The organism is Bacillus sp. 05T21 (genome assembly GCF_056396785.1).
In genome coordinates this window covers 115,343-173,013 of record NZ_JBFTMD010000008.1, presented here as the reverse complement: position 1 = coordinate 173,013, position 57,671 = coordinate 115,343, and the positions used below count along the sequence as shown (strand labels likewise).

General features: G+C 33.4%; 57 protein-coding genes and 1 pseudogene (2 of these 58 running past the window's edge). 43 read left to right on the top strand and 15 right to left on the bottom strand.

The genetic code is table 11. The features are described from left to right. The 4 genes from AC1DKZ_RS16965 to AC1DKZ_RS16950 form a co-directional block, all read right to left on the bottom strand. Window positions 1-375, bottom strand: the 5' portion of a protein-coding gene (locus AC1DKZ_RS16965) for a hypothetical protein (protein WP_476996697.1). Its footprint begins 75 nt before the window's first position; only the first 375 of its 450 coding nucleotides appear in the window; the start codon lies at window positions 373-375; its stop codon lies beyond the left edge, outside the window. A gap of 16 nt (window positions 376-391) precedes the next feature. Next, window positions 392-1,885, bottom strand: a complete 1,494-nt coding sequence (locus tag AC1DKZ_RS16960; RefSeq protein ID WP_476996696.1) for a hypothetical protein — start codon at window positions 1,883-1,885, stop codon at window positions 392-394. A 19-nt stretch (window positions 1,886-1,904) separates the two neighbouring features. Continuing rightward, window positions 1,905-2,858, bottom strand: a complete 954-nt coding sequence (locus AC1DKZ_RS16955) for a hypothetical protein (protein WP_215586267.1) — start codon at window positions 2,856-2,858, stop codon at window positions 1,905-1,907. Window positions 2,859-3,564: 706 nt separating this feature from the next. Then, window positions 3,565-4,707 carry a hypothetical protein gene (locus AC1DKZ_RS16950; RefSeq protein ID WP_476996695.1) on the bottom strand — a complete coding sequence of 381 codons (1,143 nt, stop codon included), beginning with the start codon at window positions 4,705-4,707 and terminating at the stop codon, window positions 3,565-3,567. A 1,005-nt stretch (window positions 4,708-5,712) separates the two neighbouring features. Here AC1DKZ_RS16950 and AC1DKZ_RS16945 point away from each other — a divergent pair. Further along, on the top strand, window positions 5,713-6,021 hold the full coding sequence (locus AC1DKZ_RS16945; RefSeq protein ID WP_476996694.1) for a hypothetical protein: 309 nt from the start codon (window positions 5,713-5,715) through the stop codon (window positions 6,019-6,021). Window positions 6,022-6,081: 60 nt separating this feature from the next. Here the strand turns inward: AC1DKZ_RS16945 and AC1DKZ_RS16940 are convergent, their stop codons facing one another. After that, window positions 6,082-6,303 carry a hypothetical protein gene (locus tag AC1DKZ_RS16940; protein ID WP_476996693.1) on the bottom strand — a complete coding sequence of 74 codons (222 nt, stop codon included), beginning with the start codon at window positions 6,301-6,303 and terminating at the stop codon, window positions 6,082-6,084. 183 nt (window positions 6,304-6,486) lie between these two features. Further along, window positions 6,487-7,092 (bottom strand): MerR family transcriptional regulator, encoded by a 606-nt coding sequence (locus AC1DKZ_RS16935; protein ID WP_476996692.1) that lies wholly within the window; start codon window positions 7,090-7,092, stop codon window positions 6,487-6,489. Between the two features lie 611 nt (window positions 7,093-7,703). Here AC1DKZ_RS16935 and AC1DKZ_RS16930 point away from each other — a divergent pair. From AC1DKZ_RS16930 to AC1DKZ_RS16790, 29 genes are all read left to right on the top strand, one after another. Then, on the top strand, window positions 7,704-8,039 hold the full coding sequence (locus AC1DKZ_RS16930; RefSeq protein ID WP_043314595.1) for a hypothetical protein: 336 nt from the start codon (window positions 7,704-7,706) through the stop codon (window positions 8,037-8,039). A 19-nt stretch (window positions 8,040-8,058) separates the two neighbouring features. Further along, a complete protein-coding gene (repX, locus tag AC1DKZ_RS16925) occupies window positions 8,059-9,366 on the top strand; it encodes a plasmid replication protein RepX (protein ID WP_258127068.1) in 1,308 nt (435 codons plus the stop codon). A 436-nt stretch (window positions 9,367-9,802) separates the two neighbouring features. After that, complete coding sequence (locus AC1DKZ_RS16920) at window positions 9,803-11,089, top strand: replication-relaxation family protein (RefSeq protein WP_476996691.1); 1,287 nt, start codon at window positions 9,803-9,805, stop codon at window positions 11,087-11,089. Window positions 11,090-11,278: 189 nt separating this feature from the next. Continuing rightward, window positions 11,279-11,671 carry a hypothetical protein gene (locus AC1DKZ_RS16915; protein WP_002166827.1) on the top strand — a complete coding sequence of 131 codons (393 nt, stop codon included), beginning with the start codon at window positions 11,279-11,281 and terminating at the stop codon, window positions 11,669-11,671. A 17-nt stretch (window positions 11,672-11,688) separates the two neighbouring features. Continuing rightward, the gene (locus AC1DKZ_RS16910) at window positions 11,689-15,192 is read left to right on the top strand and encodes a DNA translocase FtsK (protein ID WP_476996690.1); all 3,504 of its coding nucleotides are present in this window, start codon (window positions 11,689-11,691) and stop codon (window positions 15,190-15,192) included. 218 nt (window positions 15,193-15,410) lie between these two features. Then, complete coding sequence (locus AC1DKZ_RS16905) at window positions 15,411-16,394, top strand: RNA-binding protein (RefSeq protein WP_476996689.1); 984 nt, start codon at window positions 15,411-15,413, stop codon at window positions 16,392-16,394. A 9-nt stretch (window positions 16,395-16,403) separates the two neighbouring features. Continuing rightward, a complete protein-coding gene (locus AC1DKZ_RS16900) occupies window positions 16,404-17,330 on the top strand; it encodes a hypothetical protein (protein ID WP_476996688.1) in 927 nt (308 codons plus the stop codon). 226 nt (window positions 17,331-17,556) lie between these two features. After that, entirely contained in the window at window positions 17,557-17,844 is a 288-nt protein-coding gene (locus AC1DKZ_RS16895; RefSeq protein WP_476996687.1) for a hypothetical protein, read from the top strand. Between the two features lie 425 nt (window positions 17,845-18,269). Further along, window positions 18,270-18,545: a hypothetical protein gene (locus AC1DKZ_RS16890; RefSeq protein ID WP_476996686.1), complete on the top strand. Its 276-nt coding sequence runs from the start codon at window positions 18,270-18,272 to the stop codon at window positions 18,543-18,545. A gap of 14 nt (window positions 18,546-18,559) precedes the next feature. Continuing rightward, window positions 18,560-18,784: a hypothetical protein gene (locus AC1DKZ_RS16885; RefSeq protein ID WP_476996685.1), complete on the top strand. Its 225-nt coding sequence runs from the start codon at window positions 18,560-18,562 to the stop codon at window positions 18,782-18,784. Window positions 18,785-19,045: 261 nt separating this feature from the next. Next, the gene (locus AC1DKZ_RS16880; RefSeq protein WP_476996684.1) at window positions 19,046-19,330 is read left to right on the top strand and encodes a hypothetical protein; all 285 of its coding nucleotides are present in this window, start codon (window positions 19,046-19,048) and stop codon (window positions 19,328-19,330) included. Between the two features lie 67 nt (window positions 19,331-19,397). Continuing rightward, a complete protein-coding gene (locus AC1DKZ_RS16875; RefSeq protein WP_476996683.1) occupies window positions 19,398-19,649 on the top strand; it encodes a hypothetical protein in 252 nt (83 codons plus the stop codon). Window positions 19,650-19,977: 328 nt separating this feature from the next. Next, a complete protein-coding gene (locus AC1DKZ_RS16870; protein WP_476996682.1) occupies window positions 19,978-20,373 on the top strand; it encodes a hypothetical protein in 396 nt (131 codons plus the stop codon). A 22-nt stretch (window positions 20,374-20,395) separates the two neighbouring features. Beyond that, complete coding sequence (locus tag AC1DKZ_RS16865) at window positions 20,396-21,244, top strand: Rad52/Rad22 family DNA repair protein (RefSeq protein WP_476996681.1); 849 nt, start codon at window positions 20,396-20,398, stop codon at window positions 21,242-21,244. A gap of 81 nt (window positions 21,245-21,325) precedes the next feature. Then, a complete protein-coding gene (gene dnaN, locus AC1DKZ_RS16860) occupies window positions 21,326-22,438 on the top strand; it encodes a DNA polymerase III subunit beta (protein ID WP_476996680.1) in 1,113 nt (370 codons plus the stop codon). 12 nt (window positions 22,439-22,450) lie between these two features. Continuing rightward, on the top strand, window positions 22,451-22,780 hold the full coding sequence (locus tag AC1DKZ_RS16855; protein WP_476996679.1) for a hypothetical protein: 330 nt from the start codon (window positions 22,451-22,453) through the stop codon (window positions 22,778-22,780). Continuing rightward, window positions 22,764-23,321: a hypothetical protein gene (locus AC1DKZ_RS16850; protein WP_476996678.1), complete on the top strand. Its 558-nt coding sequence runs from the start codon at window positions 22,764-22,766 to the stop codon at window positions 23,319-23,321. The genes AC1DKZ_RS16855 and AC1DKZ_RS16850 overlap by 17 nt, the downstream gene beginning before the upstream one ends. Next, complete coding sequence (locus AC1DKZ_RS16845) at window positions 23,318-24,130, top strand: hypothetical protein (protein ID WP_476996677.1); 813 nt, start codon at window positions 23,318-23,320, stop codon at window positions 24,128-24,130. Before AC1DKZ_RS16850 ends, AC1DKZ_RS16845 begins: the two co-directional genes overlap by 4 nt. Before the next feature lie 29 nt (window positions 24,131-24,159). Continuing rightward, entirely contained in the window at window positions 24,160-24,981 is an 822-nt protein-coding gene (locus AC1DKZ_RS16840) for a hypothetical protein (RefSeq protein ID WP_476996676.1), read from the top strand. Next, a complete protein-coding gene (locus AC1DKZ_RS16835) occupies window positions 24,959-25,603 on the top strand; it encodes a hypothetical protein (RefSeq protein ID WP_476996675.1) in 645 nt (214 codons plus the stop codon). Before AC1DKZ_RS16840 ends, AC1DKZ_RS16835 begins: the two co-directional genes overlap by 23 nt. A gap of 116 nt (window positions 25,604-25,719) precedes the next feature. After that, on the top strand, window positions 25,720-25,890 hold the full coding sequence (locus AC1DKZ_RS16830; protein WP_476996674.1) for a hypothetical protein: 171 nt from the start codon (window positions 25,720-25,722) through the stop codon (window positions 25,888-25,890). Between the two features lie 65 nt (window positions 25,891-25,955). Continuing rightward, window positions 25,956-26,921: a hypothetical protein gene (locus AC1DKZ_RS16825; protein WP_476996673.1), complete on the top strand. Its 966-nt coding sequence runs from the start codon at window positions 25,956-25,958 to the stop codon at window positions 26,919-26,921. Between the two features lie 51 nt (window positions 26,922-26,972). After that, window positions 26,973-27,374: a hypothetical protein gene (locus AC1DKZ_RS16820; protein ID WP_476996715.1), complete on the top strand. Its 402-nt coding sequence runs from the start codon at window positions 26,973-26,975 to the stop codon at window positions 27,372-27,374. 11 nt (window positions 27,375-27,385) lie between these two features. Then, window positions 27,386-28,234: a ThiF family adenylyltransferase gene (locus AC1DKZ_RS16815; protein ID WP_476996672.1), complete on the top strand. Its 849-nt coding sequence runs from the start codon at window positions 27,386-27,388 to the stop codon at window positions 28,232-28,234. A 19-nt stretch (window positions 28,235-28,253) separates the two neighbouring features. Continuing rightward, the gene (locus AC1DKZ_RS16810) at window positions 28,254-28,625 is read left to right on the top strand and encodes a hypothetical protein (RefSeq protein ID WP_219375128.1); all 372 of its coding nucleotides are present in this window, start codon (window positions 28,254-28,256) and stop codon (window positions 28,623-28,625) included. Between the two features lie 21 nt (window positions 28,626-28,646). Further along, window positions 28,647-29,033 (top strand): nucleotidyltransferase domain-containing protein, encoded by a 387-nt coding sequence (locus AC1DKZ_RS16805; protein ID WP_002166852.1) that lies wholly within the window; start codon window positions 28,647-28,649, stop codon window positions 29,031-29,033. Beyond that, a complete protein-coding gene (locus AC1DKZ_RS16800) occupies window positions 29,020-29,433 on the top strand; it encodes a HEPN domain-containing protein (protein ID WP_476996671.1) in 414 nt (137 codons plus the stop codon). Before AC1DKZ_RS16805 ends, AC1DKZ_RS16800 begins: the two co-directional genes overlap by 14 nt. An 82-nt stretch (window positions 29,434-29,515) precedes the next feature. After that, on the top strand, window positions 29,516-31,285 hold the full coding sequence (locus AC1DKZ_RS16795; protein WP_476996670.1) for a phosphoadenosine phosphosulfate reductase domain-containing protein: 1,770 nt from the start codon (window positions 29,516-29,518) through the stop codon (window positions 31,283-31,285). A 118-nt stretch (window positions 31,286-31,403) separates the two neighbouring features. Then, window positions 31,404-31,916: a hypothetical protein gene (locus AC1DKZ_RS16790; RefSeq protein WP_476996669.1), complete on the top strand. Its 513-nt coding sequence runs from the start codon at window positions 31,404-31,406 to the stop codon at window positions 31,914-31,916. Between the two features lie 165 nt (window positions 31,917-32,081). On the opposite strand, the gene AC1DKZ_RS16785 is transcribed toward AC1DKZ_RS16790, so the two are convergent. The 5 genes and pseudogenes from AC1DKZ_RS16785 to AC1DKZ_RS16765 form a co-directional block, all read right to left on the bottom strand. Next, window positions 32,082-33,356: a hypothetical protein gene (locus tag AC1DKZ_RS16785; RefSeq protein WP_476996668.1), complete on the bottom strand. Its 1,275-nt coding sequence runs from the start codon at window positions 33,354-33,356 to the stop codon at window positions 32,082-32,084. 27 nt (window positions 33,357-33,383) lie between these two features. Beyond that, window positions 33,384-34,367, bottom strand: coding sequence for a tyrosine-type recombinase/integrase (locus AC1DKZ_RS16780; RefSeq protein WP_476996667.1), 984 nt, complete (start codon window positions 34,365-34,367; stop codon window positions 33,384-33,386). A gap of 140 nt (window positions 34,368-34,507) precedes the next feature. Then, window positions 34,508-34,651, bottom strand: coding sequence for a hypothetical protein (locus AC1DKZ_RS16775; RefSeq protein WP_002139780.1), 144 nt, complete (start codon window positions 34,649-34,651; stop codon window positions 34,508-34,510). 940 nt (window positions 34,652-35,591) lie between these two features. Beyond that, on the bottom strand, window positions 35,592-37,301 hold the full coding sequence (locus tag AC1DKZ_RS16770; protein WP_476996666.1) for a hypothetical protein: 1,710 nt from the start codon (window positions 37,299-37,301) through the stop codon (window positions 35,592-35,594). 796 nt (window positions 37,302-38,097) lie between these two features. After that, a pseudogene (locus AC1DKZ_RS16765) lies at window positions 38,098-38,252 on the bottom strand (LysE family translocator); the annotation flags it as partial. 145 nt (window positions 38,253-38,397) lie between these two features. Between AC1DKZ_RS16765 and AC1DKZ_RS16760 the strand changes: the two are divergent. The 3 genes from AC1DKZ_RS16760 to AC1DKZ_RS16750 all read left to right on the top strand — a co-directional run bounded on the left by AC1DKZ_RS16760 (window position 38,398) and on the right by AC1DKZ_RS16750 (window position 45,653). Beyond that, complete coding sequence (locus AC1DKZ_RS16760) at window positions 38,398-39,579, top strand: hypothetical protein (RefSeq protein WP_476996665.1); 1,182 nt, start codon at window positions 38,398-38,400, stop codon at window positions 39,577-39,579. A gap of 353 nt (window positions 39,580-39,932) precedes the next feature. Further along, window positions 39,933-41,627 (top strand): helix-turn-helix domain-containing protein, encoded by a 1,695-nt coding sequence (locus tag AC1DKZ_RS16755; RefSeq protein ID WP_476996664.1) that lies wholly within the window; start codon window positions 39,933-39,935, stop codon window positions 41,625-41,627. Window positions 41,628-41,690: 63 nt separating this feature from the next. Beyond that, window positions 41,691-45,653 (top strand): SIR2 family protein, encoded by a 3,963-nt coding sequence (locus tag AC1DKZ_RS16750; RefSeq protein ID WP_476996663.1) that lies wholly within the window; start codon window positions 41,691-41,693, stop codon window positions 45,651-45,653. A gap of 233 nt (window positions 45,654-45,886) precedes the next feature. Here the strand turns inward: AC1DKZ_RS16750 and AC1DKZ_RS16745 are convergent, their stop codons facing one another. Next, entirely contained in the window at window positions 45,887-46,528 is a 642-nt protein-coding gene (locus tag AC1DKZ_RS16745; RefSeq protein WP_476996662.1) for a DUF6037 family protein, read from the bottom strand. Window positions 46,529-47,202: 674 nt separating this feature from the next. On the opposite strand from AC1DKZ_RS16745, the gene AC1DKZ_RS16740 reads away from it, so the two are divergent. The 8 genes from AC1DKZ_RS16740 to AC1DKZ_RS16705 all read left to right on the top strand — a co-directional run bounded on the left by AC1DKZ_RS16740 (window position 47,203) and on the right by AC1DKZ_RS16705 (window position 54,921). Then, window positions 47,203-47,616, top strand: coding sequence for a DUF6018 family natural product bioysynthesis protein (locus AC1DKZ_RS16740; RefSeq protein WP_476996714.1), 414 nt, complete (start codon window positions 47,203-47,205; stop codon window positions 47,614-47,616). A 21-nt stretch (window positions 47,617-47,637) separates the two neighbouring features. Next, on the top strand, window positions 47,638-47,775 hold the full coding sequence (locus AC1DKZ_RS16735) for a hypothetical protein (RefSeq protein ID WP_476996661.1): 138 nt from the start codon (window positions 47,638-47,640) through the stop codon (window positions 47,773-47,775). 103 nt (window positions 47,776-47,878) lie between these two features. Then, window positions 47,879-48,970 (top strand): DUF6094 domain-containing protein, encoded by a 1,092-nt coding sequence (locus AC1DKZ_RS16730; RefSeq protein ID WP_476996660.1) that lies wholly within the window; start codon window positions 47,879-47,881, stop codon window positions 48,968-48,970. A 15-nt stretch (window positions 48,971-48,985) separates the two neighbouring features. Further along, window positions 48,986-49,213, top strand: coding sequence for a hypothetical protein (locus AC1DKZ_RS16725; RefSeq protein ID WP_476996659.1), 228 nt, complete (start codon window positions 48,986-48,988; stop codon window positions 49,211-49,213). 72 nt (window positions 49,214-49,285) lie between these two features. Next, entirely contained in the window at window positions 49,286-52,576 is a 3,291-nt protein-coding gene (locus AC1DKZ_RS16720; protein WP_476996658.1) for a DEAD/DEAH box helicase, read from the top strand. A 16-nt stretch (window positions 52,577-52,592) separates the two neighbouring features. Continuing rightward, a complete protein-coding gene (locus AC1DKZ_RS16715) occupies window positions 52,593-53,336 on the top strand; it encodes a transposase (RefSeq protein WP_476996657.1) in 744 nt (247 codons plus the stop codon). A 320-nt stretch (window positions 53,337-53,656) separates the two neighbouring features. Next, complete coding sequence (locus AC1DKZ_RS16710) at window positions 53,657-54,286, top strand: hypothetical protein (protein WP_476996656.1); 630 nt, start codon at window positions 53,657-53,659, stop codon at window positions 54,284-54,286. After that, window positions 54,286-54,921, top strand: a complete 636-nt coding sequence (locus AC1DKZ_RS16705; protein ID WP_476996655.1) for a hypothetical protein — start codon at window positions 54,286-54,288, stop codon at window positions 54,919-54,921. The genes AC1DKZ_RS16710 and AC1DKZ_RS16705 overlap by 1 nt, the downstream gene beginning before the upstream one ends. Window positions 54,922-54,962: 41 nt before the next feature. Here AC1DKZ_RS16705 and AC1DKZ_RS16700 read toward each other — a convergent pair whose 3' ends face one another. Both AC1DKZ_RS16700 and AC1DKZ_RS16695 read right to left on the bottom strand, forming a co-directional pair. After that, entirely contained in the window at window positions 54,963-55,589 is a 627-nt protein-coding gene (locus tag AC1DKZ_RS16700; protein WP_476996654.1) for a hypothetical protein, read from the bottom strand. Further along, window positions 55,570-56,157: a hypothetical protein gene (locus AC1DKZ_RS16695; RefSeq protein ID WP_476996653.1), complete on the bottom strand. Its 588-nt coding sequence runs from the start codon at window positions 56,155-56,157 to the stop codon at window positions 55,570-55,572. The genes AC1DKZ_RS16700 and AC1DKZ_RS16695 overlap by 20 nt, the downstream gene beginning before the upstream one ends. Before the next feature lie 125 nt (window positions 56,158-56,282). On the opposite strand from AC1DKZ_RS16695, the gene AC1DKZ_RS16690 reads away from it, so the two are divergent. After that, window positions 56,283-56,666 carry a hypothetical protein gene (locus tag AC1DKZ_RS16690; RefSeq protein ID WP_476996652.1) on the top strand — a complete coding sequence of 128 codons (384 nt, stop codon included), beginning with the start codon at window positions 56,283-56,285 and terminating at the stop codon, window positions 56,664-56,666. Between the two features lie 16 nt (window positions 56,667-56,682). Next, a complete protein-coding gene (locus AC1DKZ_RS16685) occupies window positions 56,683-57,321 on the top strand; it encodes a nuclease-related domain-containing protein (protein WP_476996651.1) in 639 nt (212 codons plus the stop codon). 342 nt (window positions 57,322-57,663) lie between these two features. Here AC1DKZ_RS16685 and AC1DKZ_RS16680 read toward each other — a convergent pair whose 3' ends face one another. Continuing rightward, a protein-coding gene (locus AC1DKZ_RS16680; RefSeq protein ID WP_476996713.1) for a cupin domain-containing protein crosses the window boundary here: on the bottom strand, window positions 57,664-57,671 show its end. 358 nt of this gene lie beyond the right edge of the window; the window shows 8 of its 366 coding nt (coding positions 359-366); its start codon lies beyond the right edge, outside the window; its stop codon occupies window positions 57,664-57,666.

The following is a 57,671-nucleotide window of genomic DNA, read 5'->3' as shown; positions in this document are numbered from 1 at the left end:
TATCGTTTCTTTTTTTTCATCAAATTGCTTAAAATAACTAGCAGCTTCTGCATCACCTTCAACAGCGATCATTGCTGGTTTTTCCTGTACAACATGAACAGAAAAATCACGTTTTGAAGCAGGATCTTTAAAATCTGCATTACTGTTATATGCTTTTTCAAATTCTTTTTCTGCTACTTCTCGGTCAACTGCTATCTCTTCCTCTGCACGGAGAGTACCTACTTTTACAGCCTTAGATAGAGCTATCTCGCCACCTCTTTCTAAAGACGATTTATTATCAGTATGTGTTGTATCCCCAATCACCATATCCGTTACAAAGAAAAGGCATCCAGCAAATAATAGCAACGTACTTGCAGCTACTATAAATTTTTGCATTTTTTATCATCCCTTCTTAATTTTCGGTCTTTCGGAAACGAAATCCACTTAATATAGAGCTTTTCTTCTGGTTCAGCAATTCGTTTGGTAGTAATAACTCTGCTATCTTCTTCATTATTCCTTCTAACTCTCTATAATAGTTACGACTTGATAGTAACGTACTACTATTCAACTGTGCTTCAAATACATCCTCAATCCCATAATGTGGTATAGCTGCTAATAACTTATGCCCTAAACATTCTTCCACTACCTCGTGTTTCAACAATGAAGATGAAAATCTATTCCCAATTACTTTTGTTTTCTCTAATGCTAAGTAGGAAACTAACTTTCTTTCTTTTTGCGTAAGAGGATGTGCTATCTTTAGCATTTGATGAAGATCCGGCTCCGCTACAAAGAATATGTAATCCGCCATCTCACATATCTCTTGGTATAAAGCTTTGTCCCAGTCATTACCTGCATCGACAATAGAAATAGGTGCTTCTTGGTTCCCCAATAAGACCTTAATAAAATGGTCAAAGTCCTGCTCTGTTTCATTTTTTAATTCTTGGTCTACAATCGGATTCTTTACGATAAAGTTTATCTTTCCTTGCTTCCACTTTGGAATAGATAATATATCGGATTCCTTCTGTAGCATCTCTTTATATCGTTGTAACATGAACTCGCTGCGATAATTTTCTGGTGCTTCTGTGTAGCCCTTTAATAGTGGATACGTATATCCCTCATCGTATAGATTCTCTATATAGTTCACATCAATCTGTAGTTCATTCAAATAGGCAGCTAGGAGATGTGAAACAAAAGTGGCTCCACTTCTCCTATTCATACTTGCCACAACAATTGTTTTCCTTGGAATTGCTATACCAATCTGCTTCTCATATACAGGTTCAAACGATAATTTATATTGCTTTTTAATTATTGGTGCTATTACCGTTTCCTCTTGTACAGACTTACGTTTTTGTTTGTTTTTAAATATTTTTGACTTAGAGGAAGGTTCATCATTGCTTCCTTCCTCTAAGTCACTTGGCACTTCCTCTTCTTCCTCAGCAGGAATGTCCGGTAATTTCGTTTGTTGCGGTGCCTGACTTTCTCCAACAATCTCGGCTACATTCTTAATATCCGACTCCTGTAGCAACTGCGGGATGACTTTATTATCAATATCAATTCTACGAGAGTTGAAAATGTCATAGATACCTAGATAAATCAGTTTCGCCAAAAACTCATCATCATTCTCACGTTCTGTAAAAACTACAATACGAATATCTCGATTAAAACGTATATCCCTTAACTTCTGTAAGATAATCAATTCACGTTTATCTTCCTGTCCCGCATCAATATTTAATCGCTTATCATTAATACATAGAATATTGGGTTGTTCCGTATCTAGAATTTCATCTAGATATTTTATGTGCATCACATCACTATCAGCCACTTCAAATCCCGCGCCAACAAAATCTTCTCGTAAATATGCCGTATATACAGTATCACTGATGGCTAATACAATTTTTTTGACCATGGTAGACCTCCTTCAACTTTTAGCGTTGGATTAAAATCATGTTTTCAATTGGAATTTGCGCCTGTTGGTGAATCTTCCCAAAAATCTCATTCAAAATATACTCCACTTCAACTTGTTCCAATGGTCGTGGTGCCTCAAAATCAGAATTAAGTTTTATTCGTATTTCCAGTCGATCTTGAATTTCATTTAATGGTGTATCGAGATAAAGAATTCTGTAGTATAAAACACCATCTTCAATGCTTTTTTGAATCATATCTCTTGTTTGATGAATAAATGTTACCTCTGCAAGCTCAACGAAAGGATTGTCTATCGTTACTCCGCTATTCCAAGTTAGATTCCAAATCTCACAATGTTCTTCCGCATGCACAACAACTCCATTTACTGAAGGCGTAATTGCAAAAAGGCGATCTACAGGAACTTTAGTTAAAGTAGTGGTATCCCCATTCACTAGTTCCAATCCTTTTTCCAACCGTTCGTGTTCAAACGCACATTCAGCGCCAGCAAATGCAATTTCGCAAAATACTTGTTCTAGTAATGGACGAATCCCCTCAAATGTTCGTATTGCAAATACACTAAATTCCTGTGTTTCATCTGTTCGAATGATTTCATATAATTCAAACTCAGATGCATTAACTAAAGCAAAAGGAATATCTTTAATAAGATTCGAATCAGTATATAGCTCCTCTGGAATGTGGGTTTCAGGATGATGTACAAACTCAAGGCATAGTTGATATCCTTTTAAAAATGCATTCTTGGCTGCGGCTGGGAATAGAGTTTCAAAGCGCTTTACATTGTTCTTAAATTTCTTTTCTTCAACTTCGTTATTAAACTCCCTTTCTTGTAGGATATTAGCTTTGTTACCTAACAATAAAAAGTAATGATTAATGATACGACTAATACTTTCTTCAAACGTTGAATTATCCTCACAATACTTTGCAAATCTCTCTTTACTCATGCTTACAATTTCATTCATAGTTCTGATTTCTCCCTTTCAAATGTTATTAATACATAAAAAAAGACACACCGAAGGCAGGTTATGTGCCTTCGGTGTGTCCGTTTAGCTAAAGAATGAATCTATTAATTTGTATATTTCTCTTAGTGAATTGTTGTTCATGTATAAGAATACATCTCTGAATTTTAAAAGTCAACAGTTTCAAAAAATCCTAATGCTAATATATTCACTTATATTTTTCTTATTTTTTATGTATCTAATCTAAAGAAAACAATATTTCAAATAAAAATATATTCAAGTATTTTATATAAATAATACAAGAATCATATATAACTAAACTCAATTATTAAATATAAAGAGAAAATACAAGTACTTATGAATCCTTATATACCATACGTTCTTTTATATTAAACCAAATTACATATCGTACTATCCCCATTACATACAAGTAATGAATCATAAAAAACACAAATTAAGAAGCTAAATATCATATTACTAAGAATTCACAGGTTTTAATATATAGTATTAAGATAACCACAAGTATTGAATCGAATTATAAACAAAATGAATCGTATCCAAAAGCAGCATAAACTGTTTATATATTTACGTAAAAGCGCCGGTAAAGACATTTCCTTAACAAAAAAACATGTCCTCAAATTAAAGAACATGCCAAATAACCCTTGCTTTTATGTGATTTTTTAACAAGGGCTGCTGCTTACTATATTTTTTAAGATTTTATGAAGTCTGGATAGGCACCATTTTGATTATAATAATTCATCATTACATCGTGTCTTTCTTCTACAGACAAGCTTTTTTCCGTAAAATCAGTCCAGGATTCTCTGAATTGTACTCGCATAAATGCAGGAATAGAGAATATTTCTTGCTCTTTCGTATAATTTTCAACCTGATCTAATGCATAAGTCATTGCGGTAATCAGTAATTCGTTTTGTTTTTCCTTTGTTGGCATGTATGCAGCAATGTCCACAATTTCCTGTTTAAATGCAATCATCATATTTTCACGATCTTTCTTTCGTAATGATTGTCCCATATATTTCAAACGAGATACTGCTTCCTTTCTGCATTTCGCTACTGGCCTATGTAAATCTTTTTTATCATTCTCAATTACACAGTTTGAAGAAAACACCACATTGAACTTTTCAATGATGACTTGTTTCACCTGTGCTCTAACACGCGCTATGCGAGAGTCGCTAGACTTCTTTTCCTTAGAATCAATTGCTGTAAATTGCACAATTGGTTTTAAAATTTCTATGTATTGTCGTACCTTCTTTGCATTACGATTCAATTTGTCCTTTAAAAAAGCCATTCTTCTTGTAATCTCGAACTCCTGAATCTGGTGCTTATAATGCTCCATACCAATTTTTCTCGAAAAAGTGTTTATTAATTCTAATAGGAACATAATTCCTCTGTTATCACGAGCCTTTACAAGAATACTAAGTATAGTTGTTTGAATAAGATGAAATGGAATTCGGAAATATGATAGTGATATATCTGTAGTTTTTGTAGTTTCTGCAGCAGTATGGTTATACAAGGCATAATCTACAACCTCATATACAGTACGATTTCCAACAGGTGTCTCTTTTACGAGCCTACGCTCCAAGCAAACTTGAAACCCCGTATAAATTGTTGTGTAGGGAATCCCACTTTTCTTAGCAAGATCCATGATTTGAAATTCACGTGGTAGCATACCAATATCATTACATTCAAAGTGAAGCAAGATATAAGTAGCTAAAGCTGAAGATGGTAATTCTTTTCGTTCATTTTCTAGTTTCACGATGTTCAATAATCCATCGAAAAACTTAACCCCATGAACCTTAAAGTTCTGTTGGGAAAAAGCCATTTGCGTATTCATAATGTTGCTAACTCCTTTCAAAATAGCACAAAAAAGGCACTGTCATACCACGTATACAAAAATACTACTCTTAAAAAAAGCAATACATGTATAACCACGGTAAACAATGCCTAAAAATACGCAAGAAATCCCCTTTTTAAGTTGCACAAATACATAAGATACAGTAAAATTATCTTATAATTTCATGCAAATAAAAAAGGTTTAGAAGCTTTGTTTACCGCGCTCTAGAAAAAGATTTAGGGTTTCAGTGATTCGCGGTGAACCACAATGAGATAGTTGACGCTATTTCATTGGGCTGATGAACCTTTTTTTGCTTTATTATATTTTGTTTTTATATTATATAAACATATTATTATTAATAAATCTACATCTAGAAAAATATAAAATTATTAAAGTAACTACATCATATATAGTTTTTTTCATGGTTGCAAGCTGATTTTCAAAAGTAACCACCTGGTGAACTTAACACGAATGAAAATCTGCACATTAAACATCTACATGATCGTCTCTCAATCAAGAACCAACTAAATATGGTTTGAAATACAATTATATTCACGACACGCACCTAATCAATTGCCACTCAATCAACACACCACCTTGTTCTAGACCCTATTTCACCTCTAATTAGCAAAAGTCACCCACCCAATCATCGGTCACTTAACAATAATACACTTAGCTTCCTTGATAGATTGAGTGGTGATTGAGTGGATGGTTTTATTATATTAAATATAGTTTCAGCCAGTCACTTAATCGCCAGTCACTTATATAATTTTGTTTGTGTTTTTTTAAAGTGAATGACCAGTGATTGAGTGATTGAGAATCAATCATAGATTTTTAAGTTACAAAATTAACTCTCGAATAAACAGCAAAGTATGCAGTTGTAGTAATAAACAGGTTTATTAAACTATTGTTCTGAGAATTAACGTATATTGATTGGCAGAACAATAGTTTAATAGTATTTAATTTGTATAATAAACCTATGGTTATTATAAAGGGGATGTTTATATGAGAAGAATTGATTTGATACCAAAACCGTTTTTTGAAACTATAGGGGAACATGGCACAACTTATTTTGTATATGGATATAGAACCGCTAAACCAAAGTTACATTTAGGAGAATTTAGTTCATTAAAAGAAGCTAGACAATTCATCTACAAATATGCTTATGAAAATCCACAATGGCTCAATGTAGACGGAGATATTAATGAATATAACAAAAAACCTTCTAGATCTGAAAGTAAGAATAAATGGTATAAAGGAGTAGTTAAAAAAGAATATATGAAGTATGTCAATTTCAAAGATTGGCAGAAATAAAAGAATTCGTTACTTTTTTATTTTGCAAAGAAAAAGGAACCCATAAGGATTCCTTTTTCATCACGTTGTTCTATAGTCTTTGTTTCTAAGTTTCTTTCTAATATCCATAAATGCTAGAATCATTATGATCGTGCATAATAATTTGAGCCAACGAAACTCCTGGTCGAACATTATACCAGAGAAGAATTCATAAGCATATAACAAGCCGATAGCGAGAAATAGCCAAGTCATGAATTTTAAGTCTTTAAGGTGATATTTATAATTGTTAATCTTTTTCCACATATGTATCAACTCCTGTAAATATATTTTAATTCTATATATTATAATTTTACATAACAATATTCAGAATTAACATAATAACTTTAAATTAATCATGTTATTTATTAATGAATTTAGTCTCAGTAAAGATACTAAGTGTCCTAAGGATTTAGAAAATAAAAGAGACTATCAAAATGATAGTCTCTTTTATTTTTTTCCGAAAAGCTTAGAGAAAAATCCGCCTTTTTGTTCAGTATTTTCTTGTCTCTGAGCATTTGTACTTTTTTGTTCTTGAATTAATCGTATAGTGCTCATTAGTTTTTCGTCACGTTCCTCTAGACGTTTATTAATTCTATCGAAATTGTCCTGACTTTGTTTGGCTACAGCAGCGAAGAATTCCATATTTTGCTTTGTTAATTCGGCGGTCACTTTAGCTGTAACTTCCTCAGTGATTTTTCCTGTCAAAGCCTCAATCAAGTCTGTATTTACCTGTTGTGCTTTAACTAGCGATGTTTCTTTTTGCTCATCGTCGCCATCAACATATTCAGCATCAACATTACGAATAACAGCGGGATCCATATCTAAAAGCCCTACAATCTCATGCTTTTTCTTAGACTCTGAATAATAATGTTTAATTTTCTTTACTGTATCAATACTATCTTCGTGAACATATTTTAGTTGTCGTTCTTTTTTTATGTTCAAGTACTCATCAAAATCATTCAACCATCTACGAAGAGTACTTTCAGGAATATCAAGCATGGTTGCTACTTCTGATACTCGATAATAGCCATCGCTTAACTGCTCATCACTCATTTGCTCACCACCTAACTATATGATGCTTGTCCTATATACATTATATAAAAATTCTATAGAAACTAAAAGGACACCTTTATAGATTACTTAAAATATCATGAGTTTTTATACCTGATCACTCAACCAATCATTGCTCAATCTTTGGGTTATGTATCAAAAATACCTATGTTGTTGAGCGGCGATTAATTGGATGAGCGTGATTAATACTTCAATATGTACAAAATCAGCTCAGCATATCGTAAATAAATCTCCTCATATAACAATGAATTTTTGAATATTTGCAGTTACATCCGATGGTTATAAGTTACATATAGCGGAATACATTACCGTAGAGAATTCGGAAGTATAATCCGTATATACTCCGGTGTATAATGCGGTTTATATTACGGAATATATTTCGGGAGTATTGTAACCCTTGATTTTAAAAGGTTCTTGATTAAATATCAGAGATATATTATAGTTAATACATACGATACTTCGGAAGTATATTCCTAAGTATCTACGGCGTTTATTGCGGTAATAAATTCCGTAATATTAATTTTACTTTTTTGTATCTATACATAATTTTAATATTTATTAAAGGTGGTGTGGAATTAGTGTCAAATATATCAATGAGTAGCCAAGAAATTATAGATACTCTGTGTGATACCTTAAATGATGGCATCTGGGCCTTAAGAGTTTTAGATTTGGAAGGAACTATGCACAAAGAAGGCTTGTGGGAATTTGTAAATAAATTTCATAAAGAATACCAAATTGAACATGAGGGGAATTATGAGGGGAAGAAAATACTTCCTTCAAGATATTCACTCGACATAATGACAGCAAGATTAGAGGGTGCTGGTTTAATAACTTTTAGGCAACTAGGTAGAGTTCGTATTTATCAGGTCAGCAAACTAGGTAATGTAGTCATTAAAGAATTAGAAAAACGCGCTAAAAATAATAACTAAATAAAGGGAGGATATACATATGGCAGGCAATTTTTCAGAAATCGAAAGCCAAGGAAATATTAGCTTAAAATTTGGATTCTTAGGACTAGGTATGGGAGGATGCGCAATCGCAGCGGAGTGTGCAAATAAAGAAACACAGATTAAAAACAATAAATACCCATATCGTGCGATTCTTGTTAATACAAATAGCCAAGATTTTAATAAAATTGAGATTAAAAATACAGGAAATGTCCGTAAAATTCAGTTAGAAGGATATGAACAAGGTGCGGCTCGTAATCCACAAGTTGGTGAGGAAGCATTTGTAAAGCATGGAACAATGATTTTCGAAGCAGTTAAACAGGAATTTGAAGATCGTGACTTCATTTGGATTACTTGTGGTCTTGGTGGTGGAACAGGAACTGGAGCACTTTTAAAGGCAATCGAAATGCTATATGAACATGATTACAATTTTGGGTTGTTACTAACTTTACCTCGAGATGCTGAGGCTTTAAAAGTATTAGAAAATGCAGCTTCACGTATTCGTAGCATTGCTATGAACCAAGACGCTTTCGGTTCAATTGTATTAATAGATAATGCTAAACTATATAGAAAATTTGAAGAAGAAAACCCAAGTGCATTAGCGAACGAATATACTAGCTATAGTAATAAATATATTGCTGATGCATTACATGAGATTAACTTAGTTACTTCATCATTTACACCGTTTTCAGATACACATTTTGATGCAAGTGAATTTGCTCAGGTAATTAATACACCAGGCGTTTTATCTTTAGCAAAACTAGAGCTAAAATCAAATCAATTAGACACTGAAAACCCACTAGGTTACTTGACTCAACTAGGGAATGCACTAGAAAAAGGAGTTTTATACGATACAGAAAGAGAAGAGCTAGAAAGTGCCAAAAAAAGTGCACTATCTATCGTTACATCACCGCTACGAGCTAGTCGATTATATAACTTCTCATTCCTTAACCAGATGGAAAACTTCTTAAAAGAAAGAACTCCATACGTAGATGAACGTCCTATAGCTCCATATGTAAATAAACATACAGCGAAAAAAGAAGAGGATATAGTTAAATTCTATTCAGTTGTTGCAGGGCTACCATTACCAAAACGTGTGAGTGATATTATTGATGAGATTACTAGAATTAAAGAAGAGCGTGAACAAGCTAATTCTAAGAAATCAAATGCTGTTTTAAATAAACTTTTTGCATTTGATGATTCAGTACAAGAAGAAAAACCTAAAAAGAAAAAATTGAATTTTGGTGCTGAACCTGAAGTAGAAGTAGCCGACGATTCACAACCAGCAAAAAAGAAATTATCATTCTAAACAAAAGACCGACAAATTAAATTTTGTCGGTCTTTTTCTATTTCAATCGTTAATGACATTAATTCTACCCCGCCAAAAATTCGTTATAATTCTTGAATAATTGGAACCTTTAAATCTTTTTGTCTACCATCCTTTATTCTGTTTGGGCGTCCTAACAATTTTTTATCTTTACTTTACCCTTCAAAAAAATGTTAGAGTCAAACCTGTACTCTGTCCTAACAATTTTAAAAGAGTGATAAAGCTATATAAATCAATATTTATAGCGGATTTTTAGAAGCAAATTTGACCCAAACTTCAGCGTACGAGTTTTAGTATCTATATTAGCTCAAATTTAGTTTGAATTTTTCATAATTTACAACCTAATTCTGCTGTAATAAGATATATAGAAATGATAGTTATTACACGAGAAGAAATTTAAATTATGGAGTTGTATAATATGAACAGTAAAACGTATAAATATAAAAGCAAAGGCGTGCAAAAATTTTTCCATCTAAAGGAGGCTGACATATTTGTATTCACAGTTTTATATCACAAAAGGTATCTTACTACACGACAAATTACTCAACTCTATAGCGCGTTTGAAGGTCGAGATTTTTCCGAAGCTAGTGTGTTTACAAAACTTAATCGTTATTCACAATACGGTGCTATTTTAACGAAAAAAATTGAGAAGCGAGATGATAGTATAACTAAACGTGCTACATTCTCTTTAAAAGAAAGAATGATTGAATACCTTCAGGAAATCGGGAAGATTCCTGAAGGATCTTCAAAACGTAGATACTCTCATTCAAATTCATTACATACACTCTGCTCACGAGAAGTTTTAGTACGTACGCTTTTAGAAGTGACGAAAAAGACCTATAATAACGAGACATTATATGAGTTAGATATTCGGTCTTATCATCAAAAGCTTAAAAAAATTGAAATTGAAGATGCAGGCCTGGCAATGGTTCCTGATGAACACATTTCATATCAAGATAAAAGTATCTATATTGAAATGGATATGTGTAAAGAAACCAATTCTACCTTAGTTGAAAAAGTAGGGAAGTATGTAGAATATGCTCAAAAAACGAAGGACAATGTTTCAGTTGTTTTTGTCATGTACGACAAATCAATGTTCCTTGCAGAAGAAGCAGAGCCACCATACGTACGGATGAAGAATCTATTATTTTCTATGAGGGAGTATCACGAATTTTTAATGACAATACCTAATCTAAATATGTACGTCTGCTCACTTAAAGATGCTGGAGACGTTATTTCAGATATCATTCTTGGAAAAGATGACAACCAAAATTTTGAACAAGATATTCTTGTGCCTTTATCTCAACGTATAGTAGGAGATGCTGAGTGGCGTTATGCATTTGTTGAGAACGTACAAACATTTAAGGAACCAATAGATGGCGGTCTACGTCGAACTTATAGGAGAGACAAAGACGTTATACAAGATTTCTTCTTTATTTTTGGGAACGAAAATGATTACCGGATGATCTCTAGATTAGATGACGTCGTGTTTTCAAGAAGAAAAGGGGATGACGGTGTTCCACTTGTAGTTATCTATCCTAAACGTGAAAAACCCAGAGATATTCTTCTGATGGACACTTATGAAAATGTACGACTGCTATCAATCCAAAATGAAAGTATCCATATAGACATGGATGAACAGATCATGGTACGTACTGCAAATAACGTTCATCCGAAAAGACGTAAACTTGTTGAGTTATATTAATCTATTATTTTTTATATAACACTATATAATTTTATTGATTTTCATTATTCAAAGTGGTAGAATAGCGTTTGAACATATAATTAAAACTACAATCAAATCAGAACATATGAATTAAGGCAAGCGACACACGCTGTTTTTACAGTGGGTGTCGCTTGCCTTTTTTTATTTGGAGAAAGGTGGAAAATGAAAATGAATTTGCAATTTACAACTGCATCAACAGCCAATGGGGGAGTGCTTTCTGTGAGAGAGGCATTAGCAAATCCAGAACTAGTACTTGAACATATTACAGAAGAAGGTGCGGAGTTCAGCGTTTCACTACAAGATATTCAAATACCTGGTAAGCCTAATTATTATTGGTACGACGTATTGATTGAAACTGCAGCTGCTAAGAAAATAGAAGTGAATATTGCTGTACTTTCTCAAGAAGAATATGACAAGCTTTGTGAAAAAGCTAGTATCGACCTATATTTAAAACAGACTGAAGATACAGCGAAGTTCTTTCTAGAAAAATCAAAAGAGCGATTTAATCCAGAGTTACAAGATCGTTTTACATTCCGCCATAAAGCTCAGCTGTTTCTGTAAGGAATAGGTGAGCCTTTATGGATACGTTTAAGCAAAGGTTACCTTTATTTACAACTATTACACTAATTAGCGCATTTATTATTTCTTTTGGAGTCGGTTTAATAAACTATATAAAGTTACTATACTATGCATTTGAACCACCGTCTTATCCTATAGAAATTACATATGTACCACTTATCTTAATGTTCTTCTCTTTATTTCTAGGAGAATTTAGTTTTCGTTTCTACAGCCGTATTCCAGCTTTACATGTGAAAAATGGGAAACTTTTCATTCTAATTGCTTCACACATCGCAGTTGATATCCAATTCTTATGGTTTGCAACTGCTCCTATCCACGCAAAAGTTATCCCTTATCTCACGGATAAAGCAACGCATGTTAATTTTGGTGAATATGAGGCAGTAGGACATGTATTAACGGGGAATTTCCACACATTAACCATGATATTTGTGTTTTTACCGACTGTATTTATGATTTTGTTTACCCTTTGGTATAGCGGGCATATTGTTCGTTACCGAGAAGAAATTTTAAAATGGGTACAAAAATATGAATACAAAAACCACAAGTTACAAAAATGGTTTAATAGTCAAGAACAACAAATATATCCTGATGTAGAAATTGGTCCTCATATTGAGCATAAAGAAATGGTTCGTATTAAAGGGAAAGATCGAACACTAAACGGAATCATTATTGGTCCGATTGGCTCTGGTAAAACATCTAGTTTAATTATTCCAATGATTAATCAAGATTTACACTGGATGGTACGTTTCATTAATAAGTTCGAAAATGCTTATAAAAAAAATGATTATGATACGGAAGAAGTAAAAGGGACCTTTTTAAATGGCGTTACTGTAATTGAACCTAGTAATGATTTATGTCAGAAAGTATACAAATTAGTTCAAGCACACAAAATTCCTGAAAGCTCTGTTTACTATATTGATCCAACTAATCCAGATACAAAAAACATAAACATTCTGCGTGGGCCAGTTGATAAGGTAGCAGAAGTGTTCGCGATGGTTATTCAAGGTTTATCTGAATCAAACAATGCATTCTTTGAGCAAGCACAACGTAACCATCTTAAACAGCATATCTATTTATTAAAAATGCATAACCCACAAAAAGATGTAACCTTCGACGACTTGATCGAAATGTATGATGATGTAGAACGTGTCCATCGTATGCATAAACTGTTAAAAGTACAGGTGGAAAAGTTATATGATTTTGTTCAAGGTGGAGCTGCTTCGCGGGACCAGAACAACGAATATAAAATTATAAAAGGGATAGATGAGTGGTTTGATAATACCATTCGAGAAAAAACAGATTCTCAAGGTGAACCAGCGGTTTATAAAAAAGGAAAATACCGCGGACACCCCATGCATTATGATAGAGAAGAAGAATATGTAAAAGGATTACGTAACATCTTAAAAGACCTTGCTTCAAACGTACTCATACGACGTGTTTTATTTGGGAAATCCGATTTTGATTTCGATGTCCACCTAGAACAAGGTGGTATTTTACTAGTGAATACGGCAAAAGGGGAATTAGCCGACCTTTCTAACGTATTGGGAAAATTTATCTTACTTAGTATGCAGAATGCTGTATTCCGCAGAGAACCAAACGTTTCACCATACCACCATATAATTGTCGATGAATTCCCAGATTACGTTGTACGCCCATTTAAAGAATTCCCTGCACAATCTCGTAAATATAAAGTAATCCTGACAATTGCAAGTCAAACTCTATCTCAATTAGCTCTAGATTTCACAGAGCAGTACATGTTTACCTTGCTGGGTTCATTCCGTAACAAAATGATATTTGGGGATGTAACACCATATGATGCAAAGATTTTCTCTGACATGTTTGGCGAAAAAGAGGAATTTAAAGAATCTCAATCCGAACAAGGTATTTCTCCTATGCAAGAGAATCCCGTTAGTCGTTTAGGATCAACCTATCAAAAAACAAAAGAAGTGGTTATGTCGCCAGGGGATATTATGGCACAAGGTGCATTTATTTGCGCTGCTCGTATCGTACAAGATAATCATGTGCAGCCCGTACAACAAATCACAAGTAACTTTGTACCTAAAGAAGAGTTTGCTAGAGCGATTATTCAAGTAGACGAAAGACTAGGGCAATATTGGGAAAATGAGCGTCTCCTTCTAATCAAGGATTCTATTAATAAAGCAAATCCAATGAAGCACGTAGATGCAAAGAATATGGAGAAAATAGAACCACTACCACCTATACAGAATGATACGATGGAGCAGAACAATTCCCTAGAAACAGACAGTGAGCAACAACACATTGTATCATTAAATGATTATAAGGATCATAAATCTGAACATGAAACAAAATTAGTCGAAGATATAGCTGTATCAAATACATCCATTGCTAGTGAACAACAGACAAACCACAATGAGGAAGAGGAAGCTGAAAATGAAGCTGCTCTATATGAAGAGATTAAAAACTTCGTAATTGAAGCACAGCAAGTCTCGCCATCCCTTCTGCAAAGAAAATTTAGGATTGGCTATATGAAGACAACACGATTAATTGAAAAGTTAGAACAAAATCTAGTTGTAAGTTCCTATACAGGAAAAGAACCTCGTAAAGTTCTAATTTCAAAAGATAGTCGTGTTCCATTACCGATTGAGAAGTCTGATATAAACTCTCCCGTATTATTCGAAACAAATACCGGTGAGAGTATTCAGCAAGAATCAGCCATGCCAAGCGAAGACAAGGAAGCCGCGCAAGAGGAGACAAGCTTCTTTAAAGATGTCCTGTATGATGATGTGGTAGCTTTTGTGAAGGAATCCAGGACTGCCTCCATATCTGCACTGCAAGATAAATTTAATATAGGTTATACACGTGCAGCACGCGTACTAGATGCTTTACAACGTAATGGAGTCTTGCAGGATATAGAGACAGAACAAAAGTTGGAATTTGTGACACCTGCAATACAAGATACAGTAACAGAAGAAACAATAGAGGAAGTAATTAAAATGAATTCTGCCGATATAGAAGATTATCATGAAATACATATGGATGTAGCAGAGCTTAACAAGGATTTATCCATTTCTATATTGGAACAAGATTGGAACTCAGATGCTTCAATTGAGATGGAGCTTTCAGTTAGAACCGAACCATTCCAAGAAGATTCACAAGAAGAAGTAACTACAATTGCAATAGAGAAGGAATCAGAAATAAATATAGAGGAAGATCCAACACCAGTAATAGAAACAGCAGTCCTTACTGAAGAAAATAAACTTGAAGCAGATGTAGCAAAAGTTTATGAATCAATTAGTACTACTGTCTATAAAAACTTAGAAAAAAATAGGCTAGGGAATCCTAAAAATAATGAAGAGCAACGAGAGTATAGCCCTATGACCTATAAAGAACGTCAAGAACTTCTAAAAACTCAACAGAAAAATAAGTATAGTGATACGCAGCCACTGCCATATAGAAATGAACAACCTAAGAAGAAGACATCTAACGTGATGAGCAAGGATTTAAACGATATATTTGATTAATATTTCCTTTCAATTAGAACGATACTTTGAAATTAATTAGAGATTTGCCAGAAAACATTTGAAGTTGAACCAAATAACACTTGCATAAATTTCCGAATACCATTATATTTTAATTAATAACTATATAAATAAACTATAACTTACGTGAAGGACACACCTTACGTACCATTCCAACGGTACAGGTGTGTCCTTTTTTACGTTCTAGGAGGAAAAATAGGATGACAGTAGAGAAAGAAACAACACACGTTGGAAAAGAACTAGGGATGGCTTTTGAACAAGAAATCACAGTAGGAGACACACAAGTAGAAACAAATTTTACTCAATTTGAGCGAGTACGTGAGCATGAATTAGAAGAGTTAGCTCGTATGAAACGCGAACGTATTATAGGTAAAGGCTTAATTACAGTCGTCTCTGAAAAGTTGTTCCCAACTAAAAATGGTAAATCAGAACGCATACCCGTACTTACGATGCAAATTGGTACCCATACAACTGCATACTGCCCAATTACAGAGGCAGGGATAACAATTCCTAAAAATCCTCAATGGCTAGTTGGTAGAACTAAACCTGTTATCATTGAGCATTTCCAAAAGACAGAGGAAGGGAATTTTGCCGTTGTATCAATCACAGCAGGAGAGCTCGCATTACAAAAAAGATTATATGATGAAGTAACCTCACAAGGTGGGAATAAAGTATACACAGGAACAGTTTCAGGTCATATTCCAACTGCACAAACCGTCCTGGTTGAAGTCCATGGTGTAACTATAGGCGTAAGGTACTCACATTGGTCATATTCATTTGTTCGTCCTGAGGATATTATTATAGGTGATGTTGTAGAGCTTATTATCGATAAAGTAGTAGAAAAGAACGGTCGATATGAATTTAGAGGGAATAAAAAGAAACTAGAAACAGATCCAATTGAAAAACTACTAGAGCTAAAAAAACGACGTGACCGTTTCGTAGGTAAAATTGTAGGTGTTGATGCGATTGCTGGTATCTTTGTAGAAGTTGCACCAGGTATTCAATTCAAAGGATTAAAAAGCCGCAATCTTGCCAATCCAACTGAACACGATGCAACTAACCAAACCATTGTTACATGCGAGCTGCTTAACATTGATCCGAAAAATAGAAAAGGAACTGTACGTATCTTGAATTATCCGCAGGGACAAAGTAAAAAATCTAATTCGCCAATTTACCAATTTTAATGAATGACTATGCGTACAATAGAGAATCAAATGTCTTCATATTTCCCTTCAATTCCACATTTAACAAGTGAGGATGCACAAGGACTTCAGGTATATCGAATACATAGTCTGGATAAAACCTATGTATTCCATTCCTATGACGAATTAGTTACGTTTAAGCAGCGTTTAACAGAAGAACAGCAGGTAATACTAACTTTTATTGGTATTCATACATCTGTTCGTTTTAATCATTTATTATATCTATTCAAGGATAAGTTTTCGCGTAAGAGAATTAATGATGCACTTCAAGTACTACTTTACTATCGTCTCATTGAAAAATGGCAAGTAGAGATTTTTGATATGGAAATTCTTGAGGAGGCATATACGTTATCCGATAATGGGTTTAAGATCTTAAAGTACTGGCAAGGAAATATGTTTTACTTTGCTCCGGAGCGCCTTGATAATCACGGCAAATACGTTCACTTACGTTATTGGCATGATATAGACTTACTCTGTCACCTGCGTTATGCTCCGTCCTTTATGGGGCATATTATGCATCCATCTATAAGTAAAGGGGTTTCTACCCCCCCTTTAAGTTTTGTAGTAAGCGGTGGAGAAGACCGTAAATTTAATTTTGTTGTATACTCCACCTTATTATCAGATACAAAGGAACGATTAAAGCGAATTATCGCTAGATGGAAGGCTTTTGTAGAGTCAGGGAAAGATGTTATTATGCAAGACTTAGGGAATAATCCTACAATCTTAGTTATTTATGTTTCTACTGAAAAACAGGCAAAACAAATTAATAATGAAATACTACTTGATTTAATCCATGGTAAAGTATTGCTTTGTATAGGAGAAACCTTACATTCACAAGGATTACAACATGCTTTTTATCAGCCTCTTGCAGAAGGGGAAATCAAACAATTAAATACGAAGCTATTCACCACAAACTAAGCCACCCTTGCAAGCTATTGCTTTCTTTTAAAGGGTGGCTTGTTTGTGTTCTGAAAAAAGTACGAAATATTCAAAAATAACGTGTGAAAATTAATTATCATGTATCTACCCCTATACAAAGTACGGATTTTACGAAATAATATTGTTTGATAGCTCTTTCATTAATAACGCTATATATAAATATGATTATTTTTAGGGAGAGAATATATTAGAAAGGAGTAATACATTGCTACGTATACAAAGAGGATTTATGTACGATCCAGATGATAATGAGGTAATTGTTAATGAAATTTTCTACGATGCTACATCAGAACAAAAGCTAGGAAGTAAAATGGGGGTGTTTGATGCGGTTAAACTACCTACTGCTATTTTTCAAAAGGTCCAAGAAAACGAAAGTATGTCCTACATGGAAAGTGTTGAAGTTGAAAAAGAAAACATGAAGGAAATACTTTGTTATTTAGACCAAAATCAAAAGCCAGAAAAACTATATTTTGAAATGCAGTACATGAAGTAACACCAAGAACTGAAAATAAGAGGGGATTTATAGCAGAAGAAACAGGGATATTATTATAGGATACATATAAAATCCCTTCTTATCTTCGTTCTATTAAAAACAATTGAATATTATATAAAAATAGATTAATATAAACGTATATTTATTGTTTAATTGATTCCGTTTATTCCCACACCTTTTTGTGTTGTGGTTGAGTTGTAGAAGCAAGTTGCGTCTTGTTTCATTTATGAAAGGGCTTCTTTGAGCCGATTATTGTATATAGCTTATTTTGCTATACACATTTTTAATCGACTTAAAGAAGCCCTTTTTGTATTGTCTTTAAGTTAGGAAATCCTTGTATTAGACCATTTAGGCTAATCAAACAATATGAGTGATTAAAGCACAATTTTAAGGTGCTTTTTTCTATATCGAAGGGGGAAATACAAATGAAATTTTATGAGGTTAGTTATGGATCAAAACTTGCTATAAAAATTATTGCAGCCAACAGTCCTTATGAAGCAGTAGGGTTTTATTTTATGGAAGCGCAAAGTGATTATGGTGAAGTGGAGAATGTTAATATTCAACGATTAGGTTTGCGAGAGCGAGTAAAGGTAGATTATGGACATATAGCAATCTATAAAACCGTAGAAGAAATTTACCATAGCCAAAAAAATGGAGATTTTCCATGCGTTATTGCAAATTTACTACCACAAATTCAATAGAGTAGGTGTATATTATGGATGTTGAAAAAGAATTAAAAGAGATTTCATATTGTAAACAACTTATGAGGGATATGTTCTCTTTATCAATTGAGGGAATTGAGTATTTAGGTAAAGGGACAGTGTATATGTATTTTGCAGTAGTTTCAGAGCATACATCGAATGTTTTCTACCGTATAGATAAAGATCTTGATACATTCAGGTTTGAAAAAGGCTCATGGATCTACGTCATTACACTGTAAAACATCGAATTTAGAGAATTTCTTATATTAGAAGAGGAAAGAAATTATAACCAAAACCAGGACTTTATCATATCCTACTTTTGTTAAAAATTTTTGAACTCTCCGTTTTTAAGAACAATTCATAAAAGGGACATAGTACAGTAGAGAAAGAATGGAATTCAACTAAAGTAAAATATGGGATTTATATATACGTAATGTACTTGTTGCAATGCTAAAAGCACAAGGAATTAGAGAACGTAAATCTGAGAGGAGTACTACAATATGATTACAGTTAACCGAGGATATATGTATGATCCAGATGATAATGAGGTCTTAATTACCGAAATTTATTATGAGGCTGCTACAGATACTAAATTAGGAAGTAAAATGGATAGCTTATCTTACGCATTTATTCCTAATGAAATTAAAGAAAAAATAGAAGCAGCTGCTTCATTATCCTATATGGAAAGCATTGAGATGTCTCAGCAATTAGCTGTCGTATATCAAAATGAAATTAACATGTATGGAAAACCTGGAAAATTGTACTTTGAGTTAAAGAATATATAAGAGGGAAAAAGACATTGGACGAATTTGTTCAATGTCTTTTTCATTAATCTGCAGAGGAGCATATATAATGAATGTTGTAACTGAAATTGAAACGAGTCTTTGGACAATTTGTGTAGGGGATGTTTTTAGCAATGGTCATATGCCGTACCATCTAAAAGTTGTAAAAATTGAAATGGAAGATATGACAAAACCAGACGATGCGAAGATATATAGTATACCTGTTCATCCTAAAAATCATAGAAGACGTATGAAGGTAATGGATGTATCAGAACATATTTCTTATAGAGCATGGTATTATAATGAGTTTTGGAGTAAATGATGTACTATCGATGAAAGAGTGTTACGGTCGTTTCACTCTTTTTTACTTGCATTCAAAATAAAGATAGTATAATATACAGATATATTTATTGTTTAATTGATTCCGTTTATTCCCACACCTTTTTGTGTTGTGGTTGAGTTGTAGAAGCAAGTTGCGTCTTGTTTCATTTTTGAAAGGGCTTCTTTGAGCCGATTAGTGTATATATAGCTTATTTTGCTATACACATTATTAATCGACTTGAAGAAGCCCTTTTTGTGTTGTCTCCAAGTTTGGATTTATTTTAAAACCAGCACTGTAGGCGATTATGTTATTACTTAGGGGGAACATCATGAAAATAATCATGGAAAAATCACAAGGATATTTACAAAACAATACTCATTTACATGGCATCATTGACGAAATTAAAGAACAAGCTAATCCATTATGGATCAGTTCTGTTGCAATGCTGCAAGCGCACAATCAAAATTTCAATACGAAAGCTACGACATTTAAGGATATTACCATTTCTGATTTAAGAGATTTGAAAGTAAGCTTAAGTCTCATTTATGCAGCCAGGAATATCAGTCATGCAAGTAAAGAAGAGTTGAATCAGCGCTTATCCATTCTATCAGGAAAAAATATTACTTCCTATGAAGAGTGGCTGCTTCATGAAAACAGAGGAATTATATGTGAAATGATTGATGAATTTCGAAAGAAAGAGTGGATACACCCAGATTCGAAATAACAATTAATACAGGAGGATTATTATGACGAATATAATGGAAAGTTTACAAGCCGAATTTCCATTCGAACAATTAGGATGGAAAATTACACATGCATTCGAAAGCCAAGGGCGTTTTTTCGCGTATGTAGCTCCATTTGTTGACGCTCGCGCCATTCAGGACCGATTTGATGAAGTCTTTGGTATCGATAAATGGCAAGTGTCTTATGAAAAATGGGGTGAGAACGCAACGAAGTGTACCATCTCAGTGTTTTTGAATGAACGCTGGATATCAAAAGAGGATGGAAGTGAAGAGTCTGACTACAGTTCTGTAAAAGGCGGCTTTTCGAATAGTTTAAAAAGAGCTGCTGTACTTTGGGGTGTAGGAAGATATATCTACAATATAAAACCTTGTAAAGTAGAACTTACTACACGTAGTAATGGTCCAAATAGTATCTATGTTTCTTATCAAAAGAAAGGATATTATTTCACACCGCCTACTATGCTACAACTAAAGAATAAACAAGGAAGTTCACAGAAGGAACAATCAAACAGCCAAGCAAACCTAGAATTTTTAATTCAAGAAATGCAAAAGCTAGCCAAACCATTAGGAATCACATCTAAGGATATTCTGCGTGCTTATAATTATAATCATAATGCACAAGCAAAAACATTCGAGGATACAACGACTGGTGGATTAGAGGACATTATAACTCGTTTACGGTTGGTTCATGAGGCGATAGATATTAGTCATGGGAATGAGGAACAGCTTAATCGCTGGTTATCTACCTATATACCTGGCGATATCACGTCTTTTAGAGAATGGTTACTTCATAATCATGCAGAATCCATTCATCAACTTATAGAACAGTTAAAAAAACAACAAAGCGCGTAAAGCTTTGTTTTATAGCAGGGAAACGAATGAACAGGATATGAGGTCTGTTCTTTTTTTATTACATTTTTGGAGGGAAACATTATGAAATTTACTATTAACCGTACTTTATTTATTGAAAAATTAGAGAAAGCTAGTGCTACTGTAAACGTTAAAAACCCAATGCCAGCATTACAAGGTGTTTTATTAGATTGTAACCAACAGGGAATGATTCTAATGGGTTCAGACGGTACAGAAACAGTGACATTAGTAACTCGCTTTAATGTAAACAGTGGGGATTGTACTGAACCGGGGAAAGTGCTTTTTTCAGCTGCTCCGGTCCTTAAAACGATTAAGAAATTCAAGAGTGAATTCATTGGTTTAGAACATAAAAACAACGAGCTGAAAATTGTAGAAAGTATGAAGAAACAGTTTAGCTTTTGTACCATGGATCATGAAGAATATCCTGAAATCAAAATTGAAGCAGGGGAAGACTGGATTTCACTTTCGCAAGAACAATTTGTATCAATGGCCAATGGAACATTACATGCTATTCCTGCAATGGATACACGTAAGATCCTAACCGGTGTGAACTTAAAATCAGTAGATGATAAGTTCTTTAGTACAGCAACTGATGCTCACCGTTTGGCCCGTTTACATTTTGATTGTACAAAGATCACTATCGCAAAAGATGGTGAAGTCGTGTTACCAATTAAGTCTCTTAAAACAGCTCTTAAGCTCTTTAATCGTGAAACAAATTTACATTTAAAGCTCATTAGTGATACACAGCTGTTAATACGTGGCGAAAGTATTATCTATCAGTCTAGATTACTAGCTGGTACATATCCTGATACGGCACGTATGGTACCCGACCAGTTCAAAAGTGAAATACAACTATCACGTGAAGAATTTAAAAACACGTTGGAACAGCTTTCTGCCTTTTCTTCACTAATCGTGCTTGCGTCAGAAGGAAAGGAAAGCATTCACCTTAAACCACAAAATTCTCAAGTAGGTACTGCAAGTGTAGAAATTCCATGTAATCAAGTAGAGGCATTTACATTTGCTTGTAATGTGGAATATCTGCTGCAAGCATTACAAACGATATCTTCTGAAACAATCGCGATAAAAATGATTAGTAATCAGAGACCTATCGTGGTAGTGGGAGCAGAGGATACAACTCACTCTAATCTGCAGTTAATTCTACCGGTTCGTGTGTAAGGGGGAAGCAAAATGAGTATGAATAACAGTGACTTCTTTGACTTATTACAGTCAAAAGAAGTCCTTCATAATAATCAAGAACTTCGTCAATCTTTTGAATCGATTATAAATGGATTTATTGCGAACGAAATTCCTGATTTAGAAAACATACCATTAGAACATATAGATGAATTTGAAAAGCAATTTGAGCAGCTACGACATTATGTCACGTTTTATAGTGGTAATTCATTTCGGATAAGTGGCCCAGATTGTGTATTAAAGGAAATGCTACATTTACATCTTTTCGCTGAACAACTAGAAGATGTAGAAAAGCAGGGGTTAGAAGATGAGATATTTATTTAATCAGGGAAATGAGATGAAAGTATACATTCGGATGCTACGCATACAAAAATTAATTCGCAAATATAACATCCCATTCTTAATCAATATCAATGATTTTCACAGGGACAGGTTGCATATAACAAGTGAACTATTATTCGAGTCGCTTGCGCGTTTTAACGAGCAAACACGTATATTTTGTCACTTTGCCTTCGGAACTGAAGAAGACCTGTTAGATGGGACGTTATTTAGCTCAGAAGACATGTATTCAAATTTCGCTTCGGATATTAGTTCTATGGCTGCGGAAGGATGTTACTTCGACACAGCTGGTTACTATCTATGTATAGGATCGAAACATATAACACAATCCGATTTTCAATTCGTGTTCCATGAATTTTCGTTTAACACCTATCAAAGTGAAGCGTATCCCAGTCATATTTTGATTGAATTTCTAGAGGATGGTTATGAACAGTACTCATTTGATGAATGGGTACTTTCTTATTATGAAATTATAATCCGTCTTGCGGCAATGATCCGAGAAAAGACGAAGGGGAACCAGGTATGAAATTATTATTTACATACAATCAGCAGAAAGTAAGAAAGTATCTACTTTCGTTAAAAATACAAAAAAATGATCACTTACTGCATGAATTACTTGCAGATAAGAAACATCATGAAGAAATTTACATATTAGATTGCTTAGAGAACTATAGAAAAATAGACTTCAGTAAAATTTCAGAACGCTCCATTCATCATGTAATGGCTGCTGTCTCCTATTTAGAAGAAGACTCAAATTTTTCAAATGAATTAATTGATTCACAATTACTACTAGAAATTATTATGATTGTGCAAAATTCATTAGATATTGACCTTTCTTGCTTCTATTCATCGCAACTATATATTTTAGAACTTTTTATGCGTAAATATAGACTAGGAATTCCCGTATCTGATTATTTTCCAACATATTTAGAACGAGATAATTTCGAAGAACACGATTGTGAGGATTCATTTAAAAGCTGGGGTGATGACTTAATTCAGGATATGAAATTACGTCACGAAGAAGTAGATAACGACGATAAGAATGACCTTATCAAATATTCGAATCTATTTCATATTTCCATGGATGAATTAAACGACATTGTCAAGAATTCATGGAGTACCATTGGTGAGATATTTTCCAATATCAAGATAACGGATCAAAGTTTTTTTCATTCTATCCAAAGTCGTTTTGATATTCGTATGCTTTATCAAGCTGATGAGGAGAAACTTTTCCTTTTCTATGACGATGATACATACTTTCCAGCAATCAAACGAATTGAAATGATACTTTGTATCTTTGAAGAAATTCAAATGGTTAGTAAGAGGAATGTATAAATAAAGAACCCTTTAGAGGTGATATTGTAGTGCGAAAATTATTTGGTTTGGAAACGCATATGTCAGTTCCGTACTATTTGCTATGGATTAAGTTAAATAAAACTTATAGCATCGTAAATCTGGAACAAATTAAACAAAGATACCAAGAGGAAATATATATATTAGAAAGCCTTTCTAAAGATATAGAGATAGATTTCAACAAAATCTCTCATGAGGCAATCGGTAAAATCCTAACTTGTGTGGACTTTTTAGATGCAAATCAAACATTAAGTTGGGAGGACGTAGAATCCACAGATACGATTGTTATCTTCTTACTTTCTATGAACCTGTTACACATAAATCTATCTTGCTTTTATCCGTGTCAATTTCATTACTTACATTACTTTAAAAGAATGCATTCGCTTTCGATTAATGTAACACAGTATTCTCCCGTGTACTTAGAGCAAGAGAATATTTATGAATTAGACCATGAAGAAGGATTTGTGGAATTAGGGACGGACATGATCGAAGAGATGGGCTTAGAAGCTTTTCCTATTGAAGAAGAAGAGTATAAAACGCTCTCTACACTATTCGACATACCATTAAAGGAAGTACAGAAAGTAGCAGAGGACACATGGGGTGCTATAGCTGAAACAATAGAAGGCATATCACCAAAACATAAAGAAAAAATTTCTAAATTAATAGATTGTTATCCAGTAAAGTATTCTTACCAAATTGATGAAGAATCTCTTTATCTCTATTATGGCGAGGAACCATTATACGGACCATATAAATTTGAGATGTTACTAGATTTATTGGAAACAATCTATACGCAGGGGGAACCAACACATGAAGACAGTAGCAATATTTGATGCTTTAGAGCCAAAAGGAATTGTAACCATTCAACAATTTAACAATGAATTATCGCGTGGTGAAACTGCCGTTACTTTTAAGGACTTTTATTTAGCTTTAAAAGAAGTGATGGAGCAAGGTACCCAAGATAATACCCATTACTCTAGTGGTGTACTCCCAAAAGGGTGTGTAAAACACGAGGTGTTATCTAAGAGTGGTGATAAACAAGCTGTTTGGATTGAAGTACCAAAGGCTCAGTGGGATATTCAATTTTTTGAACGACCGTTTCAACAAGTAGGCTTTCCACGTCTATTATTCCGTTATACGGTGTATCAAAAACGAGTTACAAATATCTCTGTCTTTGCTGTAAAAGAAGACATGGAGTTAGAAGAAGGAATGAAGTTATACCAATTTCCTTATTCTAATGTTCATGCTAGTGGATCTGTATGTACGGGTAGAGTTATGATTCCTAAATTCCGGACTTTAAAAGATTTAGAAACATTTCATGTTTTATTCTTTGCAAGTTCATTCAACCATGACCTTACAAACACTCATACGGAACCAGTAGGAGAGTTATTTAAACGATTTGAAAACCAAAGTTTTGATGATTCTATTTTAATAGAATCGGAAATGACTTTTTAATTAGCGCTCTTTAGAGTGATTGGTTATTAGAAGTTGGGGAGTACTTATTAAGAATAATAATTTTGTTGGAGTTTAGGTTATAAACATTAGATCCAACATGCTAAGGAGGAAATACGGTGTATTTAGATTATGAAACACGATTGAGAATTGAGAGAGAAAGACAACGAATTATTGAGTTTTTAAACGAGAAGGGTATTACACAAAATTCAGATGGCAAAAGAGTCAATGATTTACCGCTTTGGCCATTAACTTTAATGGAAAATAAGTTACTGGTAGACAGTAATTAGGTAAATCCAATTTCTGAAAATAGCAGGACTATATATAAGCAAACATACTAGGAGGATTTTTTATTATGACAAACTTATTCGATTTTTTTGATATGGAAAAACAAGTAGAGGAAACAACAGTACCAGTGAAAAAAACTGCTTCAGAGCAAGCCACTGTTAAAAAAGAAGAAAAAAAGGAACAAGCAAAGAATAAGACAAAAACGAGTAAGAAACCTAAGGCTTCAAAAGCTACAGATTGTCTAGAAAAAATCAATACAACAACGGTTGTTCGTCACGTAGTATTTGGAGATATACCGTTAGTAGATTGGTTTACAGAAGAGGAAATCACACATGGAATTGCTGTTCAAAATGGAGATTCCACAGATGTAAGAAAAATAGAGGCAGAGGACATTCGCGTGAAATTAGAGCAACGTTATCCTTCGTTCGTTAAAGACTTAACAGTCATTAAACATCACGAAGATACAAATGCACTAATTCCGATTTTAACTGTCGGCGCAAAAGGAGCAAGTACTGTAGAGGGACAATCCATTTCAGATTGTCCTTTTTCTTTTCTAAGTACTTGGCGTGATCACTTTTTACCTGGGGATTTTATTCCGAGGACTCTATTAATGGACTTTATTATTATTGCACAGTCCATTTCTCGTAAATGTGATTGCGAATTGCATGCTGATATCTATTTCAATAAAGAGCGTGGTTATTTTATGGATTTTCCACCACAGCAGGTAGCAACTGAAATTGTAATTCCAGAAACGAATATAGAGATGCAGTCTATCGCTATGAAAGTAATGGAGATACACAGTCATCATCGTTTTCCTGCTGAACCAAGTGATTTAGATGATCAAAGTGAACGGGCTCCTATTCTTTATGCAATAATCGGCAGAATAGAGGATGTTTTCCCTGAACTGCGTGTACGCACTTGTATCGATGGGGAATTTCATTCTATTAACCCTAACTTTATATTTGCAGGAGAATATGCAACGAAAGGGATAAGCCAAAATTACGATTTAAGCGGGATTACACTTTTAAAATAAATACACAGGGGGGCGTAAAGGAGACATATTTTCATGTCTCCTTCTTTTATTATGACAACATTAAAAACAATTCACGTATCGATGTTTACAAAGATAAAACATTTCATGTTACTTCTTACAAAGAGTGAACGAGTAGTAGAGGAAACACATCATGACTATGAGCTATTTCAATTTATGTGCAAGTTAGAGATGAATCACATATATGAAGCATTAGAAGGACAGGGGAAAGATACCCATATTGATTTAAACGCGCATCAAGTATATGTACATACACTTATTGAGCAGGTGAATTTACTTCAATATGCTGTATCCATTGTGCAAGAGAAAGGAGTCGTTCATGCTGCATCGATACTATTGATGCATTCATTTGACTTGTATACCGTGCATAGGATTACAAATTTATCAATTCCATTTCTACGAAATTTAGAGAATACACAATCAAAAGAAAATTAGGGGGATATAAAATGAGTATTGTTATTGATATTGCAGAAGGAAAGAAGATTGTACCGCATATTGTATTAGTAGGTGCTGGAGGAAACGGAGGCTTAATTTTACAACATATTGCTCAAATGATGAGTATTTTCCAATTAGATGGAGAAATTGTAGTTGCAGATCCAGACATAATTGAAACCAAGAACCTTGGAAATCAACTCTTTATTCGACCTGATGTTGGTAAATACAAAGCGGAGGTACTGGCTCGTCGATATAAAGCTGGCTATAACGTTCCTATCTCTTCCTATACGTCACAGTACATAGAAGACATAGAAACAATGCAGCAGTTGTTTGGTAATAAATACGATTTATTAAAAAAACAACATAAAGACGACTTTTTGTATCTGCCAATTGTGATTGGAGCAGTAGATAATATGTTTTCTCGTGAGGTCTTTCATCAATTCTTCCATCAATCGGATAATCTTATTTACATCGATGTAGGGAATACAGCTGTAACCGTTCCTGATAATTGGAGAGAAGTAGATAAAAGACATTGGACATCTCAACAAATAGCGGATTATAAAAGTAGTGGTTATAACGGTCAAGCAGTATGTGGGATTAAACTGAATGGCGAAATTATTCTTTCTCCGCTTGGAGACTTATTTCCAGATGCTTTTACGAAAAAGGAAACGGCTCCAAGTCAATTAAGTTGTTCCGAATTAGCTGCTTCAGAACCACAGCGCGTAATTACAAATAAGTTCGCTGCCATGACTGTTGCACAATTCGTCAACGAACTCTTTGATGAAGGTACCGTATCGAATCACTATATCATCTTCCAAGCTCAAAAGGCTTTTATGAAAGCTGCACCGATTGAGGAGTAGTGATATAGGAGGGGACAAAATGAGAGTGTATCAATTAGATTCCACCCAATTACAACGTACATTAGCACCGACAAACATGTGTAATGGTGTTCTACAATACTACCAATATAAACAGTATACCGTTGTATCTGTACTGGATTTATCAAAGCATGATTCCGAAATAATACCATTGCTTCTGGCTTGTTTAGCAGAGGCTTTGATTCATTTCAATCCGGATTCTTTTTTAGCTAAGGACGAATCTAGCCTCTTATATTGGTGTAGAAAGAACTTCAAAGGATTTCATAGTATCTCTGATGATGGATTCTTACAAGATTTCAAACAGGTATACGAATGTTATCAAGCATTACAGAACGTTGGAAAACAAGAGAGAAGTATAAAAATAAAGATGTAATAGCTAGGAGGAGAGAAACGCATGTATAATGTAATCAAACGTCAATATAATTCAATTATCCAAGAGGTGATTCGGATTAACGAAGAAGTACAACGGGAACTGGACCTATTAGTACAAAAAATTCGTGAAACCGTGTCTTCTGTCCAAAAAATCATCCTTTTTGGCTCTCATGCCTATGGCACACCAAATGAAGACAGTGATTTTGATCTTTGTATTGTTGTGGAAGGTGTAGGAGCAAGAAAAAGGGAAGTCATTAATCGTATCAATTGGGGTATTTACGATGTAATGGAAACACCAGTTGATATTTTAGTGTATGGACCTGAAGAGTTTCAAGAACGTGCTAACCGCAATGTAACCATGGAGCATAAAATTGCACAAGATGGGAAGATCCTATATGAAAAATACTGAGGATCTAAAAGAGTGGGTATTTATCGCAAAATCTGATTTAGATTCTGCTAGTTACTTAACTCACATGAAACCTTTCCCTACCGCAATTATTTGCTATCATAGTCAACAATGTGTGGAGAAACTTCTAAAAGGATTTCTTGCACTAAACGGTAGAACAGTCCCTAAAACTCATAACCTTTTAATGCTGCACAAATCGTGTCGCAAATTAGATGAGAAATTCTCATTGATTTTAGATCAGTGCGTGCAGCTGAATGGTTATGCTACAGACATTCGTTATCCGTATTTTGAAGCACTTACTGTTCAAGATGGATTAATGGCTATACAACATGCTCAAAAAGTAATGAGTTTTTATAAGGAAACGCTAAATAAGCTGAATATACATGAAATCGTAATTGATTAAAATAGAGGATATACATAAGAGAGAGTGCCTATACAAAAGGACTCTCTCTTTTTCTATCTAAAAAAGAGGAGCTAACAATATAATGACAGACATTTATACACAAATTAAAGAAGAAATGAAGAAAGTCTATTTATCACGTAATTGTTGTTTTGTAGGTTACAGCGGAGGAAAAGATAGTTCTGCTATGTTGACATTACTCTGGGATGCAATTGCAGAACTGCCAAAAGAAGAGCGTACAAAACCAATTCATATCCTAACTTCAGAAGTAGAGGTAGAAACACCAGCTATGACTGCATATATCTCACGTACATTACAAAAGATACAAGAAAATGCAGAAAAACAAAATCTTCCGTTCGTTGTTCATAGTGTACAACCATCAATGAAAGAATCATATTGGTATAAAGTGATAGGTAGAGGGGTTCTTCCACCAAGTGGTAATAGTAGATTGAGATGGTGCACTGATTCGCTCAAAGTAAAACCTATGCAGCGAAAAATGAAAGAAATATTAATAGAATCTCAAACTACAAATCTAGTAGAATGCTTTGATGCGTATGATGGTGTGCTCATGCTCGCCGTTCGTAATGAAGAGAGCGCTCGAAGAAGACACAGTATCCAAAAACATGAGATAAGTAATGATTCCTTATTTTCACGTCATAATGACATGAAAAATATTCTCTGCTTTAATCCGGTCAAATTTTTAACTGGTGATGAAGTCTGGATGCTACTTTTAGATAGAGGGATTCTGCCTTTTGGTGTAGATGTGGAAGAAATGAGTATACAGTATGGACAGGCTATGTTTGAATGCGGCATAAAAACAGGTGGAAAGCAGCAAGGAAATGCTTGTGGAGCTGCAAATTCACGTAGTGGATGCTGGACGTGCCTGATGATGAATGGTGAGGACAAAATGCTAACCCAGCTAATAAGCGAGGGGTATACGGACTATGCTTATCTACAATCATGGAAAAGCTTCTTACGGTCCATTAGAAATGATATTCGCTACCGTAATGTTATGAATAGACGTAGTCTGCAAACGCTCCTTAGAAATGAAAATAAAGGTGATTCAGACTTATTTTCCATTCATAATAGTATTGAAAATAATTATATTATGTTTGATCGTACAGAAATGGGAGACTATGCACCAGGAGGACTTACTGTAGAAGGTAGAAGAATTCTTTTAGAATACCTACTTTATACACAACAACAAATGAATACGAGTCTTATATCTGAAGAAGAAATTGAGGCAGTATTACAAGGTTGGTATGACACCGATGGGATTAGAGTATATCGAGATGAATTGGAGCCAATACATCACGCATGTCTTGGTGAACTTGTGTTCAAGCCCGATTGTACAATAAATGAAGAAAAGACGACTTCTCCATTCCCTGTATTTTTTGTGGAGACAGATATTCATTTAGGGAAGCAAGATTTATTTCGTTGGATAAATGAAAGACAAAGAATTACGCAGCGTAGTTTTTTCTTTTTCCCTTCAAATTATTCAAGTGATTCTGCAAAACTAACATGGAATAAACTAACCTTTGTTGTATCTAGAATGGACATAACTAATGCAAGGGATGCAGAACGTGTAGCACGAACTTGGTTAGGTATGGACATGTACCATGGAAAGACAGAGAAACAACAGAAACAGCTGCTTATTCAACTCTTAATTCAAGCTATGCAGGACAAGCCACTGTTTGAAAAAGAAGAATCTAGTACGAAACTTTTGTATACTGCAGAGTTTACAAATAGACTTTCTAGATTACTAGAAACAGAGGAACTACTATCTGAGGAGACAAACCATCTATTTGCAAAAATACTTAAAAATTTAGCTAACGAGACGTTTCTGATAGCATAATATAAGTAATAGATATATTTAAAGAGAGTGCCTTTACAATAGGTACTTTCTTTATTTCAACAGTAAGAGGACACATTATATCAAGTAATATAGAGAGAATATAGGGGGATGATCCATTATGCGCCTATACATATTGGAAATTAATTTTGCACACAAAATAAGCTTCCTTCATGCGACATCTACAAGTGAAGCCATCAAAAGATTTCAGAGGATATATATACAATATGCAGAACAAGTACCTTCTCATATTAGAGAAGTACATGCGAATGAAAAAGTCATTATGGATACCAGGACCGGTGAAGTACATTGTATAGGAGACAATATCATACTAAAAAAATGCTTAGATAATCTTATGCACATACATACCCCGATTAATTGGGTTCCTTCACTTGAAGTTCATCAAAATACTATACAAGAACCAGTTTCATTTATAATAGATATAACATGTCTCAATGGAGACGATCCTCAATATAATGAGGTTGGAATTGATACGTGGGAAAATATTCTTGAGGTATCATTACATGAGTCTGAGGGATTTTGGAATGCTCTAAAAGGATTTCTGCAAATTGAGATGTTTTCTATTTTCGAATTAGAACAATTACTAAAAGTAAACGGGAAGAGGCGATCATAATGGAATTTAAAGAGCTTATTAAATACATAGAAGAGAATAAAGAAGAACATTTTAATGAAATAATTATTAAATCCGAAAAGAAGGATAAGGAATAGTTGATGTAGATAAAAAATACCTTCCTTTATTAAAAAGGAAGGTATTTTATTTATAAGAGACTAACTCATTTCACTCCTCATTAGATAACAAGCTTCTTCGGTATTTTAATTCGTTAGGTATATTCTTATTTATTAAGCATTTATTCTCTAGACAATCAAAGTATAATGCTATCTGAACTAATGCATAATGCTCAAAGTCACTTTGGGCACCTTGGAATGTGACATACTTTTCTAGAAATGTATGTGCGCCTTTTAACTGTGTATACGCCCATTCTTTATCATTGTAACCTGTATCATAAGATAAATAGTAAATCTTCTCCAAGTTATAGCTGTATTTTCTTCTTTCGGCACTTCTGCTATTAAGTGAATGTAATTCAATATATAGAGAGGTTTCTAGGTTTTCTTTAGCATATATTAATCCATTATTTTCGAATCCTTCATAACTCATATTCTGCATACTATTATGTTCAAAATTTATTGCATATTTTAATGCGTTCAGATACAAATTCATTTTATGTTGGTTTTCAAGGTTAGATAGTTTTAGTTCGAATAATTTAATAATGTAATCAAAGGAATAAATTCTTTCTGAACCAAACCGATTATTAAGCTCTTTATCTAGATTTTTTAGATACTCAATATAAGTATTAAATTCGCTTTCTTGTTTAATAGTGTTCTGTTTAAAGCCAGCAATAATATCTTTTTGGTATTGATCAATTTCATCCGTTATTTCTTTAACAAATTCTACACGTGTTCTTACATATTCAAATATCTGTGAAATATATATCTTAACCCTTTTGAATGAATCCTCATCTTTATTTGTATAAACCACCGCATAAATATCACAATTATCATCGTAACTTGTTAATTCATTACTCCACATTACAAATGGACTACATTCAAATTTATTATCTTGATACCTTTTGTGTCTACTTGTTTCTACTGGATGAACTGAGCACAAAGAACGTATGTATTCAAAATATCTTTCATCCGTACCTAGCTCGTCTCTACCTAGTTGATTAAAAATATTTGATGAGGTTTTTATTTTTTCATCCGGCACATCAAAAAGTTTTGCTAATTGTTTTATACAATCCACAACCACAGATGCATTATTTAAAAAATCGTAGAAATCAAATGCACTTCTAGAATATTTACCTGTATTTAATTTAAGTCCATTTAAATAATCAACAGTATCATCAAGTCTATCCATAATAGCGCATATTTTATCCCACGCCCGGTGTTCACCATCTTTTTTATTTATGGTTATGTTTTGTTGCTCATTTACTTTATCTCTTAATATTTCAAGAATTGTAGGATCAAGACTTATTTGAAATACTTCTTTTGTCATCTTAATCTCCTTTCTTTAATTGCATTTTCAGATGTTAATTATTCTGTTTAGGATGTACAATTTTGTTTCTAAATACTGATAGAATCTTTTTAGGGATATCTTAGTTTTGAATCCCATTCTACTTACCAATTCATCTTCATTTATTCCTTGTTTAATAAGACAGAGAATAAATGTGTTCCTCATCTGCTGTGCAGAAATACGCCTGTTTATCCCAGCACGTTTAACTTCCAGCCGTATCATCTTTTGTACAGCAACCTCAGACAAAGCCTTTGGAGCATCATTTTCGTACACCCATCGATACGTCCCCCTATTAAAATCAAATGCAATGAACAAAGGATTATCTGTATATTGTCGAGGCCTTACTGGTTCCGGAATCGTTTTATAATATTTATATAGTTGTTTTGTATCCTCTCCCGTTAAAGAGATAGATCTAGTCATACCATTTTCCCCTGGGACAATTAAACTATTTCTAGCAAACTGTATATGGCTCATATTTAGCGATACAAGCTCTTGTAAAGATAAACCGTAGTTTACTATTAAATTGATTATACAAGCGTTTCTATCCATAATTAAGAAGCGATACTTTGCTTGTCTTTCTGTTAACCCCTTTGATGATAGTACAATTTGTTTTAAATGCCTTTCTTCCTCTTCAGTAATAAAATCACTATCACTTAGTGATTGATCCGGAATTAAGGAAAGGTGAATACCATTTAATGGGCTAACTATTCCTAAAAATACATGTAACTTCTTTAAAACCACCCATATTCTGTGCCTTGTTTTCTGCGAATATTTCCGCTTATTTTCTAACTCCGAAAAATATGTTTGATAATCTTCTCCAGATAGTTCATGCCATGATTTGATATGTGAAAGTATCTCATTTACTTCTAACCATCTATGAAAATCCTTAATATCGTATGAATAACGTTGGATCGTAGAGTGTTTTCGACCTTTTTCTGTTAAATAAGCAGAAAAAGCTTCTAATGTTTCTTCTAAGCTAATTGCCTCATTCATTATAATCACCTAATTTCTTTGGGTATATTATAACAGAAAATAGGTGAAAGACCTGCTACCGCCCTCTGCTACGCACGGTTGCTGGCATATCAAAAACGCAAACGGACAAACAACCCTTTGCATTTTTGATATGTTGATTATTATTTACAAAGCCAAATGAATAAGGCTATCATAATACTCCAAAAAGGGAGTACAAATAATAATCCCCAAAAAAACCCTTTAAAAAATCTAATTTCGTTATATTCATTCATTGCTATATTAGTTGTATTCTTTAGTACGACCATGTTTAATCCTCCTATTATTAATTGATTATAAAATGAAAAAAGGACAAACCTCGTCCTGGTAGGGATACGTAGGTTTGTCCTTTTGTATGTGGGTAATGATATGTTTAATTACCATTATTATAACTGAATTAATAAATATTTTCAATTAGGTCTGATATCTTATTAACAATAATACTAGTAATAATAAAATCTATTATAAATATATATCTTATATATTAAAAAGAAATAAAGATAAGACTTTTATAGGTTATCAAAAATAGTGAAATGACTTAGTCCCACAAGGCGAAATTTGATGTAAGAACGTAAAAAATCATAAATAGCAGAAAATGTATTCGTAGATTCAATGATTATTAGACTTTCAATTCTACAAAAAAGCAGAAAGAAAATTATATTTTTCTACATGAAATCAGAAAGAAAATGATACAAATCACATTATATTTATTCAACCATGTAAATAGGGCTTATTTTCTTTATTTTGGTAAATGGAGCAGTGTTTAGCGTCCAATTATCCACAATTTGTTCAGATAATGTAGCTATTTGTTAACATTACTCAGTATTTACACATAACTCACATTATTATTGATGATTTTTATTAGATAAATGCAACGACACTAGTATTTTCAAGGGTATTGGGGAAATATTATTCACATTTGATCATATTTGTCCTCATATCCACTATTTTTATAAATATCTTTCTGATTTTTTGTAGATATAAAATCGGATGTTTTACTACACGTGAAGAATATTCAATATGTAGTGTGGAGATTCTTCTATAGGTAGAAGAGGATTTGTATAGAAATGTATAAAAAAAGACTCCATTTTACATGAAGTTCTTCTGATTTGGTATTTATAAATAGAGTAGTAGAAAAGGGGTGTTAATGAAACAAACACGAATAGCCCTCCAATTTCGATTTTTTCAAAAATAGAGAGCTCGTTGCTATTATTTTATTTCCATTGCGGTTAGCACCTGATCTGGAGCTGTTATTGTTACACCAGCACGTACTAAACGTTCGAATGTACGCATAAACTCTAGTAAATTAAACTGTTTTGGTAGCTCAATAACACGAAGTTTTTCTTGTGGCAGCTTATCAATTGCCTCGATAAACCATTCACGTACATCACTTGGAATCGTGCGTTCTTTATGGCCACGAACTTTTAATTTTTCACGCATTTCAATTTCTAAAGCGATATATGCATGGAGATTCACTCCCTGATCATATGCATATTTTCTAAATAACGTTTCTTCCTGGTATTTTAGATAATTACGGTGATAAGACTCTTCCGTCACTGGTACCGCAAACTTCTGCTTCAGTAGTGTATGCACATTTTTAAACATCTTCTTAATGTTGCGAAGAGAGTACATGGAATAATGTAGACCAAAATTAAAGACGGCTTGTTCACGGTCACTATTTCTCTCTTTTGGTACATGTTGCGCAATAAGAGGGTAGATGCCTTCTTTCGCCGCAGTATCAAGAATTTGATATTGAGATGTTTGATGCAATAATTTTTTCAATGTATATACAATTTTCGTTGGATATCCTTCTTTTCGATCAACCATGTCACGAAGTCCACGAATCACACTGCGAATTTGACGATGACAAGTATGCTTTAAGACATGAATGAACTTATTCATGTCTGAAGACAGTTCACCGATATTCATTTCTTGTAGAACTGATTCGATGAATTTTGCTTTACGAGCATAGGTAGCTTTTGGTGTAAATGGATCCCTGTGTTGTTCTTCTCCAGATTCTTTCGTACATAAGAAGTCCGAATGGATAGAGAGATATAATGTTGTATATCGTTTGGTATGCTTTACACCTTTTTGCATTTTACAAATTTTGAATAGGGGATTACCCGTACATGGTAATGCAGTTGTTAATTCTTCGATAACCGCACGGATTTGATGCGGATATTTTTTATGTAAGAAACGATACATCCCGCCAAAGTGAGTCTTGTTTCCTCTTTCGTCCTGCTTGTCCAAAGAGCGCTTTAAAGTTGTTTCTGTATGTTGTTGCATTGCGATATCTAAGAATAGCTTCTTAGCTGCTACAGATAGCTTAAAGAAAGCCTTTGTAAATACAACAGGACTAATATATACGTATGGATTTGCTTTTTCTGTTTCCTCATTCATAAAATGAGTGAGTTTGATTGTATAACGGCCATCAACTCCATTTTCAATGGAGATAATGTTATGTAAGCTTAATTTCTTTAATGCAATATAGAATTGAGAGTGTTGTATATAAGCAAATTCTTCTTTATATTGCTTGTAATCTTCCCACATCATATGTATTGTTACATTTGGAATGACACCATTTGTATAGCATTTTTTATGTAGGTACAAGAATACTTCAAGATCAGCATTCGTAATACCGTATAATTTATGTTTTCTTCCTGTTTTTTCTGCAAGTGCAGACATTGCACGACGTGAAAAAGATGGTTTAGCTTGTTCGACAAAACCTTCTACATCAGCAATACGTTCTTCGTATGTCATGTGCTGCAGAATATCTTCTAAATATGTATCTTTATAGCTGTAGTACTTCTCCTCAAATGTTTCCACAAACTTTTGCCAAGATTTTAGTGTGACTAACACAGCATTGGTGGTTTCCCCATTTAAGCTACGTTGATTTCGTATTACAAATGATTTCCCCATCTTTTTCACCTCCGTTCTACAAATTCAGAAATATATGCCAAAAGACTATAAAATATTCCAATTTTGATTATATCAAAACGGATTTTGTAAAAATGTGCCCTTTAAGAGAGAATTTTTAAAAAAGCAACACCTTATGAGACTTAGAGCCACAAGGGATTTGGAAAAAGTTTAAAAAAACTTTTGGTACGCGACTTGGGAAGGAGTGTTGCTCTTTTTTTGTATGATGCTACTTATCGTGGAAAAGGAAAATCCTTTAATATCAATACTTTATAGGTATTCAAATAAACTTTAGGTACGCAACTTGGGAAAGATGTTGCTTCTTTTTCGGAAAAATAGGTACGCAACTTGGGAAAGAATTTTTATGTAATATATAGTTTGATTTTTATTAAATATCTTAAATCACTTGATATAACGGCGTTTGTAACTAATTTCGTTAGCGAGGTAGGTACGCGACTTGGGAAAAATGTTGCTTCTTTTTAACATGAAATTAAATAATTTAAATATTAGGTGTTGCTTGTTGTGAGAAATAAGTACGCAACACGGGAAGAATGTTGCTTATTTTAGTGAAAGAGTACGTGAGTTGGGAAAGGTGTTGCTTGTTTTGTACTAAAAGTACGCAAGATGGGAAAAGTGTTGCATGTTTTGCATTAAGAGTACGCAAGATGGGAAAGGTGTTGCATGTTTCATAGTAAGAGTAAGCAACATGGAAAAGGCGTTGCTTATTTTACAGTAAGAGTACACAACATGGGAAAAGATGTTGCATGTTTCTCAATAAGGGTACGCATTATGGGAAAGATGTTGTGGTTATTTGCGTAAGGTCCAAAATTGAACCTTGAAAAGCAGAGATCCCTTCTCATGATTTTTAAATTGAGATAGAAATGCCGCATACAAAATAGCGATCTTGGGATTTACTAGATTAGTCATGATTCTCATTAGAAATAACTGCAGTGGCGTTCATTCAGAGAGGAAATACGAGTGTTAAGCATAAAGGACAATAACATCTTTTGAATTCAAATTATAAAAATGGACTCAAACAAAAAGTAACATAGCACTATAACTTTACTAATATGGTACGATTGTAAAAAGGAGGGGAATCATGAATTCAAAAGAGAAAATAAAAGCTGACCTTGAGGAGCAATTAAACTATATACAAGGTTTAAAATTTGAACATTCCACAAAAAAAATTGAGCTTGCTAGTGATGGCAGTGGAGAAGTTGTTGCAATAGAACTTGAAAGAACAGTTCCTTTAACTTCTTACAACCTTAGTATTATTGAGCATCACTTTAAACAAGATTTGGATTGGGATTATACTGATACATCTCTTAAATTTTTATTGGCATATTTAGTAAAAGCAAAATCACTTAATTTTATTGATTATATATTCGAAGAATTAATGGAAGAATTCCAATTATATCTAGAGGGGAAATATGTTTATAGAACCATATCCTTAATCTATAATTTGGATATTCAAAATCAAGAAATTCAATTTCCAAATTTCTCAATCAAACCTGTAGATAAAGAAAACATAGAGTATTTTTATAACAAAGTAGAGATGACTAACTCACATTTTAAGTCAAGCTTTAGACATGCACTCTTTCATCACGAATCTAGCCCTTGCGTATTGTTAGAACGAAAACAAGTTCTAGGTAATGTAGATGAAAGTAATTCATTGGTACGTGAAATTGAAAATTTATCTAAGAGTCTCCTTTTATACAATGGTACTCTTGAACATATATATTTTTCACCTATCATTACATTTAGTTACTTTGCTGATTATGGCGAGATTCAAGCCATCCAGTATTTTAATGCAGTAGATAACAAAAAGAGAAGTGGGAAGATGACTATTAAGGATACTCAATTAATTTCTGACTACTTCAAAATCATTGATGAATTACCTACTCAACTTATCGCTCTTGAAAGATTAGCATCAGCTCATAACAAAGTAAATTTAGACGATAAATTCATTGATTTAATTATCGCTTTAGAATCTTTATACCCCTCTGTAAGAGGTGAATTATTATTTAGAGTCTCACTGTATACAGCAAGACTATTAGACGGTAGCCCCGACACATATAAAAAAGTAAAAAAATTATATGGAATAAGATCTAACCTAGTTCATGGTAACTCAAATCTCCCTCCTGACACACTAGCTAAGGAATTACAAACACTGGATGGAATTGTACGTCAGTGCATATTCAAATCATTGGAATATACTAGTCGAGGGGATAAACTTGAAATAATGGAAGAAGATATTGTTAATAAACTTTTACCCAATTGAGCATTACCCTAAATTCTTCTAAATAAAAACAAAGGCAGCAGCATAACACTATGTTGCTGCTTTTGTTTTTAAAGCCATTTGATATGGAGCCAAACCGTTATAGCATAACGACACTTTCTATGGAATCAAATATGTAGTGGATCCTAGTGCGTCTGTAAACGTAAAAGTATACCATGACGAACAAGTGTTACATGTTTTAAAGTAAGAGACGTAATATGGAAAAGGATCCAGTTTGTCAAACCCCGTTTAACTGACTGGAAATTTGTACATACTTTCGAAACTCTATTTAGAATGGTATGAATGATTAGTAGCAATTGATATAATTGTATTAGAAGCAATTAGGAGGATTATTAGTGGAAAAGTTAAAAGTACTATTTCAAAACACTTTATATATAGCGTACCCTCTACTTACTGGTGTTGAGGGAAGTGAAAAAGTTTTAAATAAATGGCAACAATTCTATCAAGATGTAGAAAGAGATCTACAGAGGATTTACAACTCAACTTATTCGTCACAGACTTTCGAAAGACTAGTGAAATGGGTTTCTAAAAAGGAAGCTTTAGGATTATCTGCGATAGACATCCTTCCCAAATTAGATAATTATAAGGAAGAAATTTTTGAATGTCTAAAAGACGATTTATATATGGAATTTGGAATTAAACTGCCTGTTTTCGCAAAAGAATTACCTTTAGATTCAGAGGCTAAGAGTGATTATATAGAGCGAAGTAATGCAGGGTTTATGTACCATTTATCAGACACTATTGCTAAGAATAAGTTTACAGATGACCAAGATAAGAATGTACGTATTGCTCAATTGCAGGATAAACAAAATAGTCTAGTGGTAGTATCGTCACACGATGATGGCGATATGAAATTACAAAGAGAAGAGCTAAAAAGATGGAATACGCTAATTGATTCTACTTTTCTAACTAGAGTAATGGATGATTTGACAGCGGATTGCCTCGATATTGTAACGGAACTATGGGTAAAGAGTGCTGAAAATGATAAGACTATTGTACCTGTACATTATGAACAGATATTAGATATGTGTCATATGAAACATATCAAGAACGGCAGATCTTATTATCGTAAAGAGGACAGATTAAAAATTATGGAGCGTTTAGCTGCCCTTGCCAGTATTTTTATTTATGTAAATGAAGATAATGAGATAGTGATTTTAAATGAAGAAGATCCAAACGAAACATTAGCTTATAAAAAGCAAAGAATTAGAAGACTATTTGTAATGGATGAAATTGTTATTGCAAAAGATATTGATACGGATAGAACATTAGGAATAGAGAGTATGAACGTTACACCAGGTAGCTTTTTATCAAAATATCTATACGGTTCTGAGAAACTAACAGGTTTACTATCTAAGAAAGCACTGGAGTATAACAGCAAGCAGCAGAGATATCATAAAAGATTAACCAGATATCTAAGTTGGCGTTGGCGTATTCAACAATCATATCAACATCTAACACATTCATATAGTATCGGTGGTCCTAAAGGGATATTACAAGTTATGGAGATAAGTATGAATAGGAAACCAAGTCTAATAAGACAAGTTTTTGAAAAGACGTTAGATGATCTTATGAGGGACCAAGTAATTCAAGAGTGGAAATACTCTCCCGAAATTGATGAAGAAAAATGTAAGGGGAAAAACTGGTTTGAAAATTACTGGTTAAAATTGAAAGTAATCATTTCTCCTACAAATGAGCTTGTGAAACTACAACAAGAGTTGATTACTAAGAAAAGTAAGCAGCAGGCACCATTAGTCATCGAGATGGAAGAAAAGCCACCAGTTATTGAAGAGAAGCCAATAAGTATACTAAATGAAGAAATTCCAAATAGCATCGAGTTCTATATTGAAAAAATGAACACGTATAAAGAGAAGAATAATAAAAGTATACGTGAGTTAGCGAAAGAAATAGATATTTCGTATTCAACGCTTTCAAGGATGTTATCAGGTAAAAGGAAACGATTAAATGATGATACAAAAAACAAATTAGATAAGTGGATCGAGAGACAAGAAGTGGTTAATTTATTATAAATTAACCACTTTACTTTAAATTAAATGATTGAATTTATAGACTTTAGTTAGGGAGGAATAAATATGGTTGAAGAATTTGAAATTCCAGATATTAATAAATATGAGGATATAATTAAAGCTGCAAAAACAGGCAATCTTATAATTTTTGTAGGTGCAGGCGTATCAAGATTGCTTAATCTTCCCTCATGGCATGGTTATGCTTTAGAAATGCTTACGGATGCGGTTGAAAAAGGGGTAATAGAAGCTGAAATGTATAAACAGCTGGAAAAAGAAGATCCAAAAAAATTATTAACAATTTGTAAAATGCTTTTTGATGAAAAAAAGATCAGTCCTAAGTCGGCAAATGAGATATTTAAGTTTGAGAAAAACGAAAAGTATAAAGCGATATATGAGAAGTTATACTCAATGAAAGCTATTTATATAACTACAAATTACGATGAATGCTTAGATGTTTTAGCTACACCACAATCTGATAATGAAAAAGTTATAAGCAGTATGGATTTGGGTGAGAAAAGTAAATTTGCAGAGCAGAGTCCTGAAAAAAAAGTAATTATAGATCATACAGAATTATTAGAGGCGGAACTTAAAAATGGGAATGTAATTCATATTCATGGAAGTGTGAAAAAAGAAGAAAGTATGTTAGTTACTGTGCAAGATTATTTAAAACGCTATGGGACTATTTCTAAACAGAGTCATCCGGAGGTTTCGGTATTCCTAGATCAGGTATTTAATTCGAATTATGTCGTATTATTCTTGGGATATGGATTGGAAGAATTTGAAATCTTAGAATATATGTTATCTAAAACTAATAATCCAAGTCACACCATGACACATTATATGTTATTCCCAACAAATAAAGAAAAGCATAAAATGACTGATTTATATGGGAAGTATTATAGCTCTTTTGGAGTAGAGTTAATTCCTTATGATACAAGTGGAGGTAGATATGACCAATTAATTCCTATAATTGATGAATGGTCAAAGGTATTAGGGGAAGTGAGTGGAGGAAAAGATTTCATCAGTAAAACAAGATCCATAGATGATGTTATGAAATGTGATGATGCAGTTTTTGAAGTAAGGTATAAGTCTGTAATAAAAGAAATTGAAAAAAATGAAGCTCTAGCATTATACTTTTTCAAAAATGTTAATGGAAAGAGATGGCTAAAAAAGTTAGCAAATGCTGGTTTCTTTGATTCTGAAGATGTTCCACAGCCGAAAAAGGTTGAGAATGGATATAGAATCCCATATTGGGAACAAGGTGAGTACTTAAGGAAGTTAGTAAATCAACATGATTTAACTGATGAAGACATAAGTGATATTTTAGAAATAATAAAATCTATTTCTTTTTATAGAAATAAAGAGGAAATGTATATAGATAATTATCGTGTTTGGAATCAGTTTGTCGATGTGTTAGAAAAAATCCCAAATAAATATATTAATCTAGAATTTCTTGATACGGTTAACATGTGGACAAAATCAATGTTTTCCGTAGAGTATATTTCCTATAATATTGGAAAAAAGTTAGTACATAAGTTTTTAAATTCTCCGGAACCAGAAGATATAAAGAAAGCAGAAAAAATTATTGAATGTTTAGTAAGTCTTGATTTTGAAAAGAATCAAGTCAAACTTGGGAAGAATTATTTTTATAAAATATTTACTAATGATACAGTAAAAAAAATTGCGGAAAAATGTTCTATGCAGTTATTAGAGAAGATTATGCAACAGCTTAAAGAGTATCTTGGTAAGGCGGAAAGAGAAATTGAGTTTAAATATAGTGAGAAACCATACACACTTGAAATAGCTAAAATAAAAAAGGAATATATAACTCGAATAGTTGAACATGAGATAATTAAACATGAGAATACTATAGAAGAAAACGGGATAGAGAGGTTTATGGAGCAAGTTACTAAGTGGATATACACTAAGTTTAGTAAAGATAAATTGCAGACGAAGATAGAAGAGGCCATTCAATCGATATATGTTGATATCAATTATAAGGAAATGATGAGCTTACAGTATGAAACTAGGAACTCATATAATAATGGTTTTGAGTTAATACTTTATTTATTTAAAGACTTATGTAATTACAAAAAAGGGCCACAAATGCAGCCATTGCTAGAGGAACTAAAAAATCAGGAATATCTTTTATTCACAAAAATATTATTAGATGTCATAGGAAATGACTTTGTGAACTATAATGATATATTTTGGAGCACACTTGAACAAAGTGAAGGAACTATTGTTTTTCAAGAGTATTATTTAGAATCGGAATTAAAAGTAATACTAGAGCAATTAGAAAATCTAAATAATGACCAAGAAAGAATATTATTATATTTAATAGAAAGAGTACCTAATGAAATAAAAGGTAAGGATATAAATGCATGGAAACAGAAAAGGCTGAAAGCGTTAAGGCATATTCCTTCATTTGAAAAATTATATTTAAAATTAAAAGAAAAAACAAAAGTGGACCCTGCTCTAAACTCGAAAGCAAAAGTGAAAAAATCTAAATTCGTTCGAATCGTATCTCCATTAAGCCAAGAGGAACTTTTAAATATGAGCAACAAAGAAATCGCGAAATATTTAAGGGAGTATAAAGAAAGCAAGCATGGAAACATAACAACTGTTTCTTCCTTGGGACAAGCAATTAGAGAGTTTTCTAGGAAGAACCCAGATAAAATAGTGGAGGATTTAAAGCACTTTATTAATACTGATTATTACTATATTTATCAAATAATATTTGGTTTGTGTGATGCTTGGAAAGAACAAAAATCTATGGATTGGAATAAATTATTGAATTTTATTTCAGTTTATATGAACAGAACAGAATTCTGGCATGGTGACTTACTAATTAATAAGAATGAAAGTGGTTTTGATTATAAATCCATTATAATAATTATTTGTAAGTTGTTTATCACAGGATCTGAAAATAAAGAACGGGCAATTAATCACGAGCATTACAATAAGGCAAAGCAGATATTATTGTTGGTATTTAAACAAATCATAGATTTAGAGGAATGTAATTCAAACGATAATAGCATTTCATATTTCTTAAATTCAATTAAAGGAAATGTGTTAGAGGCACTGCTAAAAATGTCGGTATTAAATAAAAATATGGAATGGGAAAATAAATGGGATAATGATTTTAATTCAATTTATAATGAGTATCTAGAACTTGATGTTGGAGAAGCATACAGCTTATTGGGAATGGAGCTGGCAAACTTCTTAGATTTGGATAGGAAATGGACAATTGATAGAATCAATTCAATTAAATTAAAAAGTAAATCATGGGAAGCTTTTTTTGAAGGATATAGTTATAATTTAATTATTAATGAAGATATCTATATTTTAATGAAAAAACACTATGAATCCGCTATTGATTATAGCTTTAAAGAAAAAGAAATTAAAACAAGATTAGCAAAGGTTTTAGTTGAAGTATATTTAAGAGATTATGAGAGAGAGGTTGAAAAAAACCTTTATCGTAAAGTCATGGATTCATGGAATTATGACTTTATAAAGGAATTTATTGATGTATTTTGTTTCATAGAAAATGACAAGTTAAAAGTAGATGAGAAACAGAGGATACTTGACTTTTGGAAGGAAATTTACCAAAAATATAATGGGTATGAAATTGAAGATTTTATCCAAGAAGATAAGAAGCTTTTATCAAAATCAATATTATTAACAAGTAAATTTGATGATATTGATGAAACAAATTGTGATTTAATTAGACGTGCAATACCTTTTGTTGATAATTATTTTGATGTAGTTATTGAACTGTTATATGTGAAAATTAAAGAAACTGATAATATTAATAAAAGAAAAATTATTGGAGAATTATTGGAACTTTTAGTACGTGACCTCACGCCACACAAACACTTTCCTGAAGAAAAATTACAATACTTAATTGAATATTTATATGCTGCTCAGGAAAAAGAACTTTTCGAATTGGCGAATCAAGTTTGTAATAAATTCGTGGAAAATGATTTTAATTTTTTAAGGGATATATATATAAAGAATAACAATTAGGTATGTAATGCCTATATGAGGTGTTTAATTAAAGGGATATTGAATCAATTAAAACTTGGTTCGGTATTCCTTTATTTTTTTATAAGAAATATACATGGAAAGAAAATAAACAACTTATAAAAGCCTCACTACAATCAAATGTAGCGAGGCTTTTATCTTTTTACATTTTTAGTATGTATTATTTTATAAATGTATAGGTTTAAAAGAAAATAGTAATGTAATATTTTTTGTTACTATATATTATTATTTTTGGCCCAGTTATGCAGAATGGTGTCATTATCTTCACATTTTTCAGGATCAGTTGAAAAGTTAAAGCTCAAATGTATATCGTTTTTTAATTTCTTATATAGTGTAGGTCGTAAAATTCTCGCTTTATTATCGTTATATGGACTGCGTTCTCCATATCCACCACTTGGTTTTTCAGGATTTCTTCTCACACTGTAACAGTAGATTTTATTCGGATCATCTTTATCACTTGTACTGAGTGATTCTACAATAGCTGCTTTTTGATCTGTTGTTTTCTTTGTACTCACTTCCGTAGGAATATAAAGAGAGAGTTGTCGGTAAAATGATTGAATTGCATCTCCAACACCGGTTCCAAAATCAATACCAAAATAATCTCTTAATATACTAGCATCAGTTAAAAGAGAGGCTGAATTGGCAGGAACGAGTAATCTATCATTAATATTCCCCTTTTTTAAAAATTCCAGCTGTACTAATGCATACTTAGGTTTTACGGGTCCTTTACCTTCAATGTATAATTTCACCAGTACAATAAACTCTTGAGTTTTATATTTAAATAGGAATGAATCAATACACCAACCCTTTTTCTCCATATCACTCTTTAAATCTTTTAAATTGCCCAAAATAGCCAATATAATCCCTCCGTTTCACAATTATATTATTTCTAGAACCAATATAATTGTAACATTCTGTATAATTTTATATGTAATCTTTATGCTTTCTGAGAGAATATATTCTTTGCAAGTAGACCAAATAGACACAGAAATGTGGTAAGTAAAGCAGTTTTCTCATCATAGAAAAGCATTATAAAAAATAGAGAAAATAGAATCCACATTAGAAAAATCTCATTTTTAGCTTCCTTCATTTGTTTGAACATAATCGTAAACATCTCCTTTAATTTAATTTTCTACTAGTGAAGAACTAGGGAATCATTAAAAATTCCTTACAGCGGACATTATATTGATAGTTAGGATATATTCTAAGAGTTGTTGATGAATTGGAATATATGGTTTTTGAGATAAAAAACATCTTGATACTATAATCTTAATTGTGTAATATATAAGTATATTGTTAGTTTATTTGATTCCGTTTATTCCCACACCTTTTTGTGTTGTGGTTGAGTTGTAGAAGCAAGTTGCGTCTTGTTTCAATTTTGAAAGGGCTTCTTTGAGCCGATTAGTGTATATATAGCTTGTTTTGCTATGCACATTATTAATCGACTTGAAGAAGCCCTTTTTGTGTTGTCTTCAAGTTTGCAGGCGGGGTTATGAATTATAACAAATTACAAAATAGAGGAGATATGAAAATGAAAAAAGATTGTAGACACTTAAGACTAGTACCAACAGTAGAGGAACATAAAACACGAATGGAAAAAAATCAGAAGTCATATGCTACACCAGCGATGTCATCTGAATCCAGAGCAAGAGTAAATCAAATGAGAGGTTGTTTTGAAGCTGAAATTATACTACCAGATGGTAAATTTCAATATTTTAAACCAGACACTCTTAATGAAAAGGTGGCCATTCACGAAATAGCTTTATTTATTGAAGGCATCCAAGAGGCAAAAGAAGGCTATGTCATCCTATGGCGCTTTGTCGGGCAACAAAGTTTTTATCATGGTACAAAGATCGTAGCTGAACCGAAGTTTCGTACAATCCTACGTAAGATGAAAGATTATTTTTTTGATTACGAGGAAGTTGTTTATGAAACTGAAAAATAAGAAGGATAGAGGGATATAAATATGAAAAAAGATAACATTTGGACAGTAGTAGATAATCCAAAAGAGCAGGAGACGAGAGAGCAATCCCAAGAGCCGGATGATATTTTTGCTGGTATGGAAGAGCTATCGGAGATTATAGATGATGAACTACCATTTTAAGCAAGTCGAGGTAGTGTATAGAGGGTAAAAGGAAGAACTAAGTGATGTATATACTTGGATCTTCCTTTTTTTATTGTAAAAAAGAACTCGGAGGGAAATTATTATGCGTATAGGAAATGATTTGGCGGCTGGATTTTATCCAACACCACTAACTGAAGGGAAACACTTAATACAACTATTACAAATGGAATCAGGGCGAGCTTATGCTTGCTTTGATCCATGTTGTGGAGAAGGTACAATTTTACGAAGTTTTGCAGACGAGGTGAAGCAAGTTGGAATACAACTTGATACATATGGCGTGGAACTAGATGCAAATCGATATGGAAAAGCAAAAGAGCAATTAGATGTAGTGGTACGCTCGGGCTTTGAAAGTATGATGATTAGTCATGACTATTTTCCGCTTATTTTTTTAAATCCTCCTTATAATACGGAGCTTCGTACAGAAAATACAAAATCAGAGAAAATGGAGTTCAACTTCCTAAAGCGTGCTCACCATTATTTACAAGAAGGTGGCGTTATGGTGTACGTCATTCCTTACGACAGATTTGCTAGAGACGACATTAGTTATTTCTTAGCAAAAAATTATGAGGAAATAGGCTTGATGCGTTTTGGTGATGAAAATAAGGAGTTCGATGCATTTAAACAGTGTGTCTTCGTTGGACGTAAGCGTGCTGCTACGAAAAATGACACGTACTTCAACGATCGTTTCGCTAATTTCTGTGAAAACATGTCTGACCTTACTTTCGTCAAAAAACATGTAAATACATTAGCAGAAATGGTAAATCGTAAGGATTGGGCTATACCTGAATTACGTCATCAAAACAAACTAATTTTTACATCAAGAGTGGATTATAAAAGTGCTTATGAAGGTGTGGGGAAATCGGAAGGTATCTCGACATTTAAGAAGCGTTTAAATAGAGGGAATGGTTACTCACTTCAAGATGAGAAAACAGATGCTGAAAGAGCAAAAATGCCGATTGCTTCTGGACAATTAGGACTATTGCTGATAACAGGTGTGGCAGACGGTTTGCTTGGTGAAGGTGATACACTCCATGCAGTTCGTGGATCAGAAAATGTGTATTATGAAAATTCATTTGAGCAATTGGAAACAACAACGAAAGAAGTTGTTTTACAAAAACGCCGCGCGAAATTTATCATCGCAACACCAACTGGTGAAGTCAAAGAACTTGTCTAGGAAAGGAAGAAGGCTATGTCTGTACTATTAGGAATAGGAGCATTATTTATCGTATGGGAATTTAGTAATCGTATGTTTCGTATTGCTATCGTTCTAACGGTCATTTGCTTATGTGCATCTCAATTCAGTACAGGTACACATTTGGGAGTGCTAGAACAATTCTCACTATTCCAGGGTGTAGGCGATATGTTATCTGTAGCTGAACAATCATTACCAGAGTGGAAACAGTTTATAGATTTTTAAACAATAAATTATATGAGTAGGACATGAAACGTATCGAATAAGGTGCGTTTTTTATTTTTAGGAGGGAAACTTATGATAAACGAAATGATTCAACAACATACATTTGACCAGGAACAAACACCAGCGATGTTGCAATTAGAGACGGCTACTGCTTCACATACTGCTTTTTGCTTTGCTATGGCAGTAAATCGTCATCACCAAATACAATTTGCAGTATTAGGAGGGAATGATAGTACATTAAAGTCATTCCGAGCAGCCATATCAATGGGTACACGTCGCTTGTATTTTGGAGAGGGACAAAAAGAAGAATTATATTATGCGTTAGGTAAAAAAATGAATGTAATTTCGACAGGACAATTTGAGTTTATTAATACACAAACAACAAATAGAAAAAAGGCAATTATTGCGTTTTCTAAGGAAATAGAAGAAAAGTATATTGTTGCAATTGACGAAGCACCAGAAATGCAAGTAAGAGACTTCTTAATGGCTCCTCCGTACGGCTTGCCGATTTTAGAAGAGTGGGCGAAGCCAATTTATGAGGAGATGCTAACAAGAAATCTGTTACAACCATTAGAGGTATATTTCGATAAGAATGAGTTTTCTTCTCTAACGATTGCACAAGTCGTATTAAAAGAAGAGGATTGTAAAGAGTTTTTATCAGAGATGATCCGGTCTGGAAAATGTCAATTTCCTCAAGAAGGTACAGGTGAAAAAATCAATGAAATCAATGATTTAAATGAATATCTATTGGAGTATTCACCTGTCATGCTCGATAAGGTAACAAAATTAGATGAGCCTTTACATCAACCGATGAAAGATCAGGCACTATCTCATTTTGATACATACCAAAGACCATTATTCCCTGTACAGGCACATGTAGCAACAGGTGCAGCAAAAGCATTACAAGTACAAAAGGGAATCATCTTGCAGGGTGAAATGAGCACGGGCAAAAGTGCAATGATGACAGCTGCAGTAGATGGCTATTTTCATTTAAAAGGACAAAAAGGGTATCGTACATGTGTATTTGTTCCACCGACACTTACTGAGAAGTGGGCAAAAGAAGAAATACGACACTTATTACCAGACGCAGAGATACATCTTATTAAACGCACAGAGGATCTGATTCGAATTCATCAATCTTGGATTCAGGCTGGAAGACCAAAACCACAAAAACCAACCTTCTTTGTCATTAGTTTTACAACAATGCGAGGAGATTCTATTAAACAGATGCCATTCCCTTATAAGCAGACTTCTCTTTCTAAAAAATCGGAAGAAGAGGTGCAAAGATATTATAAGAAGGGCTACTACTGCTCGGATTGTGGTGCTAAGTTACGTAAAAAGACGTCTTCTATCATGGTGCAACAAGCCAATGGTGAACAAAAGGAAATCTGTCAATATAAAGAATTTACAGCAAGCGACTTAGATTCTAAAACAAATAAAAATAGTGTATGTACTGATTGTAAATCGTATATTTGGAGTCCAAAAGTAAAAACAAAATATGCAAGTTTTAAAGATTGGACAAAATATGAGGATAAATTAGTACAGGCAATTAAAGAAGGAAATAAACCGTTACAAAAACAACTAGAGTTAGAGAATCGTGTAAAACCTTATGATGCGAAACACTCAGGGCGAGCATATCGAAAGGTAGCTACTGTTGAGTATATTCGTAGAAAAATGAAGCATTTCTTTGATGCTCTTATCGCTGATGAGATACATGAGCTGAAAAGTGAAACTGCACAAGGAACTGCCCTGGGAAGTTTAGTTAAAGTTTGTAAGAAATTTGTAGGTGGAACAGGAACTCTTTTCGGAGGAAAAGCGAGTGATGTGTTCTATACGTTATGGCGCTTATATCCTTCTAAGATGGTGAAGAGTGGGTTTGAATATAGTTCTTTAATGGATTGGAATGAGACTTACGGAAACATCGAGAGAACATATTACCATGATGGTGAAGTTGTATCCAATGTAGCTTCGCGTGGTGCACAAGGAATGCTAGATAAAACTAAAGTAGTACCTGGTATTTCACCGTATGTGTTTACCCAATTTTTAATGGATACAACAATAAATGTACGTTTAAAAGATGTATGGCCAAATCCAGTTGAGCTAATCAATGTACCTACGATTCTTGTTGATATGTCTGAAGAGCAAAAACAAGCCTATGAGCATATGAAAGAGTCATTTGAAAAAGCAATTGAGGCAGCGAAAGGTACACCAGATGTCGGCAAATTGTGGCTTTCTTATATTCGTACAGGAAATGCATACCCAGATAACATGAATCGTTATCCTAACTATTACTTAGATGGGAATGAAAAAAATGTTGTTTGGTCTAATGCAGAATATAGATTCGATGAGGATTGTATGCAGCCGAAGGAGAAGAAATTGCAAGAAATATTGCATACTGAAATCTCTGAAGGGCGTCCAACTATCATTTATGTATCTGATACAGGATCTACAGTGAAAGAGCGAGACATTCAGCCTCGTTTACAGAAGGTTGCAGAGCAAGTACCTGGTGCGAAAGTAGCTATTCTCCGTACCAATACAGTTACTCCGCCAAAACGTAGTGAATGGCTAAAAGAGCAAGTGAAAAACGGTGTGAATGTAATCATTTGTTCGCAAGAACTTGTGAAAGTTGGCCTCGATTTATTGGCAACACCGACCCTGATTTTTTATCAATTATCATTCAGCTTATTCACATTAAATCAGGCAGCAAGAAGACATTGGCGTATTGGTCAAACCAATCAATGTAGAACATTCTACCTTGGATATCGAGAGACTTTCCAAGCGCAAATGGCACAGTTGATAGCTCAGAAGAATAAAGCTTCTGAAGCAATGAATGGTGATGCGACAAGTGATGGTTTAAATGCAATGCTCGGTGATACAGGGGATTTACAGACTTTATTAATTCAAAACATTAAGAGTGGGAACCAATTAAAAGGCTCAACAGAAGAATGGACTAAAGCGGCATCAGAAGAATCGAAACGAGTTCTTGCAAATATCGGTAATGTGATTACACCTGTGTTTGAATCGATTGAAATGCAATTTACGAACTGGGTGGAACAATTACCAGGAACAATGGATGTTGCATTTATGAAAGATGCCCAATTTGTACAAAAGGCTGTTGAATTTATTCAACAAGGGAAAGTACCTGGTGTTCAAGTGAAGAAACGGGAACTTGAAATAGATGGGGAAGTAGAAGGTATCATTCGTACATTAACAACACTGAATACAGATAAGCGTATGCTGGTTCAAAAACAAGATATTGCATTCTGGGATGAAGTGATTGTTGAAGTGGATACTGCTAAAAAGAAAGGGAAACGAAAAAGCAAAGTAATCGAAGGACAGTTTGAGTTCGATTTATTTGCATAACCGAGAGGAGAAAATCATGTTTATAACGATTTTTATCGCTTTATTTTGTTATATGTTTTTTGTAGTTCGCAAAGTCAGAAAAAACATGCTAATAGAAGAAGCGAAGAAAAAAGAAAAGGAACAGGCACCGGTGGAACGTCCCGTTTATTGGTGCCCGCGAGAAAACAGACCAATTGGTAGGGAACAAGAGCGTGTTACTGTTCCAACAAAAGAAATTACCTTAGAAAAGGATGTAGCAAATATATACGATTTAGTTGCTACATCTGTTCAAAAGAATCTGTGTGAAGAAGCGAGTAACAAATTAGAACAGGAAATTGAAGCTGTAGAAGAAGTGGAGTATGTTGAAGATTTTCACCATACTCCTGCTTCTGAAGCAGTATATGATATCCCCTTCCTGAGTGATGAGGACATACCGTTTCCAAGCGATATGGATACACCAGAGGAATTCTTGGGATATGAAGATACATTTCCAGAACTAGAACAGCTGCCGGTTTCAGCAGAAACAGAACTTATCCTTCCTGTTCAACAAGAAGTATCAGAAGTGCAGGATGTGAATGTGGTAAAGTGGACCGCAAAAGTGATAGAACGAGAACAAGGACTGACACGTGTGATGAATATGTCTAATAGGAAGCGCTATTGGATACATACAGAGGGAGAGATATTACCAGAAAATAAACTAATGTATATAGAATTAGAGGTCGATTCACCTTATTCCTATACATTAGTTGGGTGGAGTGATAGACAACTAGGGAGTATATAAATCTATTTCCTAGTTGGTATTTTCTTAGTTATATAGCATTAAACACACTAGGTTCTCACTCATTTTTACAAGGACAAAATATTTTTTTGTTTTTGTAAAAATGAGTGGGACGGAATGATTCACCATATAAGGATATTCGACTATAATGAAACATTGTACGTCATTGTAATATTAAAATGTTTTGAGATTCAGGTGATTAACAGCCTTAGAACAGGAGAATTGAGAACTCTTCGTAATATTACAATGCTTTAAATAAATAGCATCAAATCATGAGTATTGTATGAAAAAAATTTTATCAAAGTAAATAGGAGTGATAATATATGGCAATCGATCATTTAAGCAACAACGTAGTAGAAAAATTAGAACAAACGGTGCGCTATGAAAAGAAACAAATCCAGGTATTACGTGTAAGTAAAAGTAGTTCTAATACACACGCTTACATGATTTTTCCGGAATTCTCAGAGGTTAAAATTTCAAATACCGAACTGGATGAATATATAGAAAACCTATCAACAAGCGTGAAGTATGTCATTGATCGCAAGTTGAGTCAACAAGAAATTGAAAAACAAAATCATTCTTTCATTATGACGTGTGCAGTTGAGGAAGATGGTGTGATAGATGATGAAACTCTTCATTTTAATACGACTTATGTCAAACCACCAACGATTGCAAATAAAGTATTTAAGTTAGTGTGTGGATTAGGCAATCGTTTAGATAGCTTAAAAGAGTTACATATTACAGTATTAAATAATAATATTAATCGAATTGAAATTGAATTTTATAATGAAAATGAAACATACATGGCAGTAGAGAAGGAAGAAATCGCGAATGCAATTATGGGAGCATATACAAAAGCAAATATCTATTACTCAGCAGATCTCTATTATGTTGCAGAAGGAAATCAAATCAAATTAAAGAGCGTTAAACCAAAATTAGCGGGTGATGTGTGATGAAACAAGAAAAAGGGATGATAGGAGTCTTATGTACGCTTGTTTTGATGGTTTTACTTCTTATCCCCTTACAAGCAGCTCATGCATCTGTAAAAGTGGACTTTAATGAATTAAAAGGGAATGATGTTTCGTCATCCTTTAAAGAGGGATTAAACAATCGAACCAAAACACCAGAGAAGGATGATTCATTCGGTTCATCATTACTACAAAAAATTGAGGGTATGTATGCACCGGCCTTTAAAGTAGGGGTAAATATCTTTTCTATCTCTTTCGTATTAGGCGTTATTGTCATGGTTATGGCATTAATTACGAAGAATGGTCAATGGATGAAGTGGGCGACAGGGAGTATGATCTTTTCATTCGTTAGTATGATGGCGATGAGACTAAGTGTGTACTTCTTATTCAGTTCCGATGTAGTTTCGTTTATGAACATCTTTACGGATTTTTTAGACCTGTTTAAATCAACAGCACTTATTTTTACACCATTTATGTTAATTGCAGGTATTCGTTTACGAAAAATTCATGAGAGTACGAAACAACCTGAGTATTATCGTTGGTCCAATCGTGTCATAACAGGATCTTGTTTACTCTGTATGTTAGCAGTACTCGCTCCATGGTTATTTGCGAATATGTAAAGAAATACATATACATAGAAGAAAAGGTACTGAATCAACATTCAGTACCTTTTATCTACCATATGGTTTCTTCTTTCATATTCTTCAAATACTTCCTGCGAAATGGGTGATAATATGCCGCTCAAATACACAGCGGTATATAAAAAGTATTGGCCATCATTTGTTTCAACTGTATGGGTACCGTGCTCCTCATTATTTGGAATAATTCGTTCGATTTTGAGTTGTTTTTTATCGCAAATAATCGCTTTTACACTATATAAATTATGTATCGGTAATCGTTCAATATACAAACAACAGCGTTCTAATAAAAATAGAATAATAGTCATTTGTAGAATGAAAACAATTTTTAATAGAGCTGGTATTGATGCAAACAATACTAGGAATATGGAGATTAAGAAAATATTTAATTTTGAAAACCATTTTTCGTACTGCTTCATAGAAATGATACTATTCTTGTTTTGTAATACCTGGAACCTCGTTATAAGGAAAAGGAGAACAAAGATTCCTTCATAGCTAAACCAGGTTTTCCATTCAGATTCAGAAAGGTCTAGCAATATATATATGATACCAGTAGATAGCATCAACGGTACTAGCTGTACCAAACTAAATAATATGGTATGTTCCAACATTCTTTTGTTATAAATACGGTTAATTATTAATGAATCCAAGTTTTTTAACTCCTTCTGCAATTTTCATGATGACACCACCAATAAGTAGATGGTATTCGCCTATTCCTTTTTCGTTTACATACCAGCACATATAGTGCCTAATACCTTCTTTTGCTCCATGATCATGTAAAGGGAAAGGAGATGCGTATTTTTCAGATGACATATTATTATCACCGAAAGGAACCTGTTCTGCCAGAGCAAAACGTATCTTTGCATCATTTACAATCCAACAACCATAATCTGCTGTTCCATACCATATTGCTTCTTTATGAATCGGATCAATAGAAGGTTGTGCTGGATAATTTTCAGCTAGTATTTGTGCTTTTTCTTCACGAAGTCGTTGATGAATATGTGAATTCAATGGATCTTCCGTTCCGATTTCATAGGTTTCCTCAAAATTCCCACACTCATAAGGGATAAGGGGATTATTTGAATCAGCTGCTAATTTTAGACTGCAAGAATCCGATTTTGAAAGATAGTATACACAGTCTTTGCAGGTGAACAGGTTTGAAAAAGCTGAATCTGTTTCTGGTTCTGTTACGGTATTATCTACTACAAGTTTTAACATATCTATCACAATCCTTTTTAGGCTATTTCTGAATTTAATATAGACGTATCATATCATGCTTATTATTAAATGTAAATATTTTCCAGTTAAAAACACCCTAATATATTTTGAAAGGACTGTTTGTTTTGAAAAGAAATCGAGAATATATTGCTTTGCGAAATTCCATTTTGGTAGGTTGGTTGCTCACAATTATTGTTATGGGTCTATCTATCTATTTTTCTTCTATTGTGTATTTACTAATTGGATGTTTCATTCTGTCGCTTAAATATGGATTAGTGGGTACCGTAAAGAATGTGGAAAAGCGTTTACCTACCTGGGCTAATTTTGGTGTTATTGAAAAACCAGTAAATCGAAGAGTGACAAGACCGTTTCAATTTCGGGGTGGGCTCCTTGTTTCATTAGCGTTAGGATTTGTAGAGATGGTGATAAAAGGCTTATGTATCTCATATTTTATTTTAGGATTAGAAACGTATATATATCGTTTGATACGTAAAAACGCAAGAGTGTGAAAAGGAGGTTTTTATTATGAAAGTATTGATATTCGAATTAATTCTCATTGCGATTCTGATTCCATTGAATATTGTTGTAAAAAAACATGTACCTAAATGGAAAGGGAAAGCTGGAGAAAAACTGATGAAACGTATATTAAGTAAATTAAATCCTGAAAGCTATTATGTGTTACATGATGTGACGGTTCATACGGAGTATGGTGATACAACGCAAATTGACCATATTGTTATCGCGGAAACAGGTGTATTTGTCATAGAGACGAAGAACTACGAGGGCTGGATCTATGGAGATGAGAAGGCGGCGAGATGGACACAAGGTATTTTTAGAAAGAAACACTCTTTTCAAAATCCATTTCGACAAAACTATAAACATACGAAAGCAATTGAATGGATTATGGAGCAACAGCTGCCGTGTATCTCTATTGCTGCGTTTCATCCAAAATGCAGTCTAAAAAGAGTACATGTTCACTCTAAAGATAAACATGTCTTATATTATAACAATCTAAAAAAATGTATTGAATCCTATAATGATGTGAAACTAACAAAAGATGAGGTCAAGCATATCTATCAAACTATATTGCGAGCAAATATTACCGATAAGGATATAAAGAAGAAACATGTGAAGTATTTACAGAATAAGTTCGCTAAACAATAAGAAATGGAGACAGGCCAATGTTATATGTAATAGGGTTTTTAGTAATCTCCATAGTAGCTATTCGTCTTAACAAGAAGTATTACAAGTTAAAAGGGAATCCAAAAGATTTTGTGATGAAAAAGAATGATTAGAGATATATTTGTTTAGTGACAATAAAGTTGTTTAATTTACAGTATTAAGACCTAAATCAAAAAAAGTCATAAAAAATAAGGAGTGATACATATTAGTCATTGACTAATATGTATCACTCCTTTACTTCTTGCTCCACAATCGAGCCCGATTGCGGAAAATATGTAACTTCCTTTTATATGTTGATCCAAAGAAAGTAATTGAAATATTGATTTAAATCC

What these genes read in the sequence shown, in the direction of transcription:
- AC1DKZ_RS16960 (WP_476996696.1), bottom strand. Translation starts at nt 1,885, where the DNA reads ATGGTCAAAAAAATTGTATTAGCCATCAGTGATACTGTATATACGGCA.
- AC1DKZ_RS16955 (WP_215586267.1), bottom strand. Translation starts at nt 2,858, where the DNA reads ATGAATGAAATTGTAAGCATGAGTAAAGAGAGATTTGCAAAGTATTGT.
- AC1DKZ_RS16950 (WP_476996695.1), bottom strand. Translation starts at nt 4,707, where the DNA reads ATGAATACGCAAATGGCTTTTTCCCAACAGAACTTTAAGGTTCATGGG.
- AC1DKZ_RS16945 (WP_476996694.1), top strand. Translation starts at nt 5,713, where the DNA reads ATGAGAAGAATTGATTTGATACCAAAACCGTTTTTTGAAACTATAGGG.
- AC1DKZ_RS16940 (WP_476996693.1), bottom strand. Translation starts at nt 6,303, where the DNA reads ATGTGGAAAAAGATTAACAATTATAAATATCACCTTAAAGACTTAAAA.
- AC1DKZ_RS16935 (WP_476996692.1), bottom strand. Translation starts at nt 7,092, where the DNA reads ATGAGTGATGAGCAGTTAAGCGATGGCTATTATCGAGTATCAGAAGTA.
- AC1DKZ_RS16930 (WP_043314595.1), top strand. Translation starts at nt 7,704, where the DNA reads ATGAGTAGCCAAGAAATTATAGATACTCTGTGTGATACCTTAAATGAT.
- repX (WP_258127068.1), top strand. Translation starts at nt 8,059, where the DNA reads ATGGCAGGCAATTTTTCAGAAATCGAAAGCCAAGGAAATATTAGCTTA.
- AC1DKZ_RS16920 (WP_476996691.1), top strand. Translation starts at nt 9,803, where the DNA reads ATGAACAGTAAAACGTATAAATATAAAAGCAAAGGCGTGCAAAAATTT.
- AC1DKZ_RS16915 (WP_002166827.1), top strand. Translation starts at nt 11,279, where the DNA reads ATGAATTTGCAATTTACAACTGCATCAACAGCCAATGGGGGAGTGCTT.
- AC1DKZ_RS16910 (WP_476996690.1), top strand. Translation starts at nt 11,689, where the DNA reads ATGGATACGTTTAAGCAAAGGTTACCTTTATTTACAACTATTACACTA.
- AC1DKZ_RS16905 (WP_476996689.1), top strand. Translation starts at nt 15,411, where the DNA reads ATGACAGTAGAGAAAGAAACAACACACGTTGGAAAAGAACTAGGGATG.
- AC1DKZ_RS16900 (WP_476996688.1), top strand. Translation starts at nt 16,404, where the DNA reads ATGCGTACAATAGAGAATCAAATGTCTTCATATTTCCCTTCAATTCCA.
- AC1DKZ_RS16890 (WP_476996686.1), top strand. Translation starts at nt 18,270, where the DNA reads ATGAAATTTTATGAGGTTAGTTATGGATCAAAACTTGCTATAAAAATT.
- AC1DKZ_RS16885 (WP_476996685.1), top strand. Translation starts at nt 18,560, where the DNA reads ATGGATGTTGAAAAAGAATTAAAAGAGATTTCATATTGTAAACAACTT.
- AC1DKZ_RS16880 (WP_476996684.1), top strand. Translation starts at nt 19,046, where the DNA reads ATGATTACAGTTAACCGAGGATATATGTATGATCCAGATGATAATGAG.
- AC1DKZ_RS16875 (WP_476996683.1), top strand. Translation starts at nt 19,398, where the DNA reads ATGAATGTTGTAACTGAAATTGAAACGAGTCTTTGGACAATTTGTGTA.
- AC1DKZ_RS16870 (WP_476996682.1), top strand. Translation starts at nt 19,978, where the DNA reads ATGAAAATAATCATGGAAAAATCACAAGGATATTTACAAAACAATACT.
- AC1DKZ_RS16865 (WP_476996681.1), top strand. Translation starts at nt 20,396, where the DNA reads ATGACGAATATAATGGAAAGTTTACAAGCCGAATTTCCATTCGAACAA.
- dnaN (WP_476996680.1), top strand. Translation starts at nt 21,326, where the DNA reads ATGAAATTTACTATTAACCGTACTTTATTTATTGAAAAATTAGAGAAA.
- AC1DKZ_RS16855 (WP_476996679.1), top strand. Translation starts at nt 22,451, where the DNA reads ATGAGTATGAATAACAGTGACTTCTTTGACTTATTACAGTCAAAAGAA.
- AC1DKZ_RS16850 (WP_476996678.1), top strand. Translation starts at nt 22,764, where the DNA reads ATGAGATATTTATTTAATCAGGGAAATGAGATGAAAGTATACATTCGG.
- AC1DKZ_RS16845 (WP_476996677.1), top strand. Translation starts at nt 23,318, where the DNA reads ATGAAATTATTATTTACATACAATCAGCAGAAAGTAAGAAAGTATCTA.
- AC1DKZ_RS16835 (WP_476996675.1), top strand. Translation starts at nt 24,959, where the DNA reads ATGAAGACAGTAGCAATATTTGATGCTTTAGAGCCAAAAGGAATTGTA.
- AC1DKZ_RS16825 (WP_476996673.1), top strand. Translation starts at nt 25,956, where the DNA reads ATGACAAACTTATTCGATTTTTTTGATATGGAAAAACAAGTAGAGGAA.
- AC1DKZ_RS16820 (WP_476996715.1), top strand. Translation starts at nt 26,973, where the DNA reads ATGACAACATTAAAAACAATTCACGTATCGATGTTTACAAAGATAAAA.
- AC1DKZ_RS16815 (WP_476996672.1), top strand. Translation starts at nt 27,386, where the DNA reads ATGAGTATTGTTATTGATATTGCAGAAGGAAAGAAGATTGTACCGCAT.
- AC1DKZ_RS16810 (WP_219375128.1), top strand. Translation starts at nt 28,254, where the DNA reads ATGAGAGTGTATCAATTAGATTCCACCCAATTACAACGTACATTAGCA.
- AC1DKZ_RS16805 (WP_002166852.1), top strand. Translation starts at nt 28,647, where the DNA reads ATGTATAATGTAATCAAACGTCAATATAATTCAATTATCCAAGAGGTG.
- AC1DKZ_RS16800 (WP_476996671.1), top strand. Translation starts at nt 29,020, where the DNA reads ATGAAAAATACTGAGGATCTAAAAGAGTGGGTATTTATCGCAAAATCT.
- AC1DKZ_RS16795 (WP_476996670.1), top strand. Translation starts at nt 29,516, where the DNA reads ATGACAGACATTTATACACAAATTAAAGAAGAAATGAAGAAAGTCTAT.
- AC1DKZ_RS16790 (WP_476996669.1), top strand. Translation starts at nt 31,404, where the DNA reads ATGCGCCTATACATATTGGAAATTAATTTTGCACACAAAATAAGCTTC.
- AC1DKZ_RS16785 (WP_476996668.1), bottom strand. Translation starts at nt 33,356, where the DNA reads ATGACAAAAGAAGTATTTCAAATAAGTCTTGATCCTACAATTCTTGAA.
- AC1DKZ_RS16780 (WP_476996667.1), bottom strand. Translation starts at nt 34,367, where the DNA reads ATGAATGAGGCAATTAGCTTAGAAGAAACATTAGAAGCTTTTTCTGCT.
- AC1DKZ_RS16775 (WP_002139780.1), bottom strand. Translation starts at nt 34,651, where the DNA reads ATGGTCGTACTAAAGAATACAACTAATATAGCAATGAATGAATATAAC.
- AC1DKZ_RS16770 (WP_476996666.1), bottom strand. Translation starts at nt 37,301, where the DNA reads ATGGGGAAATCATTTGTAATACGAAATCAACGTAGCTTAAATGGGGAA.
- AC1DKZ_RS16760 (WP_476996665.1), top strand. Translation starts at nt 38,398, where the DNA reads ATGAATTCAAAAGAGAAAATAAAAGCTGACCTTGAGGAGCAATTAAAC.
- AC1DKZ_RS16750 (WP_476996663.1), top strand. Translation starts at nt 41,691, where the DNA reads ATGGTTGAAGAATTTGAAATTCCAGATATTAATAAATATGAGGATATA.
- AC1DKZ_RS16740 (WP_476996714.1), top strand. Translation starts at nt 47,203, where the DNA reads ATGAAAAAAGATTGTAGACACTTAAGACTAGTACCAACAGTAGAGGAA.
- AC1DKZ_RS16735 (WP_476996661.1), top strand. Translation starts at nt 47,638, where the DNA reads ATGAAAAAAGATAACATTTGGACAGTAGTAGATAATCCAAAAGAGCAG.
- AC1DKZ_RS16730 (WP_476996660.1), top strand. Translation starts at nt 47,879, where the DNA reads ATGCGTATAGGAAATGATTTGGCGGCTGGATTTTATCCAACACCACTA.
- AC1DKZ_RS16725 (WP_476996659.1), top strand. Translation starts at nt 48,986, where the DNA reads ATGTCTGTACTATTAGGAATAGGAGCATTATTTATCGTATGGGAATTT.
- AC1DKZ_RS16720 (WP_476996658.1), top strand. Translation starts at nt 49,286, where the DNA reads ATGATAAACGAAATGATTCAACAACATACATTTGACCAGGAACAAACA.
- AC1DKZ_RS16715 (WP_476996657.1), top strand. Translation starts at nt 52,593, where the DNA reads ATGTTTATAACGATTTTTATCGCTTTATTTTGTTATATGTTTTTTGTA.
- AC1DKZ_RS16710 (WP_476996656.1), top strand. Translation starts at nt 53,657, where the DNA reads ATGGCAATCGATCATTTAAGCAACAACGTAGTAGAAAAATTAGAACAA.
- AC1DKZ_RS16705 (WP_476996655.1), top strand. Translation starts at nt 54,286, where the DNA reads ATGAAACAAGAAAAAGGGATGATAGGAGTCTTATGTACGCTTGTTTTG.
- AC1DKZ_RS16695 (WP_476996653.1), bottom strand. Translation starts at nt 56,157, where the DNA reads ATGTTAAAACTTGTAGTAGATAATACCGTAACAGAACCAGAAACAGAT.
- AC1DKZ_RS16685 (WP_476996651.1), top strand. Translation starts at nt 56,683, where the DNA reads ATGAAAGTATTGATATTCGAATTAATTCTCATTGCGATTCTGATTCCA.